General features: G+C 71.6%; 53 protein-coding genes (1 of these 53 cut by a window edge). 34 read left to right on the plus strand and 19 right to left on the minus strand.

The genetic code is table 11. From position 1 onward, the window contains the following. Positions 1-133: 133 nt before the first annotated feature. Complete coding sequence (locus E6R60_RS32220; protein ID WP_136330247.1) at positions 134-1,261, plus strand: alpha/beta hydrolase; 1,128 nt, start codon at positions 134-136, stop codon at positions 1,259-1,261. 185 nt (positions 1,262-1,446) lie between these two features. Next, the gene (locus E6R60_RS32225) at positions 1,447-2,757 is read left to right on the plus strand and encodes a hypothetical protein (protein WP_136330306.1); all 1,311 of its coding nucleotides are present in this window, start codon (positions 1,447-1,449) and stop codon (positions 2,755-2,757) included. 179 nt (positions 2,758-2,936) lie between these two features. Here E6R60_RS32225 and E6R60_RS32230 read toward each other — a convergent pair whose 3' ends face one another. Both E6R60_RS32230 and E6R60_RS32235 read right to left on the minus strand, forming a co-directional pair. Then, complete coding sequence (locus E6R60_RS32230) at positions 2,937-3,350, minus strand: VOC family protein (RefSeq protein ID WP_136330248.1); 414 nt, start codon at positions 3,348-3,350, stop codon at positions 2,937-2,939. 122 nt (positions 3,351-3,472) lie between these two features. After that, positions 3,473-4,363: a neutral zinc metallopeptidase gene (locus tag E6R60_RS32235; RefSeq protein WP_136330249.1), complete on the minus strand. Its 891-nt coding sequence runs from the start codon at positions 4,361-4,363 to the stop codon at positions 3,473-3,475. Between the two features lie 278 nt (positions 4,364-4,641). On the opposite strand from E6R60_RS32235, the gene E6R60_RS32240 reads away from it, so the two are divergent. From E6R60_RS32240 to E6R60_RS32250, 3 genes are all read left to right on the plus strand, one after another. After that, positions 4,642-6,240 (plus strand): ABC-F family ATP-binding cassette domain-containing protein, encoded by a 1,599-nt coding sequence (locus E6R60_RS32240; protein WP_136330250.1) that lies wholly within the window; start codon positions 4,642-4,644, stop codon positions 6,238-6,240. A 399-nt stretch (positions 6,241-6,639) separates the two neighbouring features. Then, entirely contained in the window at positions 6,640-6,861 is a 222-nt protein-coding gene (locus tag E6R60_RS32245) for a helix-turn-helix domain-containing protein (RefSeq protein ID WP_007263382.1), read from the plus strand. A gap of 151 nt (positions 6,862-7,012) precedes the next feature. Beyond that, positions 7,013-7,804 carry an enoyl-CoA hydratase/isomerase family protein gene (locus tag E6R60_RS32250; protein ID WP_136330252.1) on the plus strand — a complete coding sequence of 264 codons (792 nt, stop codon included), beginning with the start codon at positions 7,013-7,015 and terminating at the stop codon, positions 7,802-7,804. A 191-nt stretch (positions 7,805-7,995) separates the two neighbouring features. Here E6R60_RS32250 and E6R60_RS32255 read toward each other — a convergent pair whose 3' ends face one another. Further along, complete coding sequence (locus E6R60_RS32255; RefSeq protein ID WP_136330253.1) at positions 7,996-8,721, minus strand: hypothetical protein; 726 nt, start codon at positions 8,719-8,721, stop codon at positions 7,996-7,998. Between the two features lie 92 nt (positions 8,722-8,813). Between E6R60_RS32255 and E6R60_RS32260 the strand changes: the two genes are divergently transcribed. The 5 genes from E6R60_RS32260 to amaP are packed head-to-tail and all read left to right on the plus strand — an operon-like array spanning position 8,814 to position 11,124. Continuing rightward, the gene (locus E6R60_RS32260; RefSeq protein WP_136330254.1) at positions 8,814-9,290 is read left to right on the plus strand and encodes an Asp23/Gls24 family envelope stress response protein; all 477 of its coding nucleotides are present in this window, start codon (positions 8,814-8,816) and stop codon (positions 9,288-9,290) included. Positions 9,291-9,321: 31 nt separating this feature from the next. Beyond that, complete coding sequence (locus tag E6R60_RS32265; protein WP_136330255.1) at positions 9,322-9,513, plus strand: hypothetical protein; 192 nt, start codon at positions 9,322-9,324, stop codon at positions 9,511-9,513. Then, a complete protein-coding gene (locus E6R60_RS32270; protein WP_136330256.1) occupies positions 9,510-9,872 on the plus strand; it encodes an Asp23/Gls24 family envelope stress response protein in 363 nt (120 codons plus the stop codon). Before E6R60_RS32265 ends, E6R60_RS32270 begins: the two co-directional genes overlap by 4 nt. Further along, positions 9,869-10,540, plus strand: a complete 672-nt coding sequence (locus E6R60_RS32275) for a DUF6286 domain-containing protein (protein ID WP_136330257.1) — start codon at positions 9,869-9,871, stop codon at positions 10,538-10,540. The genes E6R60_RS32270 and E6R60_RS32275 overlap by 4 nt, the downstream gene beginning before the upstream one ends. Next, the gene (gene amaP, locus E6R60_RS32280) at positions 10,537-11,124 is read left to right on the plus strand and encodes an alkaline shock response membrane anchor protein AmaP (RefSeq protein WP_136330258.1); all 588 of its coding nucleotides are present in this window, start codon (positions 10,537-10,539) and stop codon (positions 11,122-11,124) included. The genes E6R60_RS32275 and amaP overlap by 4 nt, the downstream gene beginning before the upstream one ends. Before the next feature lie 91 nt (positions 11,125-11,215). On the opposite strand, the gene E6R60_RS32285 is transcribed toward amaP, so the two are convergent. The 6 genes from E6R60_RS32285 to E6R60_RS32310 form a co-directional block, all read right to left on the minus strand. Then, positions 11,216-11,971, minus strand: a complete 756-nt coding sequence (locus tag E6R60_RS32285) for an SDR family oxidoreductase (protein WP_136330259.1) — start codon at positions 11,969-11,971, stop codon at positions 11,216-11,218. Between the two features lie 4 nt (positions 11,972-11,975). Next, entirely contained in the window at positions 11,976-13,787 is a 1,812-nt protein-coding gene (locus E6R60_RS32290) for a glycoside hydrolase family 15 protein (RefSeq protein WP_136330260.1), read from the minus strand. Between the two features lie 93 nt (positions 13,788-13,880). Then, positions 13,881-14,684: an SURF1 family protein gene (locus E6R60_RS32295; protein WP_136330307.1), complete on the minus strand. Its 804-nt coding sequence runs from the start codon at positions 14,682-14,684 to the stop codon at positions 13,881-13,883. A 71-nt stretch (positions 14,685-14,755) separates the two neighbouring features. After that, the gene (locus E6R60_RS32300) at positions 14,756-14,989 is read right to left on the minus strand and encodes a hypothetical protein (protein WP_136330261.1); all 234 of its coding nucleotides are present in this window, start codon (positions 14,987-14,989) and stop codon (positions 14,756-14,758) included. Positions 14,990-15,053: 64 nt separating this feature from the next. After that, the gene (locus E6R60_RS32305; RefSeq protein WP_136330262.1) at positions 15,054-16,058 is read right to left on the minus strand and encodes a DEDDh family exonuclease; all 1,005 of its coding nucleotides are present in this window, start codon (positions 16,056-16,058) and stop codon (positions 15,054-15,056) included. Between the two features lie 29 nt (positions 16,059-16,087). Then, positions 16,088-16,804 carry a TetR family transcriptional regulator gene (locus tag E6R60_RS32310; protein ID WP_136330263.1) on the minus strand — a complete coding sequence of 239 codons (717 nt, stop codon included), beginning with the start codon at positions 16,802-16,804 and terminating at the stop codon, positions 16,088-16,090. A gap of 112 nt (positions 16,805-16,916) precedes the next feature. Here E6R60_RS32310 and E6R60_RS32315 point away from each other — a divergent pair, with 112 nt between their 5' ends. The 8 genes from E6R60_RS32315 (at position 16,917) to E6R60_RS32350 (ending at position 28,132) form a co-directional block, all read left to right on the plus strand. Further along, positions 16,917-17,717 (plus strand): acetoacetate decarboxylase family protein, encoded by an 801-nt coding sequence (locus E6R60_RS32315; RefSeq protein WP_136330264.1) that lies wholly within the window; start codon positions 16,917-16,919, stop codon positions 17,715-17,717. Beyond that, positions 17,714-18,598, plus strand: a complete 885-nt coding sequence (locus E6R60_RS32320; RefSeq protein WP_136330265.1) for an SDR family NAD(P)-dependent oxidoreductase — start codon at positions 17,714-17,716, stop codon at positions 18,596-18,598. The genes E6R60_RS32315 and E6R60_RS32320 overlap by 4 nt, the downstream gene beginning before the upstream one ends. Before the next feature lie 17 nt (positions 18,599-18,615). Further along, the gene (locus E6R60_RS32325; RefSeq protein WP_136330266.1) at positions 18,616-19,893 is read left to right on the plus strand and encodes an amidohydrolase family protein; all 1,278 of its coding nucleotides are present in this window, start codon (positions 18,616-18,618) and stop codon (positions 19,891-19,893) included. A 64-nt stretch (positions 19,894-19,957) separates the two neighbouring features. Further along, positions 19,958-21,184: an amidohydrolase family protein gene (locus E6R60_RS32330; protein ID WP_136330267.1), complete on the plus strand. Its 1,227-nt coding sequence runs from the start codon at positions 19,958-19,960 to the stop codon at positions 21,182-21,184. Positions 21,185-21,273: 89 nt separating this feature from the next. After that, positions 21,274-26,457 (plus strand): caspase family protein, encoded by a 5,184-nt coding sequence (locus E6R60_RS32335; protein ID WP_168713710.1) that lies wholly within the window; start codon positions 21,274-21,276, stop codon positions 26,455-26,457. Next, complete coding sequence (locus E6R60_RS32340; RefSeq protein WP_136330269.1) at positions 26,441-26,767, plus strand: hypothetical protein; 327 nt, start codon at positions 26,441-26,443, stop codon at positions 26,765-26,767. The genes E6R60_RS32335 and E6R60_RS32340 overlap by 17 nt, the downstream gene beginning before the upstream one ends. Continuing rightward, positions 26,764-27,378, plus strand: a complete 615-nt coding sequence (locus tag E6R60_RS32345; protein ID WP_136330270.1) for a hypothetical protein — start codon at positions 26,764-26,766, stop codon at positions 27,376-27,378. The genes E6R60_RS32340 and E6R60_RS32345 overlap by 4 nt, the downstream gene beginning before the upstream one ends. 40 nt (positions 27,379-27,418) lie before the next feature. Continuing rightward, complete coding sequence (locus E6R60_RS32350) at positions 27,419-28,132, plus strand: VIT family protein (RefSeq protein ID WP_136330271.1); 714 nt, start codon at positions 27,419-27,421, stop codon at positions 28,130-28,132. A gap of 42 nt (positions 28,133-28,174) precedes the next feature. Here the strand turns inward: E6R60_RS32350 and E6R60_RS32355 are convergent, their stop codons facing one another. Next, positions 28,175-31,267 carry an NACHT domain-containing protein gene (locus tag E6R60_RS32355; RefSeq protein WP_206309572.1) on the minus strand — a complete coding sequence of 1,031 codons (3,093 nt, stop codon included), beginning with the start codon at positions 31,265-31,267 and terminating at the stop codon, positions 28,175-28,177. Positions 31,268-31,416: 149 nt separating this feature from the next. Here E6R60_RS32355 and E6R60_RS32360 point away from each other — a divergent pair, with 149 nt between their 5' ends. The 3 genes from E6R60_RS32360 to E6R60_RS32370 are packed head-to-tail and all read left to right on the plus strand — an operon-like array spanning position 31,417 to position 34,058. Beyond that, positions 31,417-32,304, plus strand: a complete 888-nt coding sequence (locus E6R60_RS32360) for a sterol desaturase family protein (RefSeq protein ID WP_136330272.1) — start codon at positions 31,417-31,419, stop codon at positions 32,302-32,304. Next, complete coding sequence (locus E6R60_RS32365) at positions 32,301-32,993, plus strand: lysoplasmalogenase (RefSeq protein WP_136330273.1); 693 nt, start codon at positions 32,301-32,303, stop codon at positions 32,991-32,993. Before E6R60_RS32360 ends, E6R60_RS32365 begins: the two co-directional genes overlap by 4 nt. A gap of 21 nt (positions 32,994-33,014) precedes the next feature. Further along, positions 33,015-34,058, plus strand: a complete 1,044-nt coding sequence (locus E6R60_RS32370) for a zinc-dependent alcohol dehydrogenase family protein (protein ID WP_136330274.1) — start codon at positions 33,015-33,017, stop codon at positions 34,056-34,058. Between the two features lie 39 nt (positions 34,059-34,097). Here E6R60_RS32370 and E6R60_RS32375 read toward each other — a convergent pair whose 3' ends face one another. Next, a complete protein-coding gene (locus E6R60_RS32375) occupies positions 34,098-35,633 on the minus strand; it encodes a S8 family serine peptidase (RefSeq protein WP_136330275.1) in 1,536 nt (511 codons plus the stop codon). Between the two features lie 289 nt (positions 35,634-35,922). Between E6R60_RS32375 and E6R60_RS32380 the strand changes: the two genes are divergently transcribed. The 3 genes from E6R60_RS32380 to moaA all read left to right on the plus strand — a co-directional run bounded on the left by E6R60_RS32380 (position 35,923) and on the right by moaA (position 39,096). Next, entirely contained in the window at positions 35,923-36,288 is a 366-nt protein-coding gene (locus E6R60_RS32380) for a DUF485 domain-containing protein (protein WP_136330276.1), read from the plus strand. Then, positions 36,285-37,922 carry a cation acetate symporter gene (locus tag E6R60_RS32385; protein WP_136330277.1) on the plus strand — a complete coding sequence of 546 codons (1,638 nt, stop codon included), beginning with the start codon at positions 36,285-36,287 and terminating at the stop codon, positions 37,920-37,922. The genes E6R60_RS32380 and E6R60_RS32385 overlap by 4 nt, the downstream gene beginning before the upstream one ends. 184 nt (positions 37,923-38,106) lie before the next feature. Continuing rightward, positions 38,107-39,096 (plus strand): GTP 3',8-cyclase MoaA, encoded by a 990-nt coding sequence (gene moaA, locus E6R60_RS32390; RefSeq protein WP_136330278.1) that lies wholly within the window; start codon positions 38,107-38,109, stop codon positions 39,094-39,096. 7 nt (positions 39,097-39,103) lie between these two features. On the opposite strand, the gene E6R60_RS32395 is transcribed toward moaA, so the two are convergent. After that, positions 39,104-39,361: a hypothetical protein gene (locus E6R60_RS32395; RefSeq protein ID WP_136330279.1), complete on the minus strand. Its 258-nt coding sequence runs from the start codon at positions 39,359-39,361 to the stop codon at positions 39,104-39,106. A gap of 219 nt (positions 39,362-39,580) precedes the next feature. Beyond that, entirely contained in the window at positions 39,581-39,958 is a 378-nt protein-coding gene (locus E6R60_RS32400; RefSeq protein ID WP_136330280.1) for a DUF3099 domain-containing protein, read from the minus strand. A gap of 243 nt (positions 39,959-40,201) precedes the next feature. On the opposite strand from E6R60_RS32400, the gene E6R60_RS32405 reads away from it, so the two are divergent. Beyond that, the gene (locus E6R60_RS32405) at positions 40,202-40,486 is read left to right on the plus strand and encodes a GlsB/YeaQ/YmgE family stress response membrane protein (RefSeq protein WP_136330281.1); all 285 of its coding nucleotides are present in this window, start codon (positions 40,202-40,204) and stop codon (positions 40,484-40,486) included. 155 nt (positions 40,487-40,641) lie between these two features. Here E6R60_RS32405 and tyrS read toward each other — a convergent pair whose 3' ends face one another. From tyrS to E6R60_RS32420, 3 genes are all read right to left on the minus strand, one after another. Further along, on the minus strand, positions 40,642-41,910 hold the full coding sequence (gene tyrS / locus E6R60_RS32410) for a tyrosine--tRNA ligase (protein WP_136330282.1): 1,269 nt from the start codon (positions 41,908-41,910) through the stop codon (positions 40,642-40,644). Positions 41,911-41,977: 67 nt separating this feature from the next. Further along, positions 41,978-43,372 carry a metallopeptidase TldD-related protein gene (locus E6R60_RS32415; RefSeq protein ID WP_136330283.1) on the minus strand — a complete coding sequence of 465 codons (1,395 nt, stop codon included), beginning with the start codon at positions 43,370-43,372 and terminating at the stop codon, positions 41,978-41,980. After that, positions 43,369-44,892, minus strand: a complete 1,524-nt coding sequence (locus E6R60_RS32420; protein WP_136330284.1) for a TldD/PmbA family protein — start codon at positions 44,890-44,892, stop codon at positions 43,369-43,371. The genes E6R60_RS32415 and E6R60_RS32420 overlap by 4 nt, the downstream gene beginning before the upstream one ends. Positions 44,893-45,160: 268 nt before the next feature. Here E6R60_RS32420 and fabG point away from each other — a divergent pair, with 268 nt between their 5' ends. From fabG to E6R60_RS32435, 3 genes are all read left to right on the plus strand, one after another. Beyond that, positions 45,161-45,880: a 3-oxoacyl-[acyl-carrier-protein] reductase gene (gene fabG / locus E6R60_RS32425; protein WP_136330285.1), complete on the plus strand. Its 720-nt coding sequence runs from the start codon at positions 45,161-45,163 to the stop codon at positions 45,878-45,880. 5 nt (positions 45,881-45,885) lie between these two features. After that, positions 45,886-46,653, plus strand: a complete 768-nt coding sequence (fabI, locus tag E6R60_RS32430) for an enoyl-ACP reductase FabI (protein WP_136330286.1) — start codon at positions 45,886-45,888, stop codon at positions 46,651-46,653. 160 nt (positions 46,654-46,813) lie between these two features. After that, positions 46,814-47,206: a hypothetical protein gene (locus tag E6R60_RS32435; protein WP_136330287.1), complete on the plus strand. Its 393-nt coding sequence runs from the start codon at positions 46,814-46,816 to the stop codon at positions 47,204-47,206. A 169-nt stretch (positions 47,207-47,375) separates the two neighbouring features. Here the strand turns inward: E6R60_RS32435 and E6R60_RS32440 are convergent, their stop codons facing one another. Continuing rightward, positions 47,376-48,050, minus strand: a complete 675-nt coding sequence (locus E6R60_RS32440; protein ID WP_136330288.1) for an FCD domain-containing protein — start codon at positions 48,048-48,050, stop codon at positions 47,376-47,378. A 117-nt stretch (positions 48,051-48,167) separates the two neighbouring features. Here E6R60_RS32440 and E6R60_RS32445 point away from each other — a divergent pair, with 117 nt between their 5' ends. The 4 genes from E6R60_RS32445 to E6R60_RS32455 all read left to right on the plus strand — a co-directional run bounded on the left by E6R60_RS32445 (position 48,168) and on the right by E6R60_RS32455 (position 50,539). Then, positions 48,168-49,454 (plus strand): MFS transporter, encoded by a 1,287-nt coding sequence (locus E6R60_RS32445; protein ID WP_136330289.1) that lies wholly within the window; start codon positions 48,168-48,170, stop codon positions 49,452-49,454. 26 nt (positions 49,455-49,480) lie between these two features. Continuing rightward, positions 49,481-49,591 (plus strand): SGM_5486 family transporter-associated protein, encoded by a 111-nt coding sequence (locus tag E6R60_RS37875; RefSeq protein ID WP_261991352.1) that lies wholly within the window; start codon positions 49,481-49,483, stop codon positions 49,589-49,591. A 148-nt stretch (positions 49,592-49,739) separates the two neighbouring features. Then, the gene (locus tag E6R60_RS32450; RefSeq protein ID WP_136330290.1) at positions 49,740-49,946 is read left to right on the plus strand and encodes a hypothetical protein; all 207 of its coding nucleotides are present in this window, start codon (positions 49,740-49,742) and stop codon (positions 49,944-49,946) included. 74 nt (positions 49,947-50,020) lie between these two features. Next, positions 50,021-50,539 carry a histidine phosphatase family protein gene (locus tag E6R60_RS32455; protein WP_136330291.1) on the plus strand — a complete coding sequence of 173 codons (519 nt, stop codon included), beginning with the start codon at positions 50,021-50,023 and terminating at the stop codon, positions 50,537-50,539. A 112-nt stretch (positions 50,540-50,651) separates the two neighbouring features. On the opposite strand, the gene serB is transcribed toward E6R60_RS32455, so the two are convergent. Continuing rightward, positions 50,652-51,908 (minus strand): phosphoserine phosphatase SerB, encoded by a 1,257-nt coding sequence (gene serB, locus E6R60_RS32460; RefSeq protein WP_136330292.1) that lies wholly within the window; start codon positions 51,906-51,908, stop codon positions 50,652-50,654. 274 nt (positions 51,909-52,182) lie between these two features. On the opposite strand from serB, the gene E6R60_RS32465 reads away from it, so the two are divergent. Next, positions 52,183-54,723, plus strand: coding sequence for an FHA domain-containing protein (locus E6R60_RS32465; RefSeq protein ID WP_136330293.1), 2,541 nt, complete (start codon positions 52,183-52,185; stop codon positions 54,721-54,723). Between the two features lie 104 nt (positions 54,724-54,827). Here the strand turns inward: E6R60_RS32465 and E6R60_RS32470 are convergent, their stop codons facing one another. Then, positions 54,828-55,589: a transglycosylase SLT domain-containing protein gene (locus tag E6R60_RS32470; protein WP_136330294.1), complete on the minus strand. Its 762-nt coding sequence runs from the start codon at positions 55,587-55,589 to the stop codon at positions 54,828-54,830. Positions 55,590-56,101: 512 nt separating this feature from the next. Here E6R60_RS32470 and E6R60_RS32475 point away from each other — a divergent pair. After that, a protein-coding gene (locus tag E6R60_RS32475; RefSeq protein WP_136330295.1) for a GAF domain-containing sensor histidine kinase crosses the window boundary here: on the plus strand, positions 56,102-56,560 show its 5' end (the start). Its footprint extends 687 nt past the window's final position; 459 of the gene's 1,146 nt are visible here — the first part of the coding sequence; it begins with the start codon at positions 56,102-56,104; its stop codon lies beyond the right edge, outside the window.

Here is a 56,560-nt window from a genome sequence, read left to right on the forward strand (position 1 = left end):
CGCCCGCCACGCGCCGCGCCCGGCCCGCCCGGGCGGCCCACGCCGCCCCGCCGTCCGGGGGGCACGGCGGCCCCGCCTCACCGAACGGCCCCGCCCACTGGCCATGTGCGGCGGCGGCCCTGACACTTAAGCCGTGCGCCCGGCTACAGCAACGGCAGCTGCCGTCACCACCATCCTCGGCGTCGGCGCGGCAGCGGTCGCCGCCGGCCGGTACGCCGGCGACGTCGCCCTCAAGACGCCGTCCGGACGTCCCCTCCCCGCCGACCGCCGACTGACCGTGCATGCCACGGCGGCCGGGCAGGTCACCCTGACCCGCTCCCTCACCTCGCTCCGGCCAGGCACCTACGGCCTGGTGGGCGACGACGTCCACGCCGTCGTGGGGCCGGTGATCGACCAGGCCCACCAGGCCCCCGACACCGTCGTACGGCGACTGGAACGCGTGAACCGCGGCACCCTGCTCCCCGGTGCCAAGGTCCGCGTCACCCCGGAGATCCACAGCGGCGACCCCGCCACCGCCCTCGGCCTCGACTTCCGCGAGGTGGAGATCCCCGGAGAGCTCGGCGGTCTGCCCGCCTGGTTCGTGCCGGCTCCCCGCGAGACCTGGGTCATCGCCGTGCACGGCCTCGGCACCACCCGCGAACACCCGCTGAACGTGACGGGCTTCCTGCACGAGCAGCAACTTCCGGTGCTCGACCTCGCCTACCGCGGCGACCGCGGCGCCCCCCGCTCCCCGGGCGGGCTCACCCATCTCGGCGAGTCCGAGTGGCGGGACCTGGACGCGGCCATCCGCTTCGCCGTGCGCTACGGCGCCGAACAGGTCATCCTGTACGGCTGGTCCACCGGTGCCTCGATGGCCCTGCACGCCTGCGTCAACTCGGCCCTGCGGGACCGGATCTCCGGCCTCGTCCTCGATTCGCCGGTGCTGGACTGGCAAGCCACCCTGCGCGCGCTGGCCGCCGCCCGCGGCGTTCCCGCCGCCCTGCTGCCCCTCGCCGTCCGCGCCGCCCAGGGACAGACCGGGCTGCACGGAGCCCGCCTCCTCGACACGTCGCTGCCCCTGGTCCTCCACGTGCCGACGCTGATCTTCCACGGACCCGACGACACCCTGGCCCCCTGGCGGCCGACCCGGGAGCTCGCGGCCCGCCGCCCCGACCTGATCGCCCTGCACGCCGTGCCCCAGGCTCCGCATGCGGCGATGTGGAACGCCGAGCCGGCCCGCTACGAAGAGACGCTGCGCCGCTTCCTCACGCCCCTGATGTGAGCTGATGTGCCGCTTCGGCCGGTTGGTCCCGGCCGGCGCGGCCGGGCTCCGGCACCGGTGATCCGGGTTCCGTTTGGGCTTTCGGGCCGTCAGAGGCAAGACTGCTCCCCGTGACGTCCCGTACCCCGCGCGACTCCAGGCTGCGACTTGTCCGCCCGCGACCCCTCGCCACCGCTCGCAAGGCCGTGACCACCCGGCGCACCAGGCCGGCGCCGCGCCCGCCCGAGGGCACCCCGCCCCGGTCGGAACTGGCCCGCCAGGCCAGGGCCGCTCTCGCCGACGCCGTACGCATCGCCCGGTGGGCGGCCGACGGCGCGAGCTCCGGCACGCCCCCGCTGGCCGCCCAGGCCCTCGAACGCGCCGCGGCCGCGCTCGAGTTGTCCCCGGCCCAGGTGCGCTCCGGCTGGGACCGGGCCAGGCTCGCCGGCCTGGTGGAGCTGCACGGGGAGACCGCCCGGCCGGGCTGGCGGCTGCGCGCCTGGGACCGCGACGACTCCGCCGTGCTCCGCGGCTGGGTGGCGCTCTTCGACGCGTGGTCGCTCGTGCACCCCGCACCGCAGGACATCGAGTCCACCGCGGTCTCCGAGGCGGTCGAGGCCGTGCCCCAGGTGCTCTCCCTCCTTCAGCTCTCGGCCGGCCCGGTCACGGTGCCCGCACTCCTCGACCTGCTGGGCCAGCGCGTGGCCGAACTCCACGAGGAGCGCTGCGAGGTGCCGTACGGGCCCCAGCCGCTGCCCGCCCCCGCCGCGCCGGCGCCCGCCGCCCACCCCGCCGCACTGGTCGCCCTCCTCCTGGACTGGGCGCTGGAAGGGCTGGCCGCCGTCGGCGCGCTCACCCTCGGCGACGGGACCGCCACCCTGACCCCGCTCGGCAACTGGGCGGTCTGGGTCAAGCTGGAGCAGATCTGCGTCGCCGCGCAGAGCCCGGCCGGGAACATCGAGCAGTCCGCCGCCGACATGCTGCTCGGCTGCGCCCGCCTCACCCCCGGACCGGCCCGCGCCGAATACCGGGCCTGGCTGGCCGCCCGCCCCGTCGGCAGCGCCGTCGCCGAACTCCTGGGCGTGGCCCGGGGCGAGGACGCCCTCCTGCGGGGGCTCGCCTTCGAGGCACTCCGGGTCGTCGGCGCCCCGGCCGAGCCCGAGGTGCGCTCCGTCGTGGCCGACCCGACCCTGCGCCCCTACGCGCTGCTCTGGCTGGCCGAGTACCACGGGGCCGACCCCGAGGACGCCCAGGACGTCCTGAGCCGCGAGGAGGCCACCTGGCTCTGGGTCGACACAGCGGCGGCCGTCGCCGACCACGGAGAGACGGGACTGCTGGTCCGCCACCTCGACTCGGCCGTGCAGGGCACCGTCCCGGCGCTGCTGGACGAGGTACGGGCCGTCGGCCACCCGCGCACCGTCCAGGTCCTGGTGGCCCTGGCCGCCGCGCACCCCGACCCCGCACTCGCCAAAGCGGTCCGCAAGGCGGCGTTCCAGGTCCACACCGGCGGATCCTGAACCGGCGCGGCCCCGCCCCGGCGGCGCGGCGTTCCAGGTCCGCACCGGCGGATCGTGAACCGGTGCGGCCCCGCCCCGGCGGATCCTGAACCGGCGCGGCCCCGCCCCGGCGGCCACCGCCCCGGCCGCGGGGGCGCAGCCGCGGTCCGCCGCCCTCGCGGCCGGGCGCCCGCGCCCCCTCAGCCCGCCGATCCCGGGGCGTACGTCCCGAAGCTCCACACGTTGCCCTCGCCGTCCCGCGCCATGTAGTCACGGGAGCCGTAGTCCTGGTCCGTGGGCGGCATGAGGATCTCCACCCCGTGCTCCACGGCCCGTGCGTGGTGGGCGTCCACCTCGTCGACCACCACGTAGACGCCGGCCGGCCCCGCCCCCCGCATCGCCTGGGCGAAGACGCCCTCGCGGCCCTTGGAGCCCAGCATCACCCTGCCGTTCCCGCAGGACAGCTCCGCGTGCATCACGGCTCCGTCCTCGCCCTCGTACACCGCCTCCTCGGTGAAGCCGAGGCCCTCGGTCAGCGTCTTGATCGCGGCCTTCGCGTCGTCGTACAGAATCGTCGGATAGACGGTGGGAACGCCTGCCTTCGTGTCCGCCATCGCTCTCATTCCCTTCTCGCGCCGCCGGGCCACCGCGGTCCGGATGTCATGTGATCTGTGTCTCAGTCTTCCACCGGGCACGGACAACGCCCTGCGCGACGCCCGGCCCGTGCCCCCGCGCGTCAGCGGAAGGTGTCGCAGTCGGCCATGTCGCCGCTGCGGAAACCGGTGGTGAACCACTGCTGGCGCTGCGCGGCCGAACCGTGCGTCCAGGACTCGGGGGTCACCCGGCCCTGGAACCTCTCCTGGATCCGGTCGTCCCCGACCGACGCGGCGGCGTCGAGCCCGTCCCGGATGTCCGCCCGGGTGAGTTCGGTGATCAGCGGCCGGCCGGTCGACTCGTCGGGTGTGGTCGTCGCGTGGTGCGCCCAGATCCCCGCGTAGCAGTCCGCCTGGAGCTCCACCTTCACCGCGTTGCTGTTCTCGCCGGTCCGCCCGTCCTGCGAGCGGGCCAGCGTCCCCATCTGGTTCTGCACGTGGTGTCCGTACTCGTGCGCGACGACGTACGCCTCGGCGAACGGCCCGCCGCTCGACCCGAACTTGGTGCGCAACTCGTCGAAGAAGCCCAGGTCGAGGTAGACCTGCCGGTCGCCGGGGCAGTAGAAGGGGCCGACGGCCGAGGTCGCCGACCCGCAGGCCGTGCCGACCCGGTCGGTGAACAGGACCGTGCGGGCGCTGCCGTACGTGGCGTCACGCCGCCGGAACTCCTGGCCCCAGTAGTCCTGCACGCTGTTGACCACCGCGACCGTCCGGCAGTCGTCCCTGGTGTTGGCGTCCCGGCCGGTCCGGCAGTCCTGGTCGACCTGCGCCGCCGACGAGGCGGTCGCGGTCGTGCCCGAGTCGCCGGAGGAGAGGCCGAGCTGATCCGGGCCGACCCCGAAGAGCAGACCCAGGATCAGTGCGATGACCCCGGCGATCCCACCGCCCACGGTGGCCCTGCCGCCCGGGATGCGGCTGCCGCGCGCGTCCCTGACCTCGGACGTGTCCAGGCCGGCGTCGTCGTCGAACTGCATGGCACCACCCTTCGCTCCACTCGGCTGCCACACAGCCGTGCGCCGAGTATCGGATAATTCACACCGCAATGCCCGGTTCTGCTCACGCGGGGGAGTGGGCCGGGCGCGCTCGGCGAGCGTTTCGGCAACTGGGGTGGGAGCAGGCGGAAAAGCGGTTGGACACCGCCAGTAGACTGGTCCTCATGGCAACTCTCCTTGTGCGTGTGCGTGAGTAACGGCGTCGAGTCGTGAATCGCTAGCCGTTCCTCCGCCGTCCAAACCGCTCTGGAGTTTTTCCCTTGATCACCGCTTCCGGCATCGAGCTGCGCGCCGGCGCCCGCATGCTCATCGAATCCGCCTCGTTCCGTATCGCCAAGGGCGACCGCATCGGCCTCGTCGGCCGCAACGGAGCGGGCAAGACCACCCTCACCAAGTGCCTCGCGGGCGAGGGCACCCCGGCGGCCGGCACCATCACCCGCTCCGGCGAGGTGGGCTACCTCCCGCAGGACCCGCGCACCGGCGACCTCGACGTGCTCGCCCGGGACCGCATCCTGTCCGCCCGCGGCCTCGACGAGATCCTGCGCAAGATGCGGGAGAACGAGGACCGGATGGCGAACGGCAAGGGCGCCACCCGCGAGAAGGCGATGAAGAAGTACGAGCGCCTGGAGACGGAGTTCCTCACCAAGGGCGGCTACGCGGCCGAGGCCGAGGCGGCCACCATCGCCGCGGCCCTCAGCCTCCCCGACCGGGTGCTCGCACAGCCTCTCCACACGCTCTCCGGCGGTCAGCGCCGCCGCGTCGAGCTGGCCCGGATCCTCTTCTCGGACGCCGACACCCTGCTCCTCGACGAGCCCACGAACCACCTCGACGCGGACTCGATCGTGTGGCTGCGCGACTACCTCAAGAGCTACCGCGGCGGCTTCATCGTGATCTCCCACGACGTCGAGCTCGTCGAGACGGTCGTCAACAAGGTCTTCTACCTCGACGCCAACCGCTCGCAGATCGACGTCTACAACATGGGCTGGAAGCTCTACCAGCAGCAGCGCGAGGCGGACGAGAAGCGCCGCAAGCGCGAGCGGCAGAACGCGGAGAAGAAGGCCGCGACGCTCAACGCCCAAGCCGACAAGATGCGCGCCAAGGCCACCAAGACCGTGGCCGCGCAGAACATGGCCAAGCGTGCCGACCGGCTGCTCTCCGGCCTGGAGGCCGTCCGCGTCTCCGACAAGGTCGCCAAGCTGCGCTTCCCGGACCCCTCGCCGTGCGGCAAGACCCCGCTGATGGCCGAGGGCCTCTCCAAGTCCTACGGGTCGCTGGAGATCTTCACCGACGTCGACCTCGCGATCGACAAGGGCTCCCGGGTCGTCATCCTCGGCCTCAACGGCGCGGGCAAGACCACCCTGCTCCGGCTCCTCGGCGGCGCGGAGAAGCCCGACACCGGTGAGGTCATCGAGGGGCACGGACTCAAGCTCGGCTACTACGCCCAGGAGCACGAGACCCTCGACCCGAACCGCACCGTCCTGGAGAACATGCGTTCCGCGGCGCCGGACCTCGATCTGGTCGCCGTCCGCAAGACGCTCGGATCGTTCCTCTTCTCCGGGGACGACGTGGACAAGCCCGCCGGTGTGCTCTCCGGCGGTGAGAAGACCCGGCTCGCCCTCGCGACACTGGTGGTCTCCTCCGCCAACGTGCTCCTGCTCGACGAGCCCACCAACAACCTCGACCCGGCCAGCCGCGAGGAGATCCTCGGCGCGCTGCGTACGTACAAGGGCGCCGTCGTCCTCGTCACGCACGACGAGGGTGCGGTCGAGGCGCTCCAGCCCGAGCGGATCATCCTTCTGCCCGACGGCGTCGAGGACCTGTGGGGTGCGGACTACCGGGACCTGGTCTCGCTGGCCTGACCCGGCCCGCCCGCCGCCCGGCCGCTCACGGGGTTCCCGCCGCCCGCGAGAGCCCCGTCCCGGCCGTCGCGGCCCGCTGATCCACTCGCACTGGATCATTCGGCCTACGCGTGATCCATCATCTGTGTGAGGACGTCTCGTACCTCGGCGCGGCACCCGGCAGTTACCTGCCGGGTGCACGCATGAGGGCCCCCGGCCCCTCTACGGCCCTGACCTGGCCGTTCCTCCGGCGCTGGTTCCCTCACGCGCCCGCAGCCCTGCGGAATGAGTGATTCCGGTCGTGTCGGTGTCCTTCCGGGGTGCGGATCCGCTTGCACGGACCTTGCCGAATGGGTGGCCAGGACGGCCGCGAGGGGTGATCATGAGAGTCCAGAGCGCACTTCCCACGAGGAGGCACGGGTGGCCGAGACTCTGAAGAAGGGCAGCCGGGTAACCGGCGCCGCGCGCGACAAGCTCGCGGCAGACCTGAAGAAGAAGTACGACTCCGGTGCGAGTATCCGGGCGTTGGCCGAGGAAACCGGCCGCTCCTACGGATTCGTCCACCGGATGCTCAGCGAGTCCGGCGTGACGCTGCGGGGACGCGGCGGCGCGACACGGGGCAAGAAGGCCGCAGCGGCCTGACGGCCGTCCGCGGATCGGGGCGGGTCGCGTGACCTGTCCCGGGGCTCACCGGTTCGGCGGTGGCCACCCGGTCGATCGTGCGGTCGATCGGGTGGTTACTGTTCAGTCACTTAGCTCGATGTGCTGACTGCACCCGATCCGGAGGCGCTCCATGACCTCGCTCGACACTGTGCTCGACAAGGACGGCGTACGACTCACCGTCGACGACGCGGTTGCCACGGTGACCCTCACCAACCCGGCTAAGCGCAACGCTCAGTCCCCCGCTCTGTGGCGGGCGTTGACAGAGGCCGGACGGGCTCTGCCCGGCAGTGTGCGGGTCGTCGTGCTGCGTGCCGAGGGTGTGTCCTTCTCCGCCGGCCTCGACCGCCAGGCGTTCACCCCCGAGGGCTTCGACGGCGAGCCGTCGTTCCTCGACATGGGGCGTGGCCCGGAGGCCGAACTCGACGCGGTCATCGCCGAGTACCAGGACGCCTTCACCTGGTGGCGCCGCAACGACATCGTGTCGATCGCGGCCGTCCAGGGCCACGCCATCGGCGCGGGCTTCCAGCTCGCCCTCGCGTGCGATCTGCGGATCGTCGCCGAGGACGTGCAGTTCGCCATGCGCGAGACCAGCCTCGGGCTGGTCCCCGACCTCACCGGCACGCACCCCCTGGTGCACCTGGTGGGGTACGCACGCGCGCTCGAAATCTGTGCCACCGGCCGTTTCGTGCACGCCGCGGAAGCCGAGCGCACCGGGCTGGCCAACCTCGTGGTGCCCGCGGCGGAGCTCGAAGAGGCCGCCCGCGATCTGGCCGGCGCCCTGATCGCCGCCCCGCGCGACGCCGTCATCGAGACCAAGGCCCTGCTGAGCGGCGCCGTCTCCCGTACGTACGAGGAGCAGCGGGTCGCCGAGCGAGCCGCGCAGGGCCGCCGACTGCGGGACCTCTCCGGCACCGCCGACTGACACCGCCCCGCCGACTGACCCGCCCCGCCGGCCGACACGCCGACAGGGCCGACTGTCCGACGGGCCACCGCCCGCTGGAGGCCGGCCATCCGACGGGCCACGCCCGCTCGGACGGCCGGCCACCGGCATCCCCGCCGGCGACGACGGGCTGCCGCGCCGGGTCCCGGGTGCACCCGGGACCCGGCGCCACGTCAGCCGCCCGGCGGAACGTACGGCCCGGGCCCGTCCGTCACCGCGGTGACCAGCACCGCCACCGACGGATGCCCGTCCACCGCCCCGCTCACCGCCGCCCGCACCGCGCGGGTCACGTCCAGCGCCCGGTGAGCGCCCTCCGTCGCCAGCTCCACCTGCACGTGGCCGTCGCCCGTGTGCACGGACGCGCCCAGGATCCGGGTCAGCGCCGCGACCCCCGTCACTCCAGCGGCGGCACGGCCCGCCGCGTCCTCCGGTTCCGCCGGGCGGACCTCGGCGGGGGGCGGTTCGGCCTGTTCCGGTTCGGAGTCCAGCAAGGCCGCCACCTGGACGTCCACTTCGTCGACCACCAGCCCGAGCCGCCGCGCGGCAGCCGTCACCAGAGCCGAGCGCAGCGCCGCCGCGGCGGCCGGCAGCGGCTGGTGGGCCGTCGCGGCCACGGTCGCCTCGATGCGCAGCGGGCCCGGCGGCAGACCGCTCGGGGGCGGTGGCACCTGCGGGGCGGGAGCGGTCCCGGCATCGGCCACGGCGATCCGCAGCTCCATGATCACCGGCCCCGGACCCGGCCCCGCCACCGCCCGGCGCAGCACGCCGACCGCCGCCCGTTCCGAGATCCAGGCCCCGTCCGCCGGACCGCCCAGCGGGAGCAGCCGGCCCAGGCCGAGCCGCTGCCGTACCCCGGACGTCCATCCTTGGGCCCTGTGAGAGCCGTCAGCCGTCGTCATTGCTCCAGCCTGCCGCATCCACGGGGCGAGATGGGGCAAGCACGCTTAATCTGGGCGAGGAAGTCCAATCTGCCCCGAAGGGAAGAACGGCGATGACCGACACCCCACAGCGGAACCACAACCTCGACCCGGACTCGACGGGCGGCAGTTCGCTGACCAAGCGCGGCGGAGGAGACCCCGCCACCCGCGGCCGGACGACGATCGCCGACGGTGTGGTCGAGAAGATCGCCGGAATGGCGGCACGCGACGTGTCCGGAGTGCACGCGATGGGCAGCGGGATGTCGCGGACCTTCGGCGCGGTGCGCGACCGTGTCCCCGGCGGTTCCAAGTCCGTCAGCCGCGGCGTGAAGGCGGAGGTCGGCGAGTCCCAGACGGCACTCGACCTGGAGATCGTCGTCGACTACGGCGTGTCGATCCGCGATGTCGCCCGCGATGTGAGGGAGAACGTGGTCGCGGCGGTCGAGCGGATGACGGGCCTCGAAGTCATCGAGGTCAACATCGCGGTGAGCGATGTGAAGCTGCCCGACGAGGAGGACGACGAGGACCAGTCCGAGCCACGTGTCCAGTAGTCCTTCGGTCAAGGGCAGTTGAGGAGCACAGATGAGCATGGCTGTGGTCGGCATGGTAGCCGGCATGGCGCTCGGCTTCGCCGGGTACTTCGGCGGATTCGGGGCCTTTCTGCTGGTGGCCGCACTGGGGGCGATCGGCTTCATCGCCGGTCGCTTCCTCGACGGTGACCTGGAGCCCGGCGACTTCTTCCGGAGTCGCGATCGCGGCGACCGGCGGCGGTGACGGGCGTGCCGGGGGCGGGCGGACGGGTGACCGCCGCGGAGCGCGGGGAGACCCGGATCGCCGACCGGGTCGTCGCGAAGATCGCCGCGCAGGCGGCGAAGGAGGCGGTCGACGAGCCCGCGAAGGACGCCGCCTCGCCGCGGGCCACGGTCACGGTGCACCGTGACACCGCCCGCGTACGGGTGAGCCTGGAGCTCGGATACCCCAGCGACATCGGGCGCCAGTGCGGTGCCGTGCGTCGCCGGGTCGCCGAGCGGGTAGAGGCATTGGCGGGGATGGAAGTGCCCGAAGTGGCCGTACAGGTCGAGCGCCTGCACCCCTCAGGAGCGAGCCTCGCGGCGCAGGGGAGGATTCGATGACCGAGCCCCAGAACCCGGAACGCGACATCGCCGGGCCGGTGGAACACGGGAGCGTGCTCGCACTCGACCAGTCGGCGTCGTCGGCGGCGTACGACCCCGTCCCGGAGAAGGAACGGAGCGGGGGCGGGGCGGGCCGCTTCTGGTCCGCCCGCCGCATCCCCGCGGGCATCACCGCGCTGGTGGTCCTGGGCGGTGCCGCACTGCTGCTCTACGACGTCGCCGCGGTCCGTGCCGACCACCCGGCGATGCAGTGGCGCCGCTCGCTGGCCGACGAACTGGCCGAGCGCCGCCTGGACGACGTCTGGGTGCTGACGGGCGCTTCGGTCGCGGTGGCCCTGGGCCTGTGGCTGCTGGGCCTCGCCCTCACGCCGGGACTGCGTGATCTGCTGCCGATGCGCCGCGAACGCCAGGGCGTGCGGGCGTCCCTCGACCGGACCGCGGCGGCCATGGTCCTGCGCGACCGGGCCGTGGAGGTCTCCGGTGTGCAGTCGGTCCGGGTCCGGATGGGCCGCGGCAGGGTGAAGGCGCGGGCCGTCTCGCACTTCCGTGAACTGGACGACGTACGGGCCGATCTGGACTCCGTGCTCTCCACCGGCATCAGGGAACTCGGGCTGGCCAGGCATCCGAGCGTGTCCGTCCATGTCCGCCGTCCGGCGAAGAAGGGGTGAGCGGCGTGCTCAGGACAGTCAACCGGGTACTGCTGGGTCTGGCCGGACTCGTGCTGATCTGCGTCGGCGGCGGGGTGCTGGCCGCGGCGCTCGATCTCTCCGTACCGTCCTGGTGGCCCTGGTACGGCAAGCGCGACGTACTGCTCAGCGACGCGGACCGGGACCGCTGGCGCTCCGAGGGCTGGTGGTGGCCGGTGGTGATCGCGGTCCTCGCGGTCCTGGTGGTCCTCGCCCTGTGGTGGCTGCTCGCCCAGCTGCGCCGCGCCCGCCTCTCCGAAGTGCTCGTGGACAGCGGCGACGGCGAGGGCGCGCTGCTGCGCGGCCGCGCCCTGGAAGGCGTCCTCGCGCAGGAGGCGGGGGCCCTGGACGGGGTGTCCCGCGCCCATGTCGTCCTGGCCGGCAAGCGCAGTACGCCGCGGGCCAGGATCCGGCTGCTGATGGAGCCGCACGCCGCACCCGGCGAGGCGCTGGGCCGGCTCACCGACGAGGCCCTGGCCCACGCCCGGGACTCGGCCGGCCTGGCGGAGCTGCCTGCCGAGGTGCGGCTCAAGGCGGTCAAGCACCGCGCGGAACGGGTCACCTGACGGGCGGAACGGCCGGCGGGCAGAAGGCGACGCGCCCGGGCCGGGCCGGACGGTCGCCGACCGTCCGGCCCGGCCCGGGCGTTCCACCGTCTCAGAAGCCGCGCCGCGATCCGCCGTCGACCGGGAACATGATGCCGGTCAGATAGGAAGCGGCGGGCGAGAGCAGGAACGCCGCCGTCCGGCCGAACTCCTCCGGGGTGCCGTAGCGGCGCAGCGGGATGGCCGCCTCGTTCGCCGTGCGTGCGGCCTCGGCGTCACCCGACAGCGCGTCCAGTTCGCGTACCCGGTCCGTGTCGATCCGGGCCGGGAGCACGCCCACCACCCGGATGCCCCGCGGGCCGAGCTCGTCGGCCAGCGACTTGGCGAACCCCGCGAGACCGGGCCGCAGCCCGTTGGAGATGGTCAGTCCGGCGATCGGCTCGTGGACGGAGCCGGAGAGCACGAAGCCGATGACACCGCCCTCGCCGAGCACCGTGGCGGCCGCCCGGGCCAGGCGCACCGCACCCAGGAAGACCGACTCGAAGGCCGACTGCCACTGCGCGTCGGTGTTGTCCGCCGCGGTGCCCGGCGCCGGACCGCCCACGCTGATGAGGATGCCGTCGAGGCGGCCGAGCCCTTCCAGCGCGGTCTCCACCAGCCGCTGCGCCGCCGCGGGGTCGGCGTTGTCGGCGGCGAGCCCGACGGCGTCCGGCCCCAGTTCGGTGGCGGCCGCCTCGGCGCGCTTCTCGTCACGGCCGGTGATGATCACCTTCGCGCCGTCGTCCACCAGCGCGCGTGCCGTGGCGTTGCCGAGCCCCCGGGTCGCTCCGGTGACGATGTACACACGGTCCTTCAGTCCAAGATCCATGGCCCTATCCTGCCGCGTCACCCCGGGCCGTGTCCTCGACGGCCTGTGCCTCGGCCAGCGCGACCGCCGTCCCGACCAGTCCGATGTGGCTGAACGCCTGTGGGAAGTTGCCCAGTTGCCGCATGCCCGCGGTGTCGTACTCCTCGGCGAGCAGCCCCACGTCGTTGCGGAGGTCCAGCAGCCGCTCGAAGAGCTCCTTGGCCTCGTCGGCGCGCCCGGTCATCCGCAACGCGTCCGCCAGCCAGAACGAGCAGGCGAGGAACGCGCCCTCACCACCCGGCAGTCCGTCCATCGAGGTGCCGTCGGTGCTGTAGCGGCGCACCAGCCCGTCGCTGCCCAGCTCCTCCCGTACGGCGTCCACCGTCCCGATGACGCGGGGGTCGTCCGGCGGCAGGAAGCCGGTCCGGGCGATCAGCAGCGTCGCGGCGTCCAGGTCCTGTGACCCGTACGACTGGGTGAACGTGTTGCGCACCGGGTCGTACCCCCGCTCGCACACCTCCCGGTGCACCGCGTCCCGCATCGCCCGCCAGCGGTCCGCGTCGCCGGACAGCGAGGGGTCCTCCTCCAGGCTGCGCACCGCACGGTCGGCCGCCACCCAGGCCATCACCTTGGAGTGCACGAAATGGCGGCGCTCCCCCCGGATCTCCCACAGCCCCTCGTCCGGCTCGCGCCACGTGGACTCCAGGAAGCCGAGCAGGCTGAGCTGGAGGCTCCAGGCGTGCGGCTTGTCGTCGAGACCGGCGTCCCGCGCCAGCCGGAGGGAGTCGATGACCTCCCCGTACACATCGAGCTGGCGCTGCCGGACGGCGGCGTTGCCGATCCTGACCGGGGCGGAGTTCTCGTAGCCGCGCAGCCAGGGAAGCTCCGACTCGGGGAGCCGTCGCTCGCCCGCCAGGCCGTACATGATCTGCAGGTCGGCCGGGTCCCCGGCGACCGCACGCAGCAGCCAGTCCCGCCACGCGGCCGCCTCCTGCACATAGCCGGCCGAGAGGAGCGCGCCCAGGGTGAGGGTGGAGTCCCGCAGCCAGCAGAAGCGGTAGTCCCAGTTCCGTACGCCTCCGATCTCCTCCGGCAGCGAGGTGGTGGGGGCCGCCACGATGCCGCCGGTCGGGCCGAAGGTGAGCGCCTTGAGGGTGATCAGCGAACGGATCACCGCTTCCCGGTAGGGGCCCTGGTACTTGCACCGGGCCGACCACTCGGTCCAGTCGGCCAGGGTGTTCTCCAGCGCCTCGTGCGGGTCGACGAGATCGGGGCGGGGCGAGTGCGAGGGGTGCCAGGTCAGGACGAAGGCCACCTGCTCGCCCGCGGAGACGCTGAACGAGGAACAGGTGGAGAACTGCTGGCCCCACGTCTTGACCGGTGGTTCGCTGCGCAGCCAGGCGGAGTCCGGGCCTGCGACCGCCACCCGGTGGCCCTGGGAGCGGCGCATCCACGGCACGATCGAGCCGAAGTCGAAGCGCAGCCGGATCACGGAGGACATGTCGACGGTGCCGCTGATCCCCTCGACGATCCGCATCACGTCGGGTTCCTGGTCCCGCTGGGGCATGAAGTCGATGACCTTGACCGTGCCGGTGCGGGTCTCCCAGAACGTCTCCAGGACGAGGGAGTCGCCCACGTAGGCGCGCCGGGTGCAGGTGTCCGCGCCCTTGGGAGCGATGCGCCAGTGGCCGTTGTCCTCGTCGCCGAGCAGCGCGGCGAAGCAGGCGCCCGAGTCGAAGCGGGGCAGGCAGAGCCAGTCGACAGAACCGTTCCTGCCGACCAGGGCGGCTGTCTGGAGATCGCCGATGAGGGCGTAGTCCTCGATGCGTGGGGTCACGTTCTGGCCTTTTCCCGCGCGGAGCCCTTGCTAAGCAGCCACCGTGTCAGGAGAGGCGGGAGTCACCCGGTGGGCGTCGGCCCGGACGTGCCGTCAGGCCTTCGCCGGCTCGGGCTCCGCCGCATCGGCGGCCTGTTCGGCGGCTGCGGCCGCCGCCACGCGGTCGCGCTTCTCCCGGCGGGCCAGCACCACGAAGCCGGCCGGGACGCCGGCGGCGAACAGCCACCACTGCACGGCGTACGCCATGTGCGGGCCGATGGAGCCCGCGTCGGGGGCCTCGATCAGCTCGGGGGTGCCGCCCTTCGGCTCCGGCCCGGTCTGCTCGATGTAGCCGCCGAGCACCGGGCGGGACAGGAGCTTCGCCTGCTGGGCGCTGTTGATCAGCATCACCTGGCGGTCCGGCAGGTCGGCGAGGTCCTTGATGCCGCTGCTGCCCGTCGTCTCGTCGGCCTTGAGACGTCCGGTGACGGTCACCTCGCCCCTGGGCGCGGCCGGTACGTCGGGGAAGGCGTGCTGGTCGGCGGCGGACGGGACCCAGCCGCGGTTGATCATGACCGTGCCGCCGCCCTTGAGGTCGAACGGGATCAGCACGTGGACGCCGATGCTGCCGTCGGTGGCGGTCCTGCGCCGGACGACGACCTCGTGCTTCTCGTCGTACGTCCCCGTGGCCGTCACCGCACGCCAGTAGTCGGAGCGCGGAACGACATGACCGGGAGAGGTGAGCCCGGCGACGGGAACGGGCTTCGCCTTGAGGTTCCGCGAGATCAGGGCGTTCTGCGCGACCTTGTGCTCATGCCGGTGCAGCTGCCAGAAACCCAGCTCGACCATCGTCGGAATCAGGACGAGGGCGATGAGGGCGAGAATCAGCCACTGCCGGGTCAACAGGAAGCGGTACACCCCATGACGGTACAACTGCGTCATGGGGTGCATTGCGGAGGGGGTGGGGCCCCGGGCGCGGCGCCCGGTGCTCAGACTTTGTCGACGATGCCCACCTTCCCCTCCGCGCGGGCGCAGTGGCCGCCGCAGAACCAGTGGCCGTCGACCTCGACGCCCTGGCCGATGACCTGGACCCGGCAGTGCTCACAGATGGGCGCCATCCGGTGGATGGCGCAGGAGAAGCAGTCGAAGACGTGCACCGCGCCCTGCGCGTGCACCTCGAAGGACATCCCGTAGTCGTTTCCGCATACCTCGCAACGTGCCATGCGCCACAGGGTGGGACGCCGGGGCGGCGACGGGCGAGCGGCGGGCGGGCGAGTCGCCCTCGGTTCACTCCGATGACCGCGTCGGCGACGGCACCTTCGCTGCCGCGGCCACATCCCTCAGCAGATGGGTGAAGGCACTCTCGTCCAGGATCGGGGTGCCGAACGACTTCGCCTTCACCGTCTTCGACGTCGTCGCGTCCGGGTCGTTGGTGACAAGCAGACTCGTCAGCCGGGAGACGCTCGTCGCCACGTGGAGCCCCGCCTCCACGGCCCGGTCCTCCAGGAGTTCGCGGTCGACCGACGTGTCCCCGGAGAACGCCACCCGCATGCCCTGCATGAGAGGTTTGTCCTTCTCGTACCGTCCCGGATTCGGATGCGGGCAGGCCGGGCGCTTGCGCGAGGGGCGCCAGCTGTTCTGCGTCCCGTACGAGGGCTGGTAGCCGATCCGCGGGGTGACGGGCGAGTCCGACCACTCGGTCAGCGGGCGGCACTCGAGGAGCGGCAGCCGCACCCCGTCCCGCGCCGCCGCGTGCAGGCTCGGGCGGAACGCCTCGGCCAGCACGCGGGCGTCGTCCAGCGCGTGGTGCGCGCGCTCCTGCACCACGCCGAAGTGCGCGGCCAGCGACTCCAGCTTGTGGTTGGGCAGCGGCAGCCGCAGCTCCTTGGAGAGCGCGATGGTGCACAGCCGCTGCTGGACCGGGGCGACGACCGCGGCCCGTGCGTACTCCCGGGCCAGCATCGACCAGTCGAAGGCGGCGTTGTGCGCGACGAGCACCCGGTCGGCGAGGCGTTCGGAGAGCTGGGCGGCGACCTCGGGGAAGAGCGGGGCGCCTTCCAGGACGTCGCTCGTCAGTCCGTGGATCCAGACGGGACCGGGATCGCGCTCCGGGTTGACGAGGGTGTACCAGTGGTCCTCGACGTTGCCCTGGGCGTCCAGGCGGTAGACGGCGGCGGAGATGATCCGGTCGTCCCGTGCGAGGCCGGTGGTCTCCACGTCGACGACCGCGTACCCCTGCGGGTAGGCGGTCGGCCACGGTGCTGCGGTCTGGCGGTCGTCGAGCATGGTCACAGAGAATACGGGCCGACACCGACAGTCCCCTATTCGGCCGTCGGCCCGGCCCCGGCCGAACCTCGCGCGCGGGACCGTCCCCGAGGCGGGACCGCACCCCGCGCGGGGTGACCGGCCGCCCCTCCCGCGGGGCCGCCCAGCAGCCCGTCCACCAGCGCCCGCAGGGAAGTGACGAACAGCCGCTCCGGGTCGGCCGGCCGGGCCAGGGCGCGGGCCAGGGCCGGGTCGTCGCCCGGCGAGGAGGCCGACCACAGTTCACCCTCACCGGGCGACTGGACGGGGGACCGCTCCCGGTTGCGCTCGACGAGCAGGAAGCCGACGGTGTGGAACTGCACCGCCCGCACGGCGGCGGCCGCCCGGGCGCCGCGCAGCCCGGCCGCGTGCACCTCGTGGACCAGCGCACGCTGGGCGGGCAGGAACATCCGTTCCGTCAGTCCCCGTTCGTGGACCATGGCGATCAGATGCGGCCGGGCGCGCAGCTCCCGGCGGAGCCCGCGGGCCACGGACACGATCCGGGTGGCCGGGGTGCGGCCGGTGGGGCGCAGGGTGCCCATCTCGCGGACGGTGCGCTCGACGAGGGCGTCCAGCAGCGACTCGCGGTTGCCGATGTGCCAGTAGATCGAGGTGACGGCGGTGCCCAGCTCCGCGGCCAGCTTGCGCATGGTCAGGTGCTGCGGACCGTGCTGCCGCACGAGCCCGGCAGCGGTCGCGAGGACCTCCTCACGCGTCAGCGGCGATCGAGCCACAGCTCCTCCAGACCTCTCGACTCCGTTACACGCACGGCTCTTCACCCTTCACGAGCTCCGGTGTAACTGTGTTACAGAACCCGGCACGGACAACCGAGAAGGGTGGCACCGCATGGCACGTGTACGGTACGGCGCGCGCACCGAGGCCGAGATCGCGGCGGCCCGCGAGGCCCGCTCCCGGCTTCCCGACATCTGGTCCACCGGCGTCACCGCCGTCTGGGAGAGCGACCCGGACGCGGTGGCCGCCGTCCTCCCGCCGCCCCTGAAACCCTCCGCACGCCCGCTCGTCCGGGCCGGTATCAGCAAGGTCGATCTCCCCGGCTACCCCCTCGGCGCGGGCTCCGTCGCCGTCGCCGCCGTCCACGACGGGCACGAGGGCTGGTATCCCCTCGTCATGCCGATGACCCATGAACGGGCCCTGACCGGCGGCCGCGAGGTGTTCGGCGAGCCCAAGAAGCTCGGCGAGGTGCGTGTGGAGCGCGAAGGGCTCGTGGTGCACGCCTCCCTCGCCCGCCACGGCATCGCCTTCGTCGAGGTCCGGGGCGCCGTCACCGAACCGCTGCCGCTGCCCGCACCGGCCACCAAGCTCGACTTCTACTTCAAGTTCCTGCCGTCGGCGGACGGGGAGGGCTTCGACTCCGGCCCCGTTCTGATCCACTGCACCCGCCACGAGAGAGTCCGCAGGCTGGAGCGGATCACCGGCGACGTGGTGCTGCGCGAATCCATGTACGACCCGGTCGCCGACCTTCCCGTACTCCGCGTCCTCGACCTCGCCATCGGCGAGAAGACCAGCGACCAGCGGGGCCGGGCCGTCGAGCGGGTGAGCGCCGACGCGCTCCTGCCGTACATCCACCAGCGCTACGACGATCCGCAGCAGATCCACGACGGCCCGCCGGGAGGGAGCGTCCGATGAGGCTTCAGGAGGGCCAGACCGCCGTCGTCACCGGTGCCGCGAGCGGCATCGGGCTCGCGATGGCGCGGAGGTTCGCGGCCGAGGGGCTGAAGGTCGTCCTCGCCGACGTGGAGGAGGCCGCGCTCGACAAGGCGGCCGGGGAACTGCGCCGCGAGGGTGCGCGGGTGCTCGCCGCGGTCGTCGACGTCGGCGAACGCGACTCCGTCACCGCGCTCGCCGACACCGCGTACGACGCCTTCGGGGCCGTGCACGTGCTGTGCAACAACGCGGGGGTCGGCTCCGGCGCCGAGGGCCGGATGTGGGAGCACGACCCGAACGACTGGAAGTGGGCCTTCGCCGTCAACGTGTGGGGCGTCTTCCACGGCATCCAGGCCTTCCTGCCGCGGATGCTGGAGGGCGGCGCCCCCGGCCACGTCGTCAACACCTCGTCCGGCGACGGCGGGATCGCCCCGCTGCCCACCGCCTCCGTGTACGCCGTCACCAAGTCCGCCGTCGTCACGATGACCGAGTCGCTGTACGCGCACCTGCGGGCGGAGGGCGCCCCGGTCGGCGCCTCGGTCCTCTTCCCCGGCCCGCACATGCTGCGGACCGGACTGTGGGAATCGCACCGCAACCGGCCCGAGCGGTACGCCAAGGAGCGCCCGCGCCGGACCCCGTACCGAAGCCTCGGCCAGTGGGAGAGCGCCATGAGGGCGGCGGGCCACGAGGTGGAGTTCACCCCGGTGGAGGACGTCGCCGCGACCGTCGTGGACGGGATACGCGCCGACCGCTTCTGGATGCTGCCCGACAGCGAGCACAGCGACCGTCAGATCCGCGCCCGGGCGCAGTCGATGCTCGACCGTTCCCATCCGTCGTACCTGGAGAGCTTCGTACTCGACTGAGGAGACAGGACCCCGCGATGACCGACGACCCGTACCTGATCATCTCCTCCGACTGCCACGCCGGACTGCCCACCGAGGAGTACCGGCCCTACCTGGAGCGCCGCTTCCACCCCGCGTTCGACGACTTCCTGGCCGGCCGTGACCGCCGTCGCGAGGAGATGACCCGACTCGGCGTACGCAACGAGGCCTTCGCCGACAAGTGGTTCCACGACAACGAGGAGGGGCTGAGAGGGGGCTGGGACGCCGGACAGCGCCTCAAGGAGCTCGACGGCGACGGCGTGGCCGCCGAGGTCGTCTTCCCCGACGCGGACGCCGTCGACAGCCGCACCGCGGCCCCCTTCGGGGTCGGCCTCGGCCTCTCCGGGGACCAGGACCCCGAGCTGGGCATGGCCGGGGCGCAGGCACACAACCGCTGGCTCGCCGACTTCGTCTCGCAGCACCCCGAACGCCACTGCGGGGTGGCCCTGCTGCCCGTCACCGGCGAGACCGACCGGGTCGTCGCCGAGATCCACCGGGCGAAGGAGTCCGGTCTCGGCGCCCTGATGATCCCCTCCATGTGGGTCGGCAAGGCCCCCTACCACGACCGCCGTTACGACCCCGTGTGGGCGGCCGCCGCCGAGACGGACATGCCGGTCGTCACCCATTCCGGCGCGGCGCCCCGCCACGAGTACGGCGACCACCTCGGCATCTACGTATCCGAAGTCACCTGGTGGCCCTCCCGCCCGCTCTGGTTCCTCCTCTGGTCGGGCGCCTTCGAACGGCACCCCGGGCTCAGGTTCGGCGTCGCGGAGTCCGGCTGCTGGTGGCTGCCGAACCTCCTGTGGTTCATGGACCGGCTCTACCTCGGCGCCCACGGCGGCAAGAAGCTGTCCCCGTTCGCCGAACTCAAGCGCCCCCCGCACGAGTACCTCGACCGGCAGGTGTTCATCTGCGCCACCAACACCAAACGCCGTGAGCTGGCCCAGCGGTACGAGATCGGCGTCGGCAACATCCTGTGGGGCAGCGACTTCCCGCACCCGGAGGGCACCTGGCCCAACACCGCGACGTGGCTGCGCGACACCTTCCACGACATCCCCGTCGCCGAGACCCTCGTGATGCTGGGCCTCGCCGCGGCCGAGGTCTTCGGCTTCGACACGGACAAGCTCTCCCCGCTGGCCGCCCGCATCGGTCCCACCCCCGCCGATCTGGGCCAGAGCACCGACCAGGCAGCGGTCGAGGCGTCCTGGGCCCGCTCCCGCGAGGCCGGCCGGCACTGGCTCACCGACCACGACTTCCCGGTCCTGGGGACGTCATGACCGACCGCGACGTGCCGAAGGGGGACGTCATGACCGACCACGACGGGCTGAGCCAGGGGGCGTCATGACCGACCGCTACACCGTCATCTCCGCCGACTGCCACGCCGGCGCCGACCTCCTCGACTACCGGCCCTACCTGGAGTCGAGGCACCACGACGACTTCGACGCCTGGGCAGCCGCCTACGTCAACCCGTACGAGGACCTGCTCGCCGACACCGCCGACCTCAACTGGAACTCGGACCGCCGCCTCGCCGAACTGGAGGCCGACGGCATCGTCGCGGAAGTCGTCTTCCCCAACACCATCCCGCCCTTCTTCCCCTCCGCCTCCCTGATGGCCCCGGCGCCCTCCCGGCAGGAGTACGAACACCGCTGGGCCGGCCTGCGCGCCCACAACCGCTGGCTCGCCGACTTCTGCGCCGCCGCGCCCGGCCGGCGGGCGGGCGTCGCGCAGATCCTCCTCAACGACCCGGCCGAGGCGGTCCGCGAGATCCGCCGCACCAGGGAAGCCGGCCTCACCGGCGGCATCCTGCTGCCCGGCGCACCCCCGGGCAGCGGCATCCCGGAGCTGTACTCCGAGGTGTACGACCCGCTGTGGGCGGTCTGCGCGGAGCTCGGCGTACCGGTCAACCACCACGGCGGCTCGGCCTCCCCGCCGCTCGGCGAGGAACCGGCGGCCCGCGCCGTCTTCATGGTGGAGACCACGTGGTTCTCGCACCGCGCGCTGTGGCACCTGGTCTTCGGCGGAGCCTTCCGCCGCCACCCGGGGCTGAGACTGGTCCTCACCGAACAGGGGTCGGGCTGGATCCCGGGCGTCGTGGAGATGCTCGACTACTACCACGGGCGGCTCGTCGCGGCGGCCTCCCGGGCGGCGACCGCCGAGTCCAGGTTCGGCGCCGGGCTCGCCGCCTCGATGGGCGCGAGCCCCAGTGAGGTCTGGCGCGACAACTGCTACGTGGGCGCCAGCTTCATGCGCCCGCACGAGGTGCCGCTGCGCGACCGGATCGGCCTCGACAAGATCATGTGGGGCAGTGACTACCCGCACGACGAGGGCACCGCCCCGTACTCCCGGGAAGCCCTGCGGATCGCGTACGCCGGACTGCCGCAGGCCGAGATCGCGGCCATGACCGGTGGGAACGCCGCCCGCGTCTACGGATTCGACCTGCCCGCCCTCGACCGCATCGCGGCGACCGTCGGCCCGACGGTCGAGGAGATCGCCGAACCCCTGAAGGAGGTCCCGGCGGACGCGACGAGCCCCGCCTTCGCACCGGGCGGGTCGGTACGCGTCTGGTGACACGGCAGTCGCCGAACCCGTCGGACCGGCGGGCCGTCTGTGGCATGGTGATCCGCACCGAACGGGCTGACGGGGAGGCGACAACGGCCATGGGCGTCAGTAGACAGGCATTGCTCATCGCGGTGCCGCAGTACGAACTGAGTGACCACTTCCCGGACTTGACGGCTGCGGTGGTCAAGGACGTGGAGCTGATGGACGCGGCACTGCGCTCGTCCGGCTACAGCGTGGAGACCCTGGGGCTCGCCCCGGAGCGTCCCGCGCTGCGGTCCCGGATCATCAGCGCCATCAGCCGGGTCTGCTGCACGGCCCCGGAGGGCGGCACCGTACTGATCCACTTCACCGGCCACGGGCTGTCGGTGGACGGCTCCGACTACCTCGTGCCCTCCGAAGCACAGCTCAACTGGTCGACCGACCCTCCCCACGTCGACGCCGACAGCCTGATCGGTCTCGATCTGACGACCTTGCTCAAGGGCTGCAAGGCAGGCACCGTCCTGCTCACCGTCGACGCCTGCCGCGACGCGCAGACCGAAGCGACGGGGTCCTCCGGCGGCCCCGCCACCAACTTCCCGTCGTGGCGGGACCGGGTGGCAGTCGTCTTCGGCTGCGCGGCGGGCCAGACCTGCGGTTCGGACGACCACGCGGGCAGCCACTTCACCCGCGCCCTCGCGGAGGCCCTGGCCTCGGACAGCTCGCCGCGGACCGTCGCCGACGTCATCTCCCACACCGTGCGCAGAACCGCCGAGTTCGCCCGCGCCGCCCAGCACGAGCAGCGGCCCAACCCGCAGTACGCGCCGAGCGGCCCCGGCGCGATCTCCGGGGTCGAGCTCTGCTCGGGGCGGACGCTCCAGGAGGAGTGGTCGGTGGCGGTGCGGGACCCGGAACTGTGGGCCGCCGTCCAGTGCGGCGAGGAGCGGCGGAGCGAGCTCCAGGAGGCGCTGACCCGGCTGACCCTGGAGTGCGCCCGGCTGAGGGCCCTCGCGCTGGCGGAGGTCTCCGATCCCTGGGCCGACGACGACTACCCGGTCCGTGTGCTCAAGACCGGCCTGCGCGCGCTGCTGGCTCCGTCGGTGACGCAGGGCGGCCCGCTGCTGGACCCCTGTGAGTTCGCCGTGCTCATGGCCGCGCCCTTCGTCCGCGAGGCCGTGTTCGCCATGGGGGTCAAGGAGGCGGTGGCCACCGAGCCCTTCCGGCTCGACCCCGCGACGGGCGATCTCGGAGCGGACGCGGCCAGGATCGACCTGGAACACACCTTCGCCGCCCACCCGTTGATCTGGCGGAAGGGCCGGAAACTGGCTAGCAGGGGGAGGACGGAGGAGGCCGACGGCATCGCCGCCTGGCTCATGCACCGCCACGTCCTCGGCCGCGAAGGACTCTGGGACACCTACGCACCGGGCCTGCTCGGCCCGTTGGCCTCCGTCATGCTCGGCACCAGCGAGGAGTCTGCCCGGTTCGCGGAGTGCATGGACGGGCTGCTGCGCGTCTGCCGCCAGACCGCCGTCGCCCCCGCGCAGCCGTACGCCGGGGAGCGGGAGCCGGCCGACGAGCCGCAGCGGCCCGGGGAGCTCGTGCCCCGTACCGGCCCCTCCGAGCGGTGGCGGGCGCGCGAACTTTCCTGGCTGATCGGCCTGGCGGGGCTGCTCGGAGGAGACCTCCGGGACATGTCGGGTGTCATGGTGGACAACATCGGAGTAACCGACGGCCTCGTACCCGCGCAGGCCGTGGCCGGCGTCCAGGAACTCCGCTGGTCCCGTGACCGCCTCGGCACTTGCATCGACCTGGATCTGCCCTGCCCGCACCCGGCCGTGCACGCCGCACTCCAGACGCTGACCGGCTGGGCCGACGACGCCGTGCAGCACATCAAGCAGCATCTGGCGGCGGGCGAGACACCGGGCCTCCTCTTCCACCTTCCCGAACGCGTCACCTGTCACAAGCTGCGGCCTCAGTACAACGCCGCCGACCGCGGCGACGCCTACGGTCTGCCACTGATGCGCTTCAGCCTCGCCGAGGACGAGATGCGTGAGCTCCTCATGGGTTCCCAGCTGTACGGCGACCGGACGCTCGCCCTCAGGGAGCTCTACCAGAACGCCCTGGACGCCTGTCGCTACCGCCAGGCGCGGGTGCGGTACGGCAGGGCGAAGGGAGGGATCGCCCAGGACTGGTCCGGCGAGATCGTCTTCCGCCAGGGAACCGATTCCGACGGCCGCCCGTACGTGGAGTGCGAGGACAACGGCGTGGGCATGGGCCAGACCGCCCTGCGCAGTACGTTCGCGCGAGCGGGCCGGCGGTTCGAGCAGTCCCGCGAGTACCGGAGGGAACAGGCTCGTTGGAGAGCCGTGGACAAGAGCCTCAGACTCTTCCCCAACAGCCGTTTTGGCATCGGGGTGTTCAGCTACTTCATGCTGGCCGACGAAATCAGCATCTGGACCCGGGTCACGGACGAGTTCGGCCGACCGGAGTCCAGCCGCGGGCTGCGGGTGGACATCGCGTCGAGCGGCAGTCTCTTCCGTATCAAGGAGAGCGACGCCTCCCAGCCGGGCGGCGGGACGCGGGTGCGGCTCTACCTCAACAGCGACTCGCTCGACGCCGCGCAGGAGCTGGCGAAGTACGTATGGCTGTGCGACTTCCCCCTGCGTGTCGAGCGGGCCGACGGCGTCGTGAAGAGGTGGGAGGAGAACGTCCTCTACTACGACGGGGACCACACGAGCCCGGTCCGGGCCGATCGGAACGTGTGGTGGGTTCCCGGCTCCGGCTGCCTGCTCGTCGACGGGATCTGGACACCCACGGGCACCGTCGACGCGCCGCCCGGCGCGTCGTTCAGCACGCTCGCCGGCCGCCGGGACGAATCGATGTTCGGGTGCGTCATCGATCTGAGGGAGACGCACCTGCCGGAACTGAACACCAGCAGAACGAAGATCCTCTCGTACGACAAGGGCTGGGCGGCGGGTCACATCCGCGAACTGGCCGGGCAGATGGAGATGCCTGGCTGGTTCAGCATGGAGTGGCTGTGGCAGTTCGCGGGAAGTCACCGGGGCGGCGCGCCGACGCTGGTCGCGAAGCTTTTGGAGAGCAATGCGCTGCTGGCCAGTACGACCGGATGGGACCAGGGCGCGGGGGTCGCGCTGCGTGAGATCGGCTGCCTGCCGATGGACATCGCGCTCCGCAGGGGTGAGAAGTCCTCGGAGTACCTTCACATCGGCTTGGAGTCGGCGGTGCCCGGCCTGGTGGCATGGCGGGTGGCCGCCCTGCGCGCGGCAGGCATACCCGTGGAGAACCGCTGGGTGGACGTGCCGGCCCCGGAATCGCTGGTGGGATATCCGCGGCCGGTGCCGTGGGAGAGCCGGATGTCCACGAAGGAGTACGGCAGGGGCGTCTCGCTCGAAGAGGCCGTGGTGCCGCAGCAGGGCGACGCGCCCACGACGTTCGCCGGGCTGCTCGGCAGACTGCGCAGATATGCCATCGTCGGTGTGCGCGTTCCCTCGGTCCCCGACCTCGAGGCCGCGCACGCGGTGGAACTCGATTCAGTGGACTGCGCCCTGCTCGGGGACAGCAGCAGATTCACCGATTCGCTGATCAGCATGTGGGTGGCGGAGACGGGGGACGAGCAGCCGGAACCCGATGAGGTGCTGTCCGTGCTGAACCACTTCTCCGTCCAGGCCGGGCTTCCCTGGCGCGAGGCTCTGGCACGGGCCGCCAGATTTGTCGGCGCCGGACTGCCGCTGGCGCCACTGGACTGGGCGCTCGACAGGGTTCCTGCAGACCCGGACGCGATCGCGACGGAGCGGGAGATGCAGGTACTGCGGCTGCACCCCGCCTTCGCCGGGCACAGAAGAGGGCTTCGGCTCGACGAGCCGCCGACGCGGGAGGAGTTCGACCAGACCGTCCAGCGGTACGGATGGCTCGGGCTCCCGGCCGACGCCCCGATGGCCGCACTCGGGGGCTTCGCCGGAGCGGCTGGGATGTACGGCGAGGTGGAGGACGCGTTCGGGCGCGCGTACTGGGTCGGGCACGGCCCGACCGCACGGTTCTGGGCCATGGCCGCCGCCAGGGCGTCGACGACGGTGGGGCAGGTGCATGAGCGCTTCGCGCCGTGGTTCGCGTCGATGGATCTGGACCTGCCGGATCTGGACGGGCTGAAGGACAGGAGGTTCACCAAGCTGGAGTCCGCGCTGGTGGCGGATCCCGCCGTGCCCCGCGAAACTTACAAGCTGTACGCGGCCCGTCCGTCCTCGTCCTCGTATCTTGCTCCGCTCTCCGAGATCGCCGTCGCCGTGCGCACCTCCCAGGCGGACACCGCCGCCATCACGGCGGCGCTGACGGGCTTGGCGGAGTCGGGACTCGTGGACGCCGCAGCCGCGGGACTCGTCGAGCGCTGGCTCGGCGTTCCGCAGGACGACATGAGGCTCCTCATGCCGTGGTCATGGGGGCTTTCCTGGCTCGGCGACGCGGGAGGCCCGACCCGTCTCGACTCCCCCTACGCCGTACTGGCGGCCTCGGCCTGCCGCCTTCCGCTCGGGGTGGTGTACGCGAAACTCGCCGAACTGGCCCCGTTGGTGGGCATCGAGCCCTCGATGGGGCCGCTGCCCGAGCATCTGGCCGACGTACACGTCAGCGCGGCGGATGTGGAAGCCGGCTGCGTGTCGACACCGGAGGGGGTGTGCTGGCTGGCGGTGCCCAGTGTGGGCAGGCTGGCGCAGCACGCCCGGGGCCGGGAGGGCACGCTCGGGGACAGCGTGCGGGAGCTGAGCCGGTTCGCCGCGCTCGGCAGCCCCTGGACCCCCCGGGACGACGTCGACGGGGCGGAGTGGGCGCGGTGGCGTCCGACACAGCACGACGCGGCGATGTTCCTCGACGATCTGGCCGGCGACCGGCCCGTCGGCACCCTCGACCTCCTGCGGGTCGCCGCCCGCTTCGGCTGGCCGGTGGACCGGGCCTGGGACCGCCTCGCTGTCTACCGTACTTTCGGAGTCGAACTGCTCGTCGAGCGGCCCGAGTTCTCCGAGATCCCGATGTGGCAGGACCTGATCCTGCTCACCGAGGAGTACACCGGCCGCGCCCCGGCCCTCGCCGGGCCGATCTCCGGCGAGCGGATCGCCGTCAGCGCACGGGAGCTGGAATGGACCACGGAACAGGTCGTGCAGCGGCTGCGCCTGTATGCGGGGGTGTTCGGCCTGGATCTGCCGGAGACGTACCCCGCCGACCCGGCACCGACCCCGCCCGCGGTGCCGTACCGCGACCCGTCACAGGAGAGGAAGCCGAATGCCGCCCGCGCATGATCTGACACCGTTCCGCGAACAACAGCTCGCGCCCGCCGGGAACCCCGCCGTCGTACGTTCCGCCGACGGTCGCTGGTACACAGTCACCGGTCTGTGCCCGAATTGCCGTGCGAGCAGCGTGTTCCGGGTGACGTACGGACTGCTCGGCCCGTACAAGGGCGGCCGACGGCTGCTCGGCCGAAGGAAGACTCCGGACAAGCTCACGGGGAGCATCCTGGTCTACTGCCAGTGCGGGTTCCCGCATCCGGACCGGCCCTCCGAATCCCCCGACACGGGCTGCGGGGCCTTCTGGGACGTGCCGGTGCCGTGACCGACCTGACCAGGAAGCGTTTCGCGCAGCTCGGCCAGCAGCTCCAGCTCGAGCAGCTCACCGCCGTCCGTAAGCAGGCCGAAGGCTGGCGCAACGGGCTCACCGCCCTGACCGGGCTCGTCGCGGTCGTCTTCGTCCTCAAGGGCCCGGAGAGCGTCGCAGGCATGACCACCGCATGGCGCTGGACCACGGCCGGCCTGCTCGTCCTGGCGTTCCTCCTGCTGCTGACCGGCGCTTTGGCCGCCGTACGCGCCGCGCACGGGCAGCTGGGGCGCGGCACCTGGCTGACCGGCGACCAGCTGCTGAGCGCCGTACTCGACGAGGTCGAGGACACCCAGGATGTACTGACCTCTGCCCGCCGCCGCTCAGTCACAGGCCTCATCGCGGTCGTCGCGGCCATCGCGGTGACCTGGGTCGTGCCGGCGGCAGCGGACAAGGAGGCCAAGCCGGCCGGCCCGACTGTCGTCGTCTCCACGGCGGCCGGCACCACCTGCGGTGAGCTGATACTGAGCGACCGCGAAGCGGTGACGCTCAAAGCCCGCGGCCAGAAGGCGCTGCGCCGCATCCCGGCGCGGGATGTCCGCTCGTTGGCTCCGGCGGCCTCATGCTGAGCACGGCGGCACCGCGAACAGGAAATGAGACCATCCCCGAATGACGCAACCCCAGGCGCACCACGAACCGCACGGCAACGGCCTGGGCGCGCGGCTGAACTGGCTGCGCGCCGCGGTCCTCGGGGCCAACGACGGCGTCGTCTCCACCGCGGGCCTCGTCGTCGGCGTCGCCGGGGCCACCGACGCCCGCGGCACCCTGCTGACGGCGGGCCTGGCGGGGCTGCTGGCCGGGTCCATGTCGATGGCCGCGGGCGAGTACGTGTCGGTCTCCACCCAGCGTGATTCGGAGAAGGCCGCACTGGCCACGGAGAAGCGGGAGCTCCAGGAGACCCCGGAGGCCGAACTCGCCGAGCTCACCGGCCTGCTGGAGGGCAAGGGGCTCAGCCGGGAGGTCGCCCGCGAGGCCGCCGTGCAGCTCACCGAACGCGACGCGCTGCGCGCCCATGCGGAGGTCGAGCTGGGCATCGACCCGGACGACCTGACGAACCCCTGGCACGCGGCCGGGGCCAGCTTCCTCGCGTTCACGGTGGGTGCGCTGCTGCCCCTGCTGGCGATCGTGCTGCCGCCGTCGTCGGTCAGGCTTGTGGTGACCGTGGTGTCGGTGCTCGCGGCGCTGGCTCTGACGGGCTGGTGGAGCGCCCGGCTGGGTGCCGCGTCCCCGGGCCCCGCCGTGCTGCGCAACATGGGCGGGGGAGCGGTGGCGATGGCGGTGACGTACGTGGCGGGGGAGCTGCTGGGAGCGGCGGGGGTCTGACTCGGTCTTCACGCACGCGCGTGAAAATCAGGTGGGGCGCGTTCATGCCTTGCGTACGAGCCGCTCGGGTGGGAAGTCGTCGGTGCCCACCGCCCTGGAGCCGTAGGCGAGAGTGACGGTCAGGCCGTTCAGGCTGCTCAACGGCGTCAGGTCGGCGGCACCCACGTACGACTCGATGACGAGCGAGGTCAGGCCCGCCAGGTCCCGCAGCGGTGCCAGCCCGTCCGGGATGTCGCACTGGAAAAGGGTGAGCGTGCGCAGTCCGGTGAGGGGAGCCAGCAGCCGGAGGTCCAGCGGTGACAGCTCTCGCAGATTGAGCGATTCCAGGCCGTGCAACTCCGGCATCCCTGCGAGCTGCCGCAGCTGGGTGGTGCCGCTCAGGGACAGCTCGCGCAGCTCCGGCCAGCGCTCCAGGCCCTCCAGGCTCACGTAGCGGGTCTGCCGGTACAGGGCGAGGCTGGTGACCTTGCGGCACACCGGGAGCTCACCGATGCTCTCGATGAGGAAGGGATGGCCGAGCATCAGCTGCCGGAGGTCGGGCATGTCCCCGATCGGCCCCGGATCGAGCGCGGGGTTCAGCTCGATCAGTGAGAGCCACTCCAGACCCGGCCGCACCAGTGGACCGAGATCCTCGACCCACGGGCACATGCTGATACCCAACTCGCGCAGCCCGGACATGGCCGCGATCTCGCTCAGGTCCTCGAGGTTCCGGTTGTGGTAGACGAAGAGCCGTTCCACGTCGGAACGTGACGTCACGGACGCGAAGGCCTCGTGATCACCCCGGAGATTCACCCTTCCCAGGCGCGGGATGTGGCGCAGTGCCTCCAGCTGGGCGGTGTTCTCCACGTAGGCGTACGCTTCGTTCCAGGATCCGGCCGCCATGATGTCCCGTGCGTAAAGGTCCGCGTCGAAGGAGCTCCAGGCGTCCGAGACTGCCGACGCGACCTGCCACCGCTCGTCTTCCCGGAAGCGGGCCACGACTTCGTACGCCGCGTCGCCGGAGATCCGTGCGGCCGTCCTGACGATCGCGGCCGCCTCGTCCGCGTGTACCTCGTCGGGACCCGGCAACAGCCCGAGTACCAGCTCGCCGACCTTCGCCAGCGCTTCCACGTCATCCTGTGTGAGGGGCGGCAGCATCCCCTCCGTGCGGTCCGCCACTTCCTTGCGCACCTCGGGGTCGAGCTCCGGAGCGTGTTCCAGGCTCGCCGCCGCCAGCAGCACCAGCCGGTGCCCGTACTCGGGTTCCTGGTCCGCACGCCGCAACAGCTTTCCCAGCAGCAAGGCCCGTTCGTCGACCCGTGCGTGCCCCACCGCCATCTGGACCACGTCGTCCCAGCCGTCGTCGTGCGCGTTGCGCACCAGCACCCCGAAGTCACGCGCTTCCACAGCCGCCTTGGCGCCCAGGTAGTCCAGGAACGTCCGGTGCACGAAGTCCACCGCGCCCGGCGCCGGTTCGCGCAACAGGCCACTCCTGATCAGCAGATGCGAGAACACCTGCTCCGCCGGCCCCCGGACCTGCGGCATCGCCCGCAGCCACTGCTCCGTCATCGCGACCGCCTCCCCGCGGCCCGCCTCCAGCTGTCCGTTGCGGATCAGCCAGTAGGCCAGCCGTTGGAGCAGGGCCGTCTGCTCCTCCCGCGTGAGATCGACCCCCTCGACGTTCACGATCTCCCGTTCCGTGTCCCGGCGTACCAGCAGCATGTCCAGCGCCGCGTCGTACAGCTCCTTGCGGGCGCGTGGCAGCTGCATCCGCCGGTCCCGGTTCAGCGCGCACAGCAGCGCACACATCAGCGGGTTGGTCGCCAGTCGCCCCAGGTCCCGGCGCAGCCCGACCGCCCGGCGCAACGAGGCCTCGTACGCGTGGAGTTGTTCGCGCTCCTCCGGAGCCGGACACTCCAGCCGGGCGGTGTCGTGCCAGTGCCCGATGAACGTACGGATGTCGTCCCGCTCCATCGGCAGCAGCGAGTGCGGGGTGAAGTCCTGCTGCCCGAGCCAGCTCTCCGGGACGGCGGACGGCCGGGTCGTCACCACGTAGCGCGACCGCGGGTAGGCGGTGATCAGCTCCCGCAGCCACTTCTCGGTACGCCGGCGCAGGCGCATCGGGACCTCGTCGACCCCGTCCACCAGCACCAGGCCCCGCCCCCCGGACAGTATCCGGTCCGCCCAGCCCGCCGGCGCCGCGCCGTGCAGGGGGACGCCGGTCGCGCGCAGGAAGTCCTCCGGACCGGGCAGCCTCTCGTCCGAGGTGAACGCGCGCAGCCGCAGGACGAACGGCACGCAGCGGTTCCAGTCCGACAGATCGCCACCGAAGGTCCGGCGGGCGGCGTTCACCGCCAGCCACTGCACCAGGGTGCTCTTGCCCGAACCGGCCGGCCCGCGCAGCAGCAGCCGGTTGCTCTCCGCGAGTGCCTGCTCCGCCCTGACGGTCACCCGCTCGGGCGCGGACACCGGCCAACGGCTCTGGCCGGTGTCATGGGAGCTCATCGACAGGCTGATGTAGCTCGTCTCCAGGGGCCACTCGGCCGCCGACCGCCCCAGGGTCAGCCCGAACAGCCCCATCCGGCCGTGCGCCGCCGCCACGAACTCCGCGTACCGCCGCTCGAAGTCCAGCGCCGCGGCGTCCGGGCGCGGGCCCAGCTGATCCCGCACGTCCGCCATCAGCTCCCGGGTCCGCTCCGCCGTACGGACCTGCTCCACCGCCGCCCGTGCCATGAAGGAGGGCTCGGCTGTCAGCTGCTCCACGACGTGCGCGCAGCACCGCTCCAGCAGCTCCGCGTACAGACCGGACACCCGGTCCGACAGACCCGCCGGGGGCGCCGACAGTTCGGCGGCCAACCGGCCCGGATCCAGGTTCAGGGCGAAGAGCCGGTCCGCCCCCAGCGGGCCCGCCGCCGCGAGGGTGTCTCTGACCGCAGCCACGGCCGCCAGCCGCTCGTGCCCCGGAAGGCCGGCGTACGACACCTCCAGCCGGTTCCCGAGCTCCTTCGCCAGCCGGTCGGGCTTCGCCGGGCGGGGGAGGGGGCGCACCGGGTCCGGGACCAGGCCCGCGCCGGGTCTCGGGGTGAGCAGGGACCTGGCCACCGTGCCGAGCACGGTCGTGGCGAGCCGGACCAGTGCAACTTCCAGACCCTGCACCGCAGTTCCTCCCCCTGTCGGACCCTGGTGCAGGGATCGTACGACGACCGCCCTGTCGGAAGGTGCCAAAGGCTGCTGACAGCACGTCTCGCATACTTGTTGGTAACAACGTCTAGTCCGGGGCCGACGTGCGGCCCTACCGTGCAGGCATGCCGACGAACCTGCCCGACGTAGTGCTCTGGTCCATACCGGCCTTCGTCCTCCTCACCGTTCTGGAGATGGCGCTCCACCATTTCCACCCCGACGAGGACGCCGCCGGTTACGAGGCGAAGGACGCCGCCACCAGCATCACCATGGGGCTGGGCAGCCTGGCCTTCGACCTGCTGTGGAAAGTGCCCATCGTCGCGGTCTACACCGCGGTGTACGAGCTGACCCCGCTCCGCGTCCCGCTCCTGTGGTGGACCGTCCCGCTGATGCTGCTGGGGCAGGACTTCCTCTACTACTGGTCGCACCGCGGCCACCACGTCATCCGGATCCTGTGGGCCTGCCACGTGGTCCACCACTCCAGCCGGAAGTTCAACCTCTCCACCGCGCTGCGCCAGCCCTGGACCTCGCTGACCGTCTGGCCGTTCTACCTTCCGCTGATCGCCTGCGGAGTGCACCCGGCGGCCCTGGCCTTCTGCTCGTCGGCCAACCTCGTCTACCAGTTCTGGGTGCACACCGAGCGGATCGACAAGCTGCCCCGGCCCTTCGAGTACGTCCTGAACACGCCCTCCCACCACCGGGTGCACCACGCCTCCCAGGGCGGTTACCTCGACCGGAACTTCGGCGGCATCCTGATCGTGTGGGACCGGTGGTTCGGCTCCTTCACCGCGGAGACGGAACGGCCCGTATTCGGGCTCACGAAGAACATCGACACCTTCAACCCGCTGCGGGTCGCCACCCACGAGTACGCCGCCATCGCCCGCGACGTCCGCGCGGCGGGCAGCTGGAGCGAGCGCGCCGGACGCGTCTTCCGCGGTCCCGGCTGGCAGCCCGCCACGCCGGGCGAGCGAGAGGCCCTCGTGGCCGCCCCCGCGCGGGAGCGCACCGGATGAGCGCCGGCCGGGTCCAGGACGGCCGGCGGGAGCGCCTGGTATGTCCCCTGCTCCTCGCTTTTCTCGTCGCGTGCGCCGCCGACCTCACGGGGCTGCTCACGGGCGGCGACGTCCTCCACCTCGTCGCCAAGCCGCTGCTGATGCCGCTGCTCGCCGCGTACGCCGCCGCCCGGCGCGGACCCCGGCTGCTGATCGCGGCCCTGCTCTGCGGCTGGATCGGGGACGTGTTCCTGCTGGCCGACGCCGATCTCGCGTTCCTCGTCGGGATGGGCGGCTTCGCGGCGGGGCACCTCTGCTACCTGCGCCTCTTCGGCCGGGCCCGGGGCGCCGTGCTGCCCGGCATCGGATACGCGGTGGTCCTCACCGCCTTCACCGTCCTGATCTGGGACGGGCTGCCGGCCGGGCTGCGGATCCCGATGGCCGGCTACAGCCTGCTGCTGACCGCCATGGCCTACCGGTCCGGGGTCCTCGGGCGGTACGCGGCCGCCGGAGGCGCGCTCTTCCTGCTCTCCGACGCCCTGATCGCCACCGGCATCGCCGACTGGCCGCAGCTGCCCGCCCCCGGCTTCTGGGTCATGCTCACCTACGTCGCCGCGCAGCTCCTGCTGACCCTGGGCGCGCTCGCCCCGGGGGCGAAATGGGCCGGTGTGACCCATGGGGCGTACCGTGAGCGGAGTATCAGCATCTGAGATCAGCAAGGACCCCCACGCATGCGCGCCACCGTCATCCACGCCCCCCACGACATCCGCGTGCAGGAGGTCCCCGACCCGGTGATCCAGCACCCCACCGACGTGGTGGTGCGGGTCCTGCGGGCCTGCATCTGCGGCAGCGACCTGTGGGCCTACCGGGGTGAGTCCGCCCGGCAGCCGGGCCAGAGGATCGGCCACGAGTTCCTGGGGACCGTCGAGGAGGCGGGCTCCGAGGTCAACGGCTTCGCCGTCGGCGACCTCGTCGTCGTCCCCTTCGTCTGGTCCGACGGCACCTGCGCCTACTGCGCGGAAGGGCTCACCACCTCCTGCCCGCAGGGCGGCTTCTGGGGCTCGGTCGGCTCCGACGGCGGCCAGGGCGAGGCCGTACGCGTCCCGTTCGCCGACGGCACTCTGGTCAGGCTCCCCGCCGCCGCGGCCTCCGACGACCACCTCCTCACCGCGCTGCTCGCCCTCTCCGACGTCCTCGGCACCGGCCACCACGCCGCCGTCGGCGCCGGTGTGAAGCGCGGTTCCACGGTCGCCGTCGTCGGTGACGGAGCCGTCGGCCTGTGCGGCGTCATGGCCGCCAAGCGGCTCGGCGCCGAGCGGATCATCGCGCTCGGCCGCCACCCGGCGCGTACCGACATCGCCCGGGACTTCGGCGCCACCGACGTCGTCGCCGAGCGCGGCGACGCGGCCGTCGCGGCGGTACGGGAACTGCTCGGCGGCGAGGGCGCCCAGGCGGTCATCGAGGCCGTCGGCACCGAGCAGTCGATGCGCACCGCCGTCGGCATCACCCGCGACGGCGGCTCGATCGGCTACGTCGGCGTGCCGCACGGCAGCGGCACCGGACTGGACCTCGGCGTCATGTTCGACCGGAACATCGCCCTGCGGGGCGGAGTCGCCCCCGTGCGCGCCTACATCCCGGAGCTGCTCCCCGACGTCCTGTCCGGCACCATCGACCCGTCGCCCGTCTTCGACCTGACCGTCGGCCTCGACGAGGTACCGGCCGGCTACAAGGCGATGGACGAGCGCACGGCGCTGAAGGTCCTCATCAGGCCGTGAGCCGGTCCGGGGGCCGGACACCGGCCCCCGGACCGTCCGCTACCAGCGCACCGCGTCCAGCGCGTCCACCACTCCGGCCCCGTAGAAGCCGTTGCGGTTCTTGCCGCCCTCGCAGACCGCGTCGACGGTGCCGTCGCGGTCGATGTCGTACGGGTCACCGCACGCCGTGGCGTCGGCCTGGATCGTCAGCAGGGCCTTGACCGCGGCCGCCGACGCGTACGGGTGCTTCGACTTGATCAGGGCCACGACGCCCGCGACGTGCGGGGAAGCCATCGAGGTACCGGCCTTGTAGCCGTACTTGCCGCCCGGCAGCGTGGAGAGGATCAGACCGCTCGTCGCCGGCGGGGCGGGCGTCTGGTAGGTCGTCGAGTCGCCGCCCGGCGCGGCGACGTCGATGACGCCGTTCCCGTAGTTCGAGTACGACGCCTTCAGCCCCTTCGCGCCCGTCGCCGAGACCGTCACCACGCCCGGCAGCATCGTCGGGATGTCGAAGCACTGCTTCGGGTCGATGGTCCGGGTCACCGGCTCGGTGTCGTTCGGGCTGCTGGAGTCCTCGATCGTGTCGGCCGCCAGGTCCTCGGCCGAGTTGCCCGCCGCGGCGACGTTGACCGTGCCCTTGCTCTCGGCGTACCGGGTGGCCCGGGCGACCGCCTCGACGAGCGCGCCCTGGTCCGGGTCGTTCTTGCAGTTGTACAGCCACGGGTCGGTGTAATAGCTGTTGTTCGTGACGTCCACGCCGTGGTCGGCGGCCCAGACGAAGCCGCAGACGACGGACTCCGTGTAGAAGAAGCCGGCCGGGTTCGCCACCTTGATACCGGCGACCTTCACACCCGGCGCGACCCCCGTCACCCCGATGCCGTTCTTCGCGGCGGCGATCGTGCCCGCGACGTGCGTCCCGTGATCGCTCTCACCGGCCGCCGGACGCCAGGCGCCCTCCGTGGTGTCAGGGGCGCCGGAGACACAGTTCGCCGAGGCGGAACGGTCGAAGTTCGGGGCGAGGTCCGGATGGGTGTCGTCGACACCCGTGTCGATGACCGCGACCGTGACCTTCGAGCTGCCCAGCGACTTCTCGTGCGCCTTGTCCGCCTTGATGGCCGGCAGGTCCCACTGCAGCGGTTCCAGCGGGTCCTGGGCAGCCGTCGCCCGCGCCGCCGCGTTCCGCTCCTGCTCGGCCGTCAGGGGCTGCTCGACCCCGATGTCCTTGGTGGCCTGCGGCACGATCGGGTTGGTGCGGGTGGCGCCCGCGGAGTCGACTCCCCTGACGCGGCGTATCGCCTCCGCGAACCGCGGGTTCTGCGAGTGGGCGACGATGACCCCGATCCGGTCGTAGGCGATCACCACCGTGCCGCCCGCCCGCTCGATCGCCTTGCGCACCTGCTTGACGGTGCCGTGACCGCCGCGGGTGTTGACCACGTACGACAGCTTTGGTCCGTCCGTCGACACCGCCGCCGAGGGCGCGTCCTGCGCCGGGGCGGCGGAGGCGGTGCCCGTCGGCAGGAAGCCGAGTGACGCCGTGAGGGCCAGTCCGACGGGCAGCGTCAGTGCGCGCTTGCGTCCGGATCCCAGATGAGCCATGGGGTCTCCACTTCATCCGTCTGTCGACCGGACACGGGCTGTGTCCAGTCGCGTACATGACGAGTGAAGCTATCGCTGATCATCCCCGCTCATCAATGAGTTCGGGAGAACCGATGGGGGCCGGGGCGTCCGAAGGGGTGACGCGAAGCGGGCGGAAACCGAGGTGAACCGCTTCGCCGCGCGCCGCGTGCCGTTGTCAGGGGAAGCGCACCATCACTCCCCGATATCGAGGTCCCCAGTGAAATCCACCGTCCCCACCACCACCGCACCCGCGTCGCGAGGAGATTCCGTGGCTACCGATGCACCGCCGCCCGAGGGCAGTACGGAGACCGGCCCCGCCCAGCCCACGACCGAGGCGTTCGTCGCGGAGCAGGCGAGCGCGGAATTCGGCGAACTCCGCCGCTCCTACCGCTCGTTCGCCTTCCCGCTGACCATCGCCTTCGTCCTCTGGTACCTGCTGTACGTGCTGCTCTCCAACTACGCCGGCGGCTTCATGGGCACCAAGGTGTACAGCAACTTCAACGTGGCCTTCGTCTTCGGCCTCGCCCAGTTCCTCACCACGTTCCTCATCGCCTGGTTCTACTCGCGGCACGCCAACGCGAAGCTCGACCCCAAGGCCGAGGCCATCAAGTCCCGCATGGAGGCCGACGCATGAGCGCCGCGTACCACTCCCAGACCGTCGTGACGCTCGCCTCGTCCACCAGCGAGCACCGGCCGCTGATCATCTCGCTCTTCGCCGTCTTCGTCGCCGCCACCCTCGGCATCACCGTCTGGGCCGGCCGCCAGACCAAGAGCGCCTCCGACTTCTACGCGGGCGGCCGCCAGTTCACCGCGTTCCAGAACGGCCTCGCGGTCTCCGGCGACTACATGTCCGCCGCCTCGTTCCTCGGCATCGCCGGAGCCATCGCCCTCTTCGGCTACGACGGCTTCCTCTACTCGATCGGCTTCCTCGTCGCCTGGCTGGTGGCGCTGCTCCTGGTCGCCGAGCCGCTGCGCAACTCCGGCCGCTACACCATGGGCGACGTCCTCGCCTACCGGATGCGCCAGCGCCCGGTCCGTACCGCCGCGGGCGTCTCCACCATCGTCGTCTCGATCTTCTACCTGCTCGCGCAGATGGCGGGCGCGGGAGTTCTGGTCTCGCTGCTCCTCGGCATCACCAGCGATGCCGGAAAGATCCTCATCGTTGCGCTGGTCGGCGTACTGATGATCGTGTACGTCACCATCGGCGGCATGAAGGGCACCACCTGGGTGCAGATGGTCAAGGCCGTGCTCCTCATCGCGGGCGCGATCCTGATGACCTTCATGGTGCTGTGGAAGTTCGACTTCAACGTCTCCGACCTGCTGGGCACCGCCGCCGAGAAGAGCGGACACGGCGCCTCGTTCCTGGAGCCCGGACTGAAGTACGGGGCCACGGGCACCTCGAAGCTGGACTTCCTCTCCCTCGGCATCGCCCTGGTGCTGGGCACCGCCGGGCTGCCGCACATCCTGATCCGCTTCTACACGGTGCCGACCGCCAAGGCCGCCCGTAAGTCGGTCAACTGGGCCATCGGCATCATCGGCGCCTTCTACCTGATGACCATCGCGCTCGGCTTCGGCGCGGCGGCCCTCATCGGCCCGGACGAGATCAAGGCGAAGAACCCGGCAGGCAACGCGGCGGCCCCGCAGCTCGCCGAGTACCTCGGCGGGGTCGGCACCACCGGCGGCGCCGTCATGCTCGCCGTCATCTCCGCCGTCGCCTTCGCCACCATCCTCGCCGTCGTCGCGGGACTGACCCTCGCCTCCTCGTCCTCCTTCGCCCACGACATCTACGCCAACGTCATCCGCAAGGGGAAGGCCACCGAGAAGGAGGAGATGCGGGCCGCGCGCTGGGCCACCGTCTTCATCGGCGCCGCCGCGATCGTGCTGGGCGCCTTCGCCCGCGACATGAACGTCGCCGGTCTGGTGGCGCTCGCCTTCGCCGTCGCCGCCTCGGCGAACCTGCCCACGCTCCTCTACAGCCTCTTCTGGAAGCGGTTCACCACCCAGGGCGCGCTGTGGTCGATCTACGGCGGCCTCGCCAGCTCGGTGATCCTGGTGCTGTTCTCGCCGGTCGTCTCCGGGAACGCGAAGACCTCGATGTTCAAGGGCGTCGACTTCGCCTGGTTCCCGCTGGAGAACCCGGGCCTGATCTCCATCCCGCTGGGCTTCCTGCTCGGCTGGATCGGCTCCCTCCTGTCCAAGGAGGAGCCCGACCAGGGCAAGTACGCCGAGCTGGAGGTCAAGTCCCTCACCGGCATCGGAGCCCACTAGAGAGCAGGAGTTCACACAGGAGAGCCCCTTCCGGGCCCTCCGGCCCCGCGGCCGCGTCGTAGAGTCCTACGACGCGGCCGCGCCGCTCCTCGTGTCAAACGGGCCCCTCCGTTGTCAGAGGTCTCGCGTAGTCTCGGAAGAGTCAGATTCCGCAACCGGGAAGTCGCCGGGGGAGGGGGCCACCATGCTCATCGACACGTACGACCGGGTCGCCACCGACCTGCGCGTCTCGCTGACCGACCGCTGCAATCTGCGCTGCACCTACTGCATGCCGGAGGAAGGCCTGCAGTGGCTGGCCAAGCCCGACCTGCTGAGTGACGACGAGATCGTCCGGCTCGTCCGCATCGCCGTCACCCAGCTCGGCATCACCGAGGTCCGCTTCACCGGCGGAGAGCCCCTGCTGCGCCCCGGACTCGTCTCCATCGTCCAGCAGTGCGCGGCCCTGGAGCCCCGCCCCAGGATGTCGCTCACGACCAACGGCATCGGACTGAAACGGACCGCCGCCGCGCTCGAGGCGGCAGGACTGGACCGGGTCAACGTCTCCCTGGACACCCTGCGCCCCGAGGTCTTCAAGACCCTCACCCGCCGCGACCGCCACCACGACGTCCTGGCCGGACTCGAGGCCGCCCGTGAGGCCGGCCTCACCCCCGTCAAGGTCAACACCGTCCTGATGCCGGGGCTCAACGACGACGAGGCCCCCGACCTCCTCGCCTGGGCCGTGGAGAACGGCTACGAGCTCCGCTTCATCGAGCAGATGCCGCTGGACGCCCAGCACGGCTGGAAGCGCGACGGCATGATCACCGCCGGTGACATCCTCCAGTCGCTGCGCACCCGCTTCGAGCTCACCGCCGAGGAGGACGGCGAACGCGGCTCCGCCCCCGCCGAGCGCTGGCTCGTGGACGGCGGCCCCCACCGCGTCGGCGTCATCGCCTCCGTCACCCGGCCGTTCTGCCGGGCCTGCGACCGGACCAGGCTCACCGCCGACGGACAGGTGCGCACCTGCCTGTTCGCCCGCGAGGAGACCGACCTGCGCGGCGCCCTGCGCTCCGAGGCCCCGGACGAGGAGATCGCCCGGCTCTGGAAGCTCGCCATGTGGGGCAAGAAGGCCGGCTCCGGCCTCGACGACCCGTCGTTCCTCCAGCCCGACCGCCCGATGTCGGCGATCGGCGGATAGGCGCTCCTCACGAGGAGGGCGCGTCCCTCGACTCCCACTCGGCCAGCGTCACCACATCCTTGAGGAAGCCCCGCACGCCCAGGAACTGCGACAGATGCTCCCGGTGCTCGTCGCACGCCAGCCAGGTCTTGCGGCGGTCGGGAGTGTGCAGCTTCGGGTTGTTCCAGGCGAGCACCCACACGGCATCGGCGCGGCAGCCCTTGGCCGAGCAGACGGGGGCGGTGGGGGAAGGCGCGGCCGCGGAACCGGATTCTGGGGAGTTCACGGACTCAACCCTAAAGCCTGGGCAGGACGGCGGTCCTGCGGCATCCCCGCCGGAGAAATGGCGACGCCGAGCAGCCACGGGGGGAGCTGCCCGGCGTCGGTCCGTCGCTCCGACGGGGGATGCGGAGCGCTCACGAAGTATGTCACGCAGACCGGGGTGCGGTGCACTGGAACTTCATGATTGATCTGAGCTTTTCTTGAGCTTGGGGCCGTCCCGGGGTCAGCCGTGCTCCTGCGGATCCGGGCTTCGGAAAGCGCGTCCGGATTCCGGACCGGGGGCCGCCGGACCGGCCATCGGCGCCGCATCCAGAGCGGGACGCGTCGGCGCCGGTATGAAGGTCGAGGGAATGGACGGACTGCTCTCCCGGCCCGCGTTGGCGATGACGACCGCGACGTACGGCAGCAGCACCCCCAGCGCCAGCGCCACGATCGCCACATGACGCTCCACGTTCCACAGGGCCGCCGCGGCGACCACCGAGACCGTGCGCACGGACATCGAGATCACATACCGCCGCTGTCTGCCGCGCACATCCTCCGCGAGCCCCTGCCGCGCCCCCGTGATCCGGAAGACCTCCGCACCGCTGTGCTTCCCCAACACGTCTCCACCACCCTTCCCCGAGCTCAGTTCACGACGAACGGGGGGAGACCGTGTGCCGTCGCCGGACGCTCCCCGGACCGCGTCCCACGGTACGCCCGCTCTCCCCCCGGTTCGATGCCGGGGCGCGCCGCGTGCGTACGCATGCCCGCCCGCCGCACGTACGGACCCGTCCGACGTGCGGCGTAGCCGAGCGGCGCGGAGACTGGGCCGTGCACGACACCGCGTCGTACGAGGAGGCGACACATGAGCTGGTTGTGGGCAATCATCGTGGGTCTGGTGCTCGGTCTGATCGCCAAGGCGATCCTGCCGGGCAAGCAGGAGATCCCACTCTGGCTGACGGTCATCTTCGGCATGATCGGCAGCATCCTCGGCAATGCCGTCGCCACCTGGATCGGCGTCAACGACACCAAGGGCATCGACTGGACGCGCCATGTGCTCCAGCTGATCGGAGCCGTGGTGGTGGTCGGTGTCGGCGACATGCTCTGGGCCTCGATCCGGGGCAGCCGGAGCAACAGACAGAGGACCTGACCGAGAGCGCACAGCCCGACGGCGGGGCACGCATCGCGTGCCCCGCCGTGCTGCTGTCCGTCCCTGTCCCCGGCCGTGACGACTCCGGCCGTGACGACACGGCCGGGCTTGGTCAGCCGGGCCCGACGGGCCTGGTGCTGCTGACCGCGCGTGGGTCAGCCGGCCGTGACCTCGATCGCCGCCAGGTTCTTCTTGCCCCGGCGCAGCACCAGCCAGCGCCCGTGCAGCAGCTCCTCGCGGGAGGGGGCGGCCTCACCGTCGACGGCCTTCACGTTGTTCACGTAGGCGCCGCCCTCCTTGACCGTGCGCCGGGCACCCGACTTGCTCGGCGCCAGCCCGGCCTCGACCAGCAGGTCGACCAGCGGACCGAGCTCGGTGACCTGCGCGTGCGGCACCTCGGAGAGCGCGGCGCCCAGCGTCGCCTCGTCCAGCTCGCCGAGATCGCCCTGGCCGAACAGGGCCTTCGACGCGGCGATGACCGCGGCGCACTGCTCCGCGCCGTGCACCAGCGTGGTCAGCTCCTCGGCCAGCGCACGCTGAGCGGTCCGGGCCTGCGGCCGCTCCTCGGTGACCTTCTCCAGCTCCTCCAGTTCGGCGGGGCTCAGGAAGCTGAGGATGCGCATGTAGCGGGAGATGTCGCGGTCGTCCACGTTCAGCCAGAACTGGTAGAACGCGTACGGCGTGGTCATCTCCGCGTCGAGCCAGATGGCGCCGCTCTCGGACTTGCCGAACTTGGTGCCGTCCGCCTTCGTCATCAGCGGGGTCGCCAGCGCATGCACCTCGGCGCCCGGCTCCAGGCGGTGGATCAGGTCGAGACCCGCCGTGAGGTTGCCCCACTGGTCGCTGCCGCCCTGCTGGAGGGTGCAGCCGTGGCGCCGGTACAGCTCCAGGAAGTCCATGCTCTGGAGCAGCTGGTAGCTGAACTCGGTGTAGCTGATGCCCTCGTCGGACTCCAGCCGCCGGGCGATGGACTCCTTGGTGAGCATCTTGTTGACCCGGAAGTGCTTGCCGATGTCCCGCAGGAACTCGATCGCGGACATGCCCGCGGTCCAGTCCAGGTTGTTCACCATGACCGCCGCGTTCTCGCCCTCGAAGGACAGGAACGGCTCGATCTGGGACCGCAGCCGGGCCACCCAGGCCGCGATCGTCTCCGGGTCGTTCAGCGTGCGCTCCGCGGTCGGCCGCGGGTCGCCGATCTGGCCCGTCGCCCCGCCCACCAGGGCGAGCGGCCGCAGACCGGCCTGCTGGAGCCGGCGCATGGTGAGCACCTGCACCAGATGACCGACGTGCAGACTCGCCGCGGTGGGGTCGTAGCCGCAATAGAACGTGACCGGACCGTCCGCGAGAGCCTTGCGCAGGGCGTCCTCGTCAGTGGACTGGGCGAACAGCCCGCGCCACTTCAGCTCGTCGACGATGTCCGTCACGGTTCCGTGTCTCCTCAGCTACGTGTCTCGATGGGTGCATCGAAAGGCAACAGTCAGTCTAGGCGGGTCATACGCCCTGGCTCACCGAGCTCATGTTGAAGTCCGGGATGCGGAGCGCGGGCATCGCGGCCCGGGTGAACCAGTCGCCCCACTCGCGCGGCAGCGTCTTCTCCGTACGGCCCGCCTCGGTGGCCCGCGACAGGAGGTCCACCGGGGACTCGTTGAAGCGGAAGTTGTTCACCTCGCCGACCACCTCGCCGCCCTCCACGAGATACACCCCGTCCCGGGTCAGCCCGGTCAGCAGCAGCGTCGCCGGGTCGACCTCCCGGATGTACCACATACAGGTCAGCAGCAGCGCGCGGCCGGTCGTCGCGGCCACCATCTCCTCCAGGGACCGCTCGCCGCCGCCCTCCAGCAGCAGGTTGTCGATCGCCGGGGCCGGCGGTAGTCCGGTCTCACCGGCGGTGTGCCGGGTGGTCGTCAGCGCTTCGAGCCGGCCGTCCCTGATCCAGTCGGTCCGGCCCAGCGGCAGCCCGTTGTCGAAGACCGACGCACCGTCCCCGGACGCGTGCGCGATGACGAACGGCGCGGATTCGAGCCCCGGCGCGTGCGGGTCGCTGCGCAGGGTCAGCGGCAGCGGGGACAGGGTCTCGCCGAGCCGGGTCCCGCCGCCGGGCTTGGAGAACACCGTCCTGCCCTCGACGGCGTCCCGGGCGGTCGCCGACCAGAGCTGGTAGATCAGCAGGTCGGCGACGGCGGTCGGCGGCAGCAGCGTCTCGTACCGCCCGGCGGGCAGCTCGGTCCTGCGTTCCGCCCAGCCCAGCCGCTGGGCCAGCTCGGCGTCCAGCTCCGCCGGGTCGACGTCCTTGAAGTCACGGGTCGAGCGCCCCGCCCAGGCCGAACGCGACCGGTCGGGCGACTTGGCGTTCAGTTCCAGCGTCCCGTTCGGCTGGTCGTGGCGCAGCCGCAGCCCGGTCGAGGTGCCCAGGTAGGTCGACGTCATCTCGTGGTTCGCGAAGCCGTACAGCTCGCGGCCGCCGGAGCGGGCCCGGGCGAAGGCGTCGCCGAGCGCGGGCGCGAAGGCCGCGAAGACGTCGGACCCCGTCTCCGCGGGCCCGTCCGTGAAGTCGGGCGACTCCGGCACCCCGGTGACCAGCGGCTGCGCGTCCTCGGCCGGACCGGCCCCGCGCGCGGCGGCCTCGGCGGCCCGCACCAGCGGCTCCAGATCGGCCGCGGTGACGGCGGACCGGGACACCACGCCCGAGGCGGCGCCCTCGGAGCCGTCGACGGTGGCGATGACGGTCAGGGTCCGGCCCCGGGTCACCCCGTTCGTGGTGAGCGCGTTGCCCGCCCAGCGCAGATTGGCCGACGACTCCTCGTCGGCGATGACCACACAGCCGTCGGCGGTGGACAGTTCGAGCGCGCGCTCGACGATCTCGTGCGGCTTGCTGACGCGGCTCATCGCCCGGCCTCCTGCGTCGTGTTGAGGATGTTCACGCCTCGGAAGAGGGCGGAGGGGCAGCCGTGCGAGACGGCCGCGATCTGGCCCGGCTGGGCCTTGCCGCAGTTGAAGGCGCCGCCCAGGACGTACGTCTGCGGCCCGCCGACCTTCTCCATCGAGCCCCAGAAGTCCGTCGTCGTCGCCTGGTAGGCGACGTCGCGCAACTGCCCGGCCAGCCTGCCGTTCTCGATCCGGAAGAACCGCTGTCCGGTGAACTGGAAGTTGTACCGCTGCATGTCGATCGACCAGGACCGGTCGCCGACCACATAGATCCCGCGCTCCACCCCGCCGATCAGATCCTCCGTGGAGAGCCCGCCGGGATCGGGCGCCAGCGACACGTTCGCCATGCGCTGCACGGGCACATGACCCGGCGAGTCGGCGAACGCGCAGCCGTTGGACCGGCCCAGACCCGTCAGCTTCGCGATCCGGCGGTCCAGCTGGTAGCCCACCAGCGTCCCGTCCTTGACCAGGTCCCAGGACTGCGCCGCGACACCCTCGTCGTCGTACCCGATCGTCGCGAGCCCGTGCTCGGCGGTGCGGTCGCCCGTCACGTTCATCACCGCAGAGCCGTACGCCAGCTTGCCCAGCTGGTCGAAGGTGGCGAACGAGGTCCCGGCGTACGCCGCCTCGTACCCCAGCGCCCGGTCCAGCTCGGTGGCGTGGCCGATCGACTCGTGGATGGTCAGCCACAGATTGGACGGGTCGACGACCAGGTCGTACGTCCCCGCCTCGACGCTCGGGGCCCGCATCTTCTCGGCCAGCAGAGCCGGGATGGTCTCCAGCTCCGCGTCCCAGTCCCAGCCCGTGCCGGTCAGGTACTCCCAGCCGCGCCCCGCCGGCGGCGCGATCGTGCGCATCGAGTCGAACTCACCGGTCGTCGCGTCCACGGCGACCGCGGTGACCTGCGGATGCACCCGCACCCGCTGCTGGGTGGTGACCGTGCCGGCCGTGTCGGCGTAGAACTTGTTCTCGTGGACGGTCATCAGGGAGGCGTCCACGTGTGCGACGCCCCGGGCGCCCAGCAGCCGGCCGCTCCAGTCGGCGAGGAGCCCGGCCTTCTCCTCGGCCGGTACGCCGAAGGGGTCGACGTCGTACGCCGAGACCCAGCTCCGCTCGCCGTGCACGGGCTCGTCGGCGAGCTCCACCTTCTCGTCCGAACCCGCCGCCGCGATCACCTTCGCGGACAGCTTCGCCATGGCGACGGCCTGCGAGGCCACCCGCGCCGCGGCGTCCATCGTCAGATCCACTCCGGAGGCGAACCCCCACGCCCCGCCGTGCACCACCCGCACCGCGTAGCCGACATCGGTGGTGTCGGACGACCCCGCCGGCCGGGCGTCCCGCAGCCGCCAGGTGGCGCTGCGCACCCGCTCGAAGCGGAAGTCGGCGTGCACGGCCCCGAGCGCCCGCGCACGGGCGAGCGCCGCGTCGGCGAGGGGCCGGAGCGGGAGGGCCAGGAACGACTGATCTACCTCATGGGCCACGGGCGGCCTCTCCTCTGCGTCACATACCCTCGGATCGTTTACGAGGCAGTGAAGCACGGCCTCAGCGGCGTCGCGGCCGAATTCCCGCCCGCGCGGGGGCGGGAATCCGGGCGGCCCCCGGTCCCGGCGCGGCCCGCCGGGCCGGATACGTCACTGTAGGAACCCCACAGTGACCGGATGGAGGCGCTGTCAGGGGCCGATTCCTCTCGGAGCGCCTGGTACCGATAGGTTTTCGAGGTACCAGACCGCTGAAGGAAAGGGTGATCCGTTGAGCCGCTCGGTTCTCGTCACCGGAGGAAACCGGGGCATCGGCCTCGCCATCGCCCGCGCTTTCGCCGACAACGGCGACAAGGTCGCGATCACCTACCGTTCCGGCGAGCCGCCCGCCGAGCTCACCGGGGCGGGAGTTCTCGCGGTCCGGTGCGACATCACCGACGCCGAACAGGTGGAGCAGGCCTACAAGGAGATCGAGGAGAAGCACGGCAACGTGGAGGTGCTGGTCGCCAACGCCGGTATCACCAAGGACCAGTTGCTGATGCGGATGTCCGAGGAGGACTTCACGTCCGTACTCGACACCAACCTCACCGGCACCTTCCGGGTCGTCAAGCGCGCCAACCGCGGCATGCTGCGCGCCAAGAAGGGCCGCGTGGTCCTCATCTCCTCCGTCGTCGGCCTCCTCGGCTCGGCGGGACAGGCCAACTACGCCGCGTCCAAGGCCGGTCTGGTCGGCTTCGCCCGTTCGCTGGCCCGTGAGCTCGGCTCGCGGAACATCACTTTCAACGTCGTCGCGCCCGGCTTCGTCGACACCGACATGACGCAGGCGCTCACCGAGGAGCAGCGCAAGGGCATCGTCGCCCAGGTGCCGCTCGCGCGTTACGCGCAGCCCGCGGAGATCGCCGCCGCGGTGCGCTTCCTCGCCTCCGACGACGCGTCGTACATCACTGGAGCCGTCATCCCCGTTGACGGCGGATTGGGCATGGGTCACTGATCACCATGAGCGGAATTCTCGACGGCAAGCGCATCCTCATCACCGGGGTGCTGATGGAGTCGTCCATCGCGTTCCACACCGCCAAGGTGGCCCAGGAGCAGGGCGCGGAGATCATCCTGACCGCCTTCCCGCGGCCCACGCTGACGGAGCGCATCGCCAGGAAGCTGCCCAAGCCGGCCAAGGTCATCGAGCTGGACGTGACCAACACCGAGCACCTGGACCGGCTCGCCGGTCTGGTGAAGGAGGAGCTGGGCTCGCTCGACGGCGTCGTCCACTCCATCGGTTTCGCGCCGCAGGACGCCCTCGGCGGCAACTTCCTCAACACCCCGTTCGAGTCGGTCGCCACGGCGATGCACGTCTCGGCGTTCTCGCTGAAGTCGCTCGCCATGGCGTGCAAGCCGCTGATGAGCGAGGGGGGTTCGATCGTCGGGCTCACCTTCGACGCGCAGTTCGCCTGGCCGCAGTACGACTGGATGGGCCCGACCAAGGCCGCCCTGGAGGCCACCTCCCGCTACCTCGCCCGCGACCTGGGCAAGGACGGCCTGCGCTGCAACCTGGTGTCCGCCGGACCGCTCGGCTCCATGGCCGCCAAGTCCATCCCGGGCTTCGGCGAGCTGGCGAGCGTGTGGGACAGCCGTTCCCCGCTGGCGTGGGACATGGCCGACCCGGAGCCGGCCGGCCGCGCCATCGTCGCGCTGCTCTCGGACTTCTTCCCGAAGACGACGGGCGAGATCATCCACGTCGACGGTGGCGTGCACATGATCGGCGCCTGACTTCTCGCACCCCGGCCGCGCACCGCCTTCTCTTAGGGCGGTGCGCGGCCGTTTTCCTTGCCCCGTCCGGCCTCCCGGCGCTCAGGTCGAAAACCCGGCCGATCCACCGCAGAATGTGGAGGAACCGGACTTCTGGTCAGGCGGAGGGGAGGAGATCGCTGTGCGCGGCACACGTCACCGAACCCGATCCCTGCTGGCGGCGTCCGCCGTCGTCACAGGGCTGCTGGCGCCCGTCGGCCTGTACGCGGCCGGGCACGTGGGAGCCGCGGGTCCGGCCGCCCGACCCGCGGCCGACCCCGAACCCTCCGGCGCCGAATGCCGTACGTCGGTGAAGGGCTCCCGGGTGGTCGCCTACTGCCACAACCCGTACCCCTCCACCGACCGCGTCCGGCTGCACACGGAATGCGCCCGCTGGTGGGACATCGACGCGGACTCCAAGCCGGTCACCGTCGGCCCCGGACGGACCGTCCGGCTGGACGACCGCTGCTGGAAGGAAGTCGGCTCGGCCTGGGTCACGCACGCCGCCGACCCGCACCCCCGCAAGGCGTCCTGATTTCGGACCCGGTCCACCGCGGGGGCTTTCGGGCCCGGCCCCGGTTCGCCGGGGCGGCTCTCGGACCCGGTCCCTCAGGCGCCTCGGCTCGTGGCCTCGGCCGCGGCTCTCGGGCCCGGTCCGCCAGGAGGGCCCCTCGGGCCCGGTCCCGCTCCGCCGGGAGCGGCTCTCAGACCCGGTCCACCAGGCAGCTCAGTGCGTGGCTCGCGGCCTCGGCCGCCGCCGTCTCCGCGTCGCCCGCCCGGATCGCCTCGACCAGCCGGGCGTGGTCCATCATGTCCTCCGGGCCCAGCTCGTGCCCGACGTCGTCCCGCAGGCAGTCCTTCAGCAGCTCGCCCAGGTCGGCGTAGAGGCCGGTCAGCACCTCGTTGTGCGAGGCGGCGACCACGGCCAGATGCAGCGTCGCGTCCGCCGCCACGAAGGCCTCCGCGTCCCCCGCCGCCCAGGTCTCCTCCCGGCGCCGCAGGAGTGCGTCCAGCTGCTTCAGGTCCCGCTCGGTGCGCCGCGCGGCGGCCAGGCGCGCCGCCGAGGACTCCAGCGTCGAGCGAAGCTCGGCCACATGGCGCGGATCGGCCGACGCGAAGCGGCGGTGCATCACCCCGGCCAGCTCGCTGACGGCCACCACGTAGGTGCCCGAGCCCTGCCGGATGTCGAGCAGCCCGTTGTGCGCGAGCGCGCGCACCGCCTCACGGACGGTGTTGCGGGCCACTCCCAGCTGTTCGACCAGCTCGGGCTCGGTGGGGATGCGCGAGCCCACGGGCCACTCGCCCGAGGTGATCTGGTTCCTCAGCTGGGCAATCACCTGGTCGGCGAGTGCCGAACGCCGCGGGGACGTCAGCGCCATGGTGCTCCTTGCTCGGGTGTGCGGCCGGCCGGGTGGCCACCCCGCCGTCTCGCGGAGGCGTTCGCATCGTCTCAGAGAAGTGGACAACCAATCATCCCATGATTCTATGATGGCCCCATGCATGCCGACGAAACCCCTCCCATGACCCCGACCCGGACACTCGGCCCCACCGCACCGGCGGTGCCCCGCACCGAGGCGCCCGCGCAGGGGACCGGGCCCGCCCCCTGGGTGTTCCGCCTGGTCATGGTCGGACTCGTCCTCACCGCGCTCAACCTCCGGCCCGCCATCACCAGCCTCGGCGCCCTCCTCGAAGAGGTGCGCGACGGGCTGCACATGAGCGGCAGCGTGGCCGGGGTGCTCACCTCCGTGCCGCCGCTCTGCTTCGCGGTCTTCGGCATCATGGCGCCGCGTCTGGCCCGCCGCTTCGGCCCCGGTGCGGTCGTCTGCGCGGGCATGGCCGCCATCACGGCGGGGCTGGTGATCAGGCCCCTCGTCGGCGGGACGGCCGGCTTCCTCGCCGCGAGCGCGCTCGCTCTGATGGGCATCGCCGTCAGCAACGTCCTGATGCCGGTGATCGTCAAGCGCTGGTTCCCGGACCGCGTCGGCTCCATGACCGGCCTCTACTCCATGGCCCTGGCCCTCGGCACCTCACTGGCCGCGGCCGTGACCGTACCCATGACCGAGGCCATGGGCGGCAGTTGGAAGGCCGGCCTCGGCGTCTGGGCCGCGCTCGCCGCCGCCGCCGTCCTGCCCTGGATCCCGCTGGTACGGGACCGCGGCGTCGCCCCCGGACACTCCGAGGCCCACCGGCCGCAGGCCCCGGCCCTGCGGATCACCCGCAGCCGCACCGCCTGGGCCCTCGCCTGCTTCTTCGGCCTCCAGGCCACCGCCGCCTACATCACCATGGGATGGATGCCGCAGATCTTCCGCGACGCCGGCGTCTCGGCCGGTACCGCGGGCGTCCTGCTCGCCCTCACCATGGCGATGGGCGTGCCGCTCGCCTTCGTCATCCCGAGGGTCGCCGCCCGGATGAGGAACCAGGGCCCCATCGTCGTCCTCCTCGGCGCCTGCGGCCTCGCCGGCTACGCGGGCCTCTACCTCGCCCCCTCCGGCGGGGCCTGGCTCTGGGCGCTGCTCCTGGGCGTGTCGAACTGCGCCTTCCCCCTCGCCCTCACCATGATCGGCATGCGGTCCCGCAGCGGTGCCGGAGTGGTCCGCCTGTCCGCGTTCGCCCAGTCCACCGGCTACCTCATCTCGATCCCCGGCCCGCTGCTGGTCGGCGTCCTCTACCAGCACAGCGGCGGCTGGGGGCTGCCGATCGCCCTCATGGCGGCCCTGATGGTGCCGCAGATGGCGGCGGGCATCCTGGCCGGCCGGGACCGGACGATCGAGGACGAATGCTGAGATGCGAGACTGGGACCATGTCTCCTGTGCTCGATCCGAATCCCCAGAACGGTCAGAAGAAGCTGCTCATGGTCTTCGGGGCCATGCTGCTGATCACGGTGGTCATCGGTGTGATCGCCTCCCTCGCCTCTCCGTGACGCGCCGCTCCCGGCGCGATGGTGGTGCTAGCACCACCATCCCCTAGGGGGCTGGGGTCAGGGGGAAGTGGGTGGGTCACCGGATGGGAGCGACGCCCCCGCATCCGTAGGTTCTGAGTACCGGAACCCAGCACCCACGGAGGCGGACATGCCGGCCCCTACGCACACCCGCTCCATCCGCCCGGACGCGGCCGGCGTCGAGGTCCGGCTGCCCTGGTGGGCCGTCGCACTGCCCGCCGTGGCCTTCGGCGCGCTCCTCCTGCTGATCGCCGGACCGGGGCAGGCGCACGCCGCCACGGGCGATCCCGCGGTCAGCCGGTTGCTCGAGCGAATCGTGGAGCTGCTGACCCGCTGACGTCCGGCGCCTGGGGCGGGGGAGCACTCCAACACCCTGCGCCAGCTGGCACATTTCATGCGAAGCTGAGATGTATGAGCGTCGATACACCTCGCAGGATCGTCCTTCTCAGGCACGCAAAGGCGGAATGGTCGCAGGATGCCGACCATGAGCGACCGCTCGCGGAGCGCGGCCGCAAGGACGCGCCCGTGGCCGGCCGTAAACTCGCCGATTCCGGGATCGTCTTCGATCTGGCTCTCTGCTCGACCGCGGTCAGGACGCGTGAGACGTGGAAGCTGGCCGTGCACGAGATGCCGGAGCGTCCCAGGACCGTGTACGAGGAGAGGCTCTACGAGGCCTCCCCCGGCGAGCTCATCGCGCTGATCAACGAAACCCCCGACGAGGTCCGCGACCTGCTGGTGATCGGGCACAACCCGGGCATGCACGCCGTCGCCGACGCCCTGGCGGGCGCGGCGGAGGGCGACGCCCTGGCGCGGATGACCCGCGGCGGCTTCCCGACCGCCGCGTTCGCCGTGGTCGAGATCCCCGGCGCCTGGAAGAGCGTGGAGCACGGCGTCGGCAAGCTCGTCGAGTACTGGACGCCGAACGACTGACCTCCCGGCTAGCCGAAGGGGCCCGGGTGCGCACGCTTCGGCGTACGTGCCCGGGCCCTCCGCACGTCCGGGCGCGCGCGCCCTTCCGGCTGTGGGGAGCGCGTCCCTCCGTCTATTCGACGAGGCCGTCGGCGGCCTCGACCTCCTCGCGGGTGATGCCGAGCAGATAGAGCACGGTGTCCAGGAACGGCACGTTGACCGCGGTGTGCGCGGCCTCACGGACCACCGGCTTGGCGTTGAAGGCGACCCCGAGCCCCGCGGTGTTCAGCATGTCCAGGTCGTTCGCCCCGTCACCGATCGCCACCGTCTGTGCCAGCGGCACCCCGGCCTCCTCGGCGAAGCGCCGCAGCAGCCGTGCCTTGCCGGCCCGGTCGACGATGTCCCCGGTCACCCGGCCGGTGAGCTTTCCGTCGACGACCTCCAGAGTGTTGGCAGAGGCGAAGTCGAGCCCGAGCCGCTCCTTGAGATCGTCCGTCACCTGGGTGAACCCGCCGGAGACGACGCCCACTTGGTAGCCGAGCCGCTTCAGCGTACGGATCAGGGTGCGGGCGCCCGGCGTCAGCCGTACGTCGGCACGGACCTTCTCCACCACCGAGACGTCGAGCCCCGCCAGCAGCGCCACGCGTGCGTGCAGCGACTGCTCGAAGTCGAGTTCGCCGCGCATCGCCTGCTCGGTCACCGCGGCGACCTCGGCCTCGCACCCGGCGTGGGCCGCGAAGAGCTCGATGACCTCGTCCTGGATGAGCGTCGAGTCGACGTCCATCACGACGAGCCGCTGAGCCCGGCGGCTCAGCCCGGCGGAGACGACCGCCACATCGACGCCGATCCCGGCGGCCTCGGTCGCCAGCGCGGTGCGCAGCGTCCCGGTCCCGGTGCCGGAGACGGCGAACTCGACCGCGGTGACCGGATATTTCGCCAGCCGGAAGATGCGGTCGATGTTTCCGCCGGTCGAGGTGATCGTGGCCGCTATGGCGGCGGTCGACTCCGCGGTCAGCGGATGGCCGAGGACCGTCACATGGGAACGGCCGTCGCCTCGCGGGCGGTTGTCGCCCGTCCCGGAGATGATCTCGGCCTGCAGCTTCAGCGACTCGGCCCAGCTGTGCACGGTCGCCCGCAGATCGCCCTCGGTGGTCCCGCCCGCGGTCGGGGCGGTGACCAGCGCGCACAGGACGATGCGGCCACGGGTGACGACCTGCTCGATGTCGACCACGTCGACCGAGTAGGCGGCGAGGGTGTCGAAGAGACCGGCGGTGATTCCGGGCCGGTCCTTCCCGAAGATCTTCACGAGGAGGGTCGGCGTGTCTGCGTCCCGACGTGACTCAGGATGCTCAGGAGACAGGGCGGACTGAGGGGGCTGAGGTGCGCTCATGGTGCCCCCACCGTATCGGTCCGCGGTACGCCCCCGACGGTGCGTCCCGAGGACCGGACAGCCGGCGCGGTGCCCTGGAAGCACCGTTTCGTACGAGTCTGGCGGTAGATGGGATCATAGGCGGCCTTCTGGGCCGGGCCGTGGGCAACGGTGCGGTCTCGGTTCGGACAACCGCCCGCCCCGCTTTCGCATCGGGGACTGCTCCTGGAATAGTTCCCCACGATGTTCAGCATCCCTAGACTCCCTGCAACGGGGGTAATTCGGGGGACAACTAGTGGGGCGCGGAGTGCCGGAACTCGTACTGGAATTGAATGGCAGGACCTGGACGCTCGATCCGTCCAGGTCGTACACCCTCGGACGTGATCCGCAGGGCGACATGACGATCGACGACGCCAGGGTGTCGTGGCGGCACGCCACGATCAGCTGGAGCGGGCGCGGTTGGTTCATCGAGGACCACGGCAGCACCAACGGCACCTATGTGCACGGCCAGCGGATCCACCAGGTGGAGATCGGGCCCGGCTCCACGGTGAACCTGGGCAACGCCACCGACGGACCGCGGCTGAGCCTCAGCGGCGCCGGCGTGTACAGCGGGCAGGCCGCCGCGGGCGCCCAGGCCCCCGCCCAGCCGCACCGGGCCCCGCAGCCGCCGGGCCCCGGTGGCCAGCAGCCGCCCGCCCAGCCGCAGCCCTGGCAGCAGACGCCTCAGGCGCCACCACCTCAGCAGCCGCACGTGCCGCAGCAGCAGGGCATGGCACCGCCGGCACCCCATGCCGGCGGCGCTGCGGGGGCGCCGCCGGTGTACGGCGACCGGAGCCCGACCACGTTCCACCAGCTGGCGCTCGGCCGGGTGATGCGGATCGGCCGTGCGCTGGAGAACGAGCTGGTCGTCTCCGACCTGCAGGTCTCGCGCCACCACGCCGAGTTCCACGCGACGCCCGACGGCCGGTTCGAGATCCGTGACCTGGGCTCCCACAACGGCACCTACGTCAACGGCCAGCCGCTCTCCAAGTCCGGCTCCGCGCTCATCGGCCCGAACGACATCGTCGGCGTCGGTCACTCGACCTTCCGGCTCGTCGGCGACCGGCTCGAGGAGTTCGTCGACACCGGTGAGGTCTCCTTCGCCGCCCGCCACCTCACGGTGACGGTCGACGGAGGCAAGCAGATCCTCAAGGACGTGTCGTTCGGCGTCCCGGAGAAGTCGCTGATCGGGGTCATCGGCCCGTCCGGCTCCGGAAAGTCCACCCTGCTCAAGGCGCTCACCGGCTACCGGCCCGCCAACCAGGGCGACGTCCTCTACGACAACCGGAATCTGTACAAGCAGTTCGCCGAGCTGCGCCAGCGCATCGGTCTGGTCCCGCAGGACGACATCCTGCACAAGGAACTGACCGTCGCGCGGGCCCTCAAGTACGCCGCCAAGCTCCGCTTCCCCGCGGACACCACGGAGGTCGAGCGCCAGGCCCGTATCCAAGAGGTGCTCGCCGAGCTCAAGCTCGACATCCACAAGGACAAGAAGGTCACCTCGCTCTCCGGCGGCCAGCGCAAGCGCGTCTCGGTGGCCCTCGAGCTGCTGACCAAGCCGTCGCTGATCTTCCTGGACGAGCCGACCTCCGGCCTGGACCCGGGCATGGACCGCGATGTCATGCAGCTGCTGCGCGGCCTGGCCGACGACGGCCGCACCGTCCTCGTCGTCACGCACTCGGTCGCCGAGCTCGCGATCTGCGACAAGCTCCTGGTGATGGCGCCCGGCGGTTCCGTCGCCTACTTCGGTCCGCCGGAGGAAGCGCTCAACTTCTTCGGCTACAGCACCTGGGCCGACGTCTTCTCCGCGTTCGAGAACTACCGCGACTACGACTGGGCGGGCCGCTGGCGCGGGTCGCAGCACTACCAGATGTACGCCGCCGACATCGACGCCGTCGCCGCGCAGCCCGTGCACATGCCGCCGCACCAGCAGATCCGCCCGCCGAAGCCCCAGGGCTGGATGACGCAGCTGTGGACGCTGATGCGCCGCTACGTCTCGGTGATCGCGTCCGACAAGGGCTTCATGGGCCTGATGGTGATCCTGCCCGCGGTGCTCGGCATCGTCAGCGTGGTCATCCCCGCCGACTTCGGCCTCGCGCCGCCGAAGCCGCCGTCCCGGTTCAACGGCGACGCGGGCACGATCATGCTGATCCTGGTGATCGGCATGACCTTCTCGGCCGCGGCCAACTCCGTACGAGAACTGATCAAGGAACGCGTGATCTACGAACGGGAACGGGCCACCGGCCTCTCCCGCTCGGCCTACCTGATGTCCAAGGTGATCGTGCTCGGCGTGATCACGGCCATCCAGGGCGTCATCATCTGCGGGATCGGCTTCGCGACCCGCGACCTGCCCGCCGAGGGCCTGATCATGCCGCCGACCGTCGAACTCTGCGTGACGATCATCGCGCTCGGTTTCACCTCGATGATGTTCGGCCTGGTCATCTCCTCGTTGGTGAAGACCTCCGAGAAGACCATGCCGCTGCTGGTCATGTTCGCGATCGTCCAGGTCGTGTTCACCGGCATCCTCTTCCAGGTGTACGGATCGCCCGGCCTGGAGCAGTTCGCCTGGCTGATGCCGTCCCGCTGGGCCATCGCGGGCGCGGGCTCCACGCTCGACCTCGCCCACCTCATGCCGCCCTGGGACCAGAAGAACCCCACGGACCTCGACCCGCTGTGGGAGCACACCGCCGGGCAGTGGGGGATCAACATCACGGTGCTGCTGGTCCTCGGCGTCATCTGCGGGTTCGCGGTCGCACGGCTGCTGCGCCGCCACGAACCCGAGGTCATGCGCAAGTAGCGTGCGCCCCGGCGCACAGCACGACGCCGAAGGGCGGCACCCCCGCGGGGGTGCCGCCCTTCGGCGTGAGTCCGGTGGACCAGGCGCGAGCCGGACCGGGCGGGTCAGTACGCGCTGTCGACGTTGTCGATCGAGCCGTACTTGTCGGCCGCGTAGTTGGCCGCGGCGGTGAGGTTCGCGACCGGGTCGTACTGCGTGTGCGGGGTGCCGCTGACGTGGTAGTAGTCGAACGTCGGCTTGATGATCTGCAGCAGACCGATGGACGGCACGCCGTTCTGGGCGTTGATGTCCCAGTCGTTGATGGCGTTCGGGTTGCCGCTGGACTCGCGGATGATGTTGCGGTGCAGCCCCTCGTAGGTGCCCGGGATGCCCTTGGCCTTCATGATGGCCAGGGACTCCTTGATCCACCCGTCCAGGTTGTTCGCGTACACGGGCCGGCGGGACTCGGAACGGCTGGCGGTGTTCGTGGAGCGCTTGGCGGCGGCCTTCTTGGCCTTCCACTTCGCGGCCGCCTTCTCCTTCGCCTCCGCCTTCTCGGCCTTCTCCTTGGCGACGGCGTCGACCTTCGCCTTCACGGCGGCGGCCTTCTTGGCCTTCGCGGCGTCGATGGCCTTGACCATCTGCTCGGCGGAGGAGTGCTGCTCGATGAGGCTCGCCTGGATCGTCTTGGCCTGCGGGGCGCCTGCGGCGGACCCGAAGACGACGGGGGAGGCGGAGAGTGCCTGGGGCTCGGTCTCGGCCTCGGCGTTACCAGGTACCAGGGACAAGGAAAGGGCAGCGGCGGCGACGGCGGAGATGCCGGCGGCGGAGAGCTTCTGGGTCTTGTTCAGGCGTCGGAAACGGCCGGAAATGCTGGACGCGGACATACAGGCGTACCTCTTCGAATCGCGGAAGGTCCTCACGGAGGACGAAGACGGGAGGCGACTTCGCTTCTCCGTCGGGGACAGGTGCAATTGTTAGCGGCCGCAAAATGCCCTGGCAAAGGTGTGACGTACGAAGCCGGGTAGTGGAACACGAGCGCGTTGCACGCCGGTAATCCGGGCCCATCACCACCCAAATCGCCCTTATCTCTCCACTAGGCGGCTTCGTAAGTGACCTGGGTCCTATGCGCGGCCTCACATCGGGCGGGTAACAAAATCACCATGAGTTGCTCCAGCAATTCGGAGTGTGAGATTCCGGTTCAAGGCGGGCGCCTGGGAGGGCTGTTCCGGGATGGTTCGGTGCTGTTCGTGCCTTTTTGAGCGCTTGGGCCCGGTTCGGTGCGGAGTGCCTGGGGCGGGGAAGGACCGGCTCGGCGGATGGTCCTAGTCCTCCCGCCCTGCCCGGGGCCGTCCCCGGACGGATACGGAGCGAGGGGGCCCGCCGGTACCGTGACGCCATGAGCCATCGCCCACCGTCGGGCCTCGCAGCGGTGAGTGCCGCCCTGCTCGCCATGAGCCGGCACCTCGAAACGCGGGACGTCCTGAAAACGATCGTCGCCTCGGCGCGCGAACTGCTCGACGCCGAGTACGCCGCCCTCGGGGTCCCCGACGACCACGGCGGCTTCGCCCAGTTCGTCGTCGACGGCGTCAGCGACGAACAGTGGAAGGCCATCGGCCCGCTCCCGCGCCAGCACGGCATCCTCGCCGCGATGCTCCACGAGGCGAAGCCCGAACGCCTGGCCGACGTCCGCGAGGACCCGCGTTTCGGGGGCTGGCCGGCCGCCCACCCCGACATGTCCGACTTCCTCGGGCTGCCGATCAGGGACGGCGACGACATCATCGGCGCCCTCTTCCTCGCCAACAAGCGATGCCCGAAGCCCGAGGGGACCTGCGGATTCACCCCCGAGGACGAGGAG

Origin of the sequence: Streptomyces sp. A0642 (assembly GCF_004795105.1) — a bacterium.
Lineage (GTDB): Bacteria > Actinomycetota > Actinomycetes > Streptomycetales > Streptomycetaceae > Streptomyces.

Bases quoted from the DNA above. Each gene is read 5' to 3' on its own strand.
- E6R60_RS32325 (WP_136330266.1), top strand. From the start codon at position 18,616: ATGACCGACGACCCGTACCTGATCATCTCCTCCGACTGCCACGCCGGA.
- fabI (WP_136330286.1), top strand. From the start codon at position 45,886: ATGAGCGGAATTCTCGACGGCAAGCGCATCCTCATCACCGGGGTGCTG.
- E6R60_RS32255 (WP_136330253.1), bottom strand. From the start codon at position 8,721: ATGACGACGGCTGACGGCTCTCACAGGGCCCAAGGATGGACGTCCGGG.
- E6R60_RS32370 (WP_136330274.1), top strand. From the start codon at position 33,015: ATGCGCGCCACCGTCATCCACGCCCCCCACGACATCCGCGTGCAGGAG.
- E6R60_RS32360 (WP_136330272.1), top strand. From the start codon at position 31,417: ATGCCGACGAACCTGCCCGACGTAGTGCTCTGGTCCATACCGGCCTTC.
- E6R60_RS32235 (WP_136330249.1), bottom strand. From the start codon at position 4,363: ATGCAGTTCGACGACGACGCCGGCCTGGACACGTCCGAGGTCAGGGAC.
- E6R60_RS32450 (WP_136330290.1), top strand. From the start codon at position 49,740: ATGCCGGCCCCTACGCACACCCGCTCCATCCGCCCGGACGCGGCCGGC.
- E6R60_RS32320 (WP_136330265.1), top strand. From the start codon at position 17,714: ATGAGGCTTCAGGAGGGCCAGACCGCCGTCGTCACCGGTGCCGCGAGC.
- E6R60_RS32385 (WP_136330277.1), top strand. From the start codon at position 36,285: ATGAGCGCCGCGTACCACTCCCAGACCGTCGTGACGCTCGCCTCGTCC.
- E6R60_RS32315 (WP_136330264.1), top strand. From the start codon at position 16,917: ATGGCACGTGTACGGTACGGCGCGCGCACCGAGGCCGAGATCGCGGCG.
- E6R60_RS32285 (WP_136330259.1), bottom strand. From the start codon at position 11,971: ATGGATCTTGGACTGAAGGACCGTGTGTACATCGTCACCGGAGCGACC.
- E6R60_RS32250 (WP_136330252.1), top strand. From the start codon at position 7,013: ATGACCTCGCTCGACACTGTGCTCGACAAGGACGGCGTACGACTCACC.
- E6R60_RS32300 (WP_136330261.1), bottom strand. From the start codon at position 14,989: ATGGCACGTTGCGAGGTATGCGGAAACGACTACGGGATGTCCTTCGAG.
- E6R60_RS32445 (WP_136330289.1), top strand. From the start codon at position 48,168: ATGCATGCCGACGAAACCCCTCCCATGACCCCGACCCGGACACTCGGC.
- E6R60_RS32455 (WP_136330291.1), top strand. From the start codon at position 50,021: ATGAGCGTCGATACACCTCGCAGGATCGTCCTTCTCAGGCACGCAAAG.
- E6R60_RS32330 (WP_136330267.1), top strand. From the start codon at position 19,958: ATGACCGACCGCTACACCGTCATCTCCGCCGACTGCCACGCCGGCGCC.
- E6R60_RS32375 (WP_136330275.1), bottom strand. From the start codon at position 35,633: ATGGCTCATCTGGGATCCGGACGCAAGCGCGCACTGACGCTGCCCGTC.
- E6R60_RS32365 (WP_136330273.1), top strand. From the start codon at position 32,301: ATGAGCGCCGGCCGGGTCCAGGACGGCCGGCGGGAGCGCCTGGTATGT.
- E6R60_RS32230 (WP_136330248.1), bottom strand. From the start codon at position 3,350: ATGGCGGACACGAAGGCAGGCGTTCCCACCGTCTATCCGACGATTCTG.
- E6R60_RS32335 (WP_168713710.1), top strand. From the start codon at position 21,274: ATGGGCGTCAGTAGACAGGCATTGCTCATCGCGGTGCCGCAGTACGAA.
- E6R60_RS32340 (WP_136330269.1), top strand. From the start codon at position 26,441: ATGCCGCCCGCGCATGATCTGACACCGTTCCGCGAACAACAGCTCGCG.
- E6R60_RS32415 (WP_136330283.1), bottom strand. From the start codon at position 43,372: ATGAGCCGCGTCAGCAAGCCGCACGAGATCGTCGAGCGCGCGCTCGAA.
- E6R60_RS32405 (WP_136330281.1), top strand. From the start codon at position 40,202: ATGAGCTGGTTGTGGGCAATCATCGTGGGTCTGGTGCTCGGTCTGATC.
- E6R60_RS32265 (WP_136330255.1), top strand. From the start codon at position 9,322: ATGAGCATGGCTGTGGTCGGCATGGTAGCCGGCATGGCGCTCGGCTTC.
- serB (WP_136330292.1), bottom strand. From the start codon at position 51,908: ATGAGCGCACCTCAGCCCCCTCAGTCCGCCCTGTCTCCTGAGCATCCT.
- E6R60_RS32470 (WP_136330294.1), bottom strand. From the start codon at position 55,589: ATGTCCGCGTCCAGCATTTCCGGCCGTTTCCGACGCCTGAACAAGACC.
- E6R60_RS32275 (WP_136330257.1), top strand. From the start codon at position 9,869: ATGACCGAGCCCCAGAACCCGGAACGCGACATCGCCGGGCCGGTGGAA.
- moaA (WP_136330278.1), top strand. From the start codon at position 38,107: ATGCTCATCGACACGTACGACCGGGTCGCCACCGACCTGCGCGTCTCG.
- E6R60_RS32440 (WP_136330288.1), bottom strand. From the start codon at position 48,050: ATGGCGCTGACGTCCCCGCGGCGTTCGGCACTCGCCGACCAGGTGATT.
- E6R60_RS32350 (WP_136330271.1), top strand. From the start codon at position 27,419: ATGACGCAACCCCAGGCGCACCACGAACCGCACGGCAACGGCCTGGGC.
- E6R60_RS32260 (WP_136330254.1), top strand. From the start codon at position 8,814: ATGACCGACACCCCACAGCGGAACCACAACCTCGACCCGGACTCGACG.